This is a genomic window from Algoriphagus sp. A40, from assembly GCF_002002735.1.
Lineage (GTDB): Bacteria > Bacteroidota > Bacteroidia > Cytophagales > Cyclobacteriaceae > Algoriphagus.
Window position 1 is genome coordinate 1 of sequence record NZ_MUNY01000052.1, and the last position, 57,671, is coordinate 57,671.

The 57,671-nt window shown below is 45.3% G+C and carries 51 protein-coding genes (1 of these 51 running past the window's edge); 24 read left to right on the forward strand and 27 right to left on the reverse strand.

What is annotated here, in order from left to right; translation table 11 throughout:
* Positions 1-171: 171 nt before the first annotated feature.
* Complete coding sequence (locus B0E43_RS30495) at positions 172-2,826, reverse strand: DUF5686 and carboxypeptidase regulatory-like domain-containing protein (RefSeq protein WP_077349800.1); 2,655 nt, start codon at positions 2,824-2,826, stop codon at positions 172-174.
* A gap of 341 nt (positions 2,827-3,167) precedes the next feature.
* Here B0E43_RS30495 and B0E43_RS30500 point away from each other — a divergent pair, with 341 nt between their 5' ends.
* Together B0E43_RS30500 and B0E43_RS30505 are read left to right on the forward strand one after the other, a co-directional pair.
* Positions 3,168-6,431 carry a VCBS repeat-containing protein gene (locus tag B0E43_RS30500; RefSeq protein WP_371454687.1) on the forward strand — a complete coding sequence of 1,088 codons (3,264 nt, stop codon included), beginning with the start codon at positions 3,168-3,170 and terminating at the stop codon, positions 6,429-6,431.
* A 430-nt stretch (positions 6,432-6,861) separates the two neighbouring features.
* Complete coding sequence (locus B0E43_RS30505) at positions 6,862-8,211, forward strand: vanadium-dependent haloperoxidase (RefSeq protein WP_077350068.1); 1,350 nt, start codon at positions 6,862-6,864, stop codon at positions 8,209-8,211.
* Between the two features lie 36 nt (positions 8,212-8,247).
* On the opposite strand, the gene nadD is transcribed toward B0E43_RS30505, so the two are convergent.
* Genes nadD through B0E43_RS30525 form a run of 4 tightly spaced genes read right to left on the reverse strand, consistent with a single transcriptional unit; the run spans position 8,248 to position 10,275 of the window.
* Positions 8,248-8,814, reverse strand: a complete 567-nt coding sequence (gene nadD / locus B0E43_RS30510) for a nicotinate (nicotinamide) nucleotide adenylyltransferase (RefSeq protein ID WP_077349802.1) — start codon at positions 8,812-8,814, stop codon at positions 8,248-8,250.
* A gap of 2 nt (positions 8,815-8,816) precedes the next feature.
* On the reverse strand, positions 8,817-9,395 hold the full coding sequence (gmk, locus tag B0E43_RS30515; RefSeq protein WP_077349804.1) for a guanylate kinase: 579 nt from the start codon (positions 9,393-9,395) through the stop codon (positions 8,817-8,819).
* Positions 9,392-9,664, reverse strand: coding sequence for a mycothiol system anti-sigma-R factor (locus tag B0E43_RS30520; RefSeq protein ID WP_077349806.1), 273 nt, complete (start codon positions 9,662-9,664; stop codon positions 9,392-9,394). The genes gmk and B0E43_RS30520 overlap by 4 nt, the downstream gene beginning before the upstream one ends.
* An 11-nt stretch (positions 9,665-9,675) precedes the next feature.
* Complete coding sequence (locus B0E43_RS30525; protein ID WP_077349808.1) at positions 9,676-10,275, reverse strand: sigma-70 family RNA polymerase sigma factor; 600 nt, start codon at positions 10,273-10,275, stop codon at positions 9,676-9,678.
* Between the two features lie 130 nt (positions 10,276-10,405).
* Between B0E43_RS30525 and B0E43_RS30530 the strand changes: the two genes are divergently transcribed.
* The 11 genes from B0E43_RS30530 (at position 10,406) to B0E43_RS30580 (ending at position 23,012) form a co-directional block, all read left to right on the forward strand.
* A complete protein-coding gene (locus tag B0E43_RS30530) occupies positions 10,406-11,245 on the forward strand; it encodes a lysophospholipid acyltransferase family protein (RefSeq protein ID WP_077349810.1) in 840 nt (279 codons plus the stop codon).
* Positions 11,246-11,559: 314 nt separating this feature from the next.
* Positions 11,560-12,396 (forward strand): lysophospholipid acyltransferase family protein, encoded by an 837-nt coding sequence (locus B0E43_RS30535; protein ID WP_077349812.1) that lies wholly within the window; start codon positions 11,560-11,562, stop codon positions 12,394-12,396.
* A 148-nt stretch (positions 12,397-12,544) separates the two neighbouring features.
* Entirely contained in the window at positions 12,545-14,803 is a 2,259-nt protein-coding gene (locus B0E43_RS30540) for an ATP-dependent helicase (protein ID WP_077349814.1), read from the forward strand.
* A 66-nt stretch (positions 14,804-14,869) separates the two neighbouring features.
* Positions 14,870-15,541 carry a DUF4290 domain-containing protein gene (locus tag B0E43_RS30545; protein ID WP_077349816.1) on the forward strand — a complete coding sequence of 224 codons (672 nt, stop codon included), beginning with the start codon at positions 14,870-14,872 and terminating at the stop codon, positions 15,539-15,541.
* Positions 15,541-16,848 (forward strand): UDP-N-acetylglucosamine 1-carboxyvinyltransferase, encoded by a 1,308-nt coding sequence (gene murA / locus B0E43_RS30550; RefSeq protein WP_077349818.1) that lies wholly within the window; start codon positions 15,541-15,543, stop codon positions 16,846-16,848. The genes B0E43_RS30545 and murA overlap by 1 nt, the downstream gene beginning before the upstream one ends.
* Before the next feature lie 58 nt (positions 16,849-16,906).
* A complete protein-coding gene (locus B0E43_RS30555; protein WP_077349820.1) occupies positions 16,907-17,884 on the forward strand; it encodes a DUF563 domain-containing protein in 978 nt (325 codons plus the stop codon).
* A gap of 93 nt (positions 17,885-17,977) precedes the next feature.
* A complete protein-coding gene (locus B0E43_RS30560; protein ID WP_077349822.1) occupies positions 17,978-19,696 on the forward strand; it encodes an IlvD/Edd family dehydratase in 1,719 nt (572 codons plus the stop codon).
* Positions 19,697-19,757: 61 nt separating this feature from the next.
* Positions 19,758-20,519, forward strand: coding sequence for an SDR family NAD(P)-dependent oxidoreductase (locus tag B0E43_RS30565; RefSeq protein WP_077349824.1), 762 nt, complete (start codon positions 19,758-19,760; stop codon positions 20,517-20,519).
* A complete protein-coding gene (locus tag B0E43_RS30570) occupies positions 20,512-21,192 on the forward strand; it encodes a hypothetical protein (RefSeq protein ID WP_077349826.1) in 681 nt (226 codons plus the stop codon). Before B0E43_RS30565 ends, B0E43_RS30570 begins: the two co-directional genes overlap by 8 nt.
* A gap of 191 nt (positions 21,193-21,383) precedes the next feature.
* Positions 21,384-22,043, forward strand: a complete 660-nt coding sequence (locus B0E43_RS30575) for a hypothetical protein (protein ID WP_077349828.1) — start codon at positions 21,384-21,386, stop codon at positions 22,041-22,043.
* Positions 22,044-22,130: 87 nt separating this feature from the next.
* Positions 22,131-23,012, forward strand: coding sequence for a Nif3-like dinuclear metal center hexameric protein (locus B0E43_RS30580; RefSeq protein WP_254423417.1), 882 nt, complete (start codon positions 22,131-22,133; stop codon positions 23,010-23,012).
* Positions 23,013-23,069: 57 nt separating this feature from the next.
* Here B0E43_RS30580 and B0E43_RS30585 read toward each other — a convergent pair whose 3' ends face one another.
* The 5 genes from B0E43_RS30585 to B0E43_RS30605 all read right to left on the reverse strand — a co-directional run bounded on the left by B0E43_RS30585 (position 23,070) and on the right by B0E43_RS30605 (position 28,136).
* Entirely contained in the window at positions 23,070-23,495 is a 426-nt protein-coding gene (locus B0E43_RS30585) for a hypothetical protein (RefSeq protein ID WP_077349830.1), read from the reverse strand.
* A 43-nt stretch (positions 23,496-23,538) separates the two neighbouring features.
* On the reverse strand, positions 23,539-23,733 hold the full coding sequence (locus tag B0E43_RS30590) for a CsbD family protein (RefSeq protein ID WP_077350072.1): 195 nt from the start codon (positions 23,731-23,733) through the stop codon (positions 23,539-23,541).
* 273 nt (positions 23,734-24,006) lie between these two features.
* Entirely contained in the window at positions 24,007-24,600 is a 594-nt protein-coding gene (locus B0E43_RS30595) for a gluconate 2-dehydrogenase subunit 3 family protein (RefSeq protein WP_077349832.1), read from the reverse strand.
* 3 nt (positions 24,601-24,603) lie between these two features.
* Positions 24,604-26,310, reverse strand: coding sequence for a GMC oxidoreductase (locus B0E43_RS30600; protein ID WP_077349834.1), 1,707 nt, complete (start codon positions 26,308-26,310; stop codon positions 24,604-24,606).
* Positions 26,311-26,381: 71 nt separating this feature from the next.
* Positions 26,382-28,136, reverse strand: coding sequence for a hypothetical protein (locus B0E43_RS30605; RefSeq protein ID WP_077349836.1), 1,755 nt, complete (start codon positions 28,134-28,136; stop codon positions 26,382-26,384).
* A 227-nt stretch (positions 28,137-28,363) separates the two neighbouring features.
* Between B0E43_RS30605 and B0E43_RS30610 the strand changes: the two genes are divergently transcribed.
* From B0E43_RS30610 to B0E43_RS30625, 4 genes are all read left to right on the forward strand, one after another.
* A complete protein-coding gene (locus tag B0E43_RS30610) occupies positions 28,364-29,407 on the forward strand; it encodes a glycosylase (protein ID WP_077349838.1) in 1,044 nt (347 codons plus the stop codon).
* A 317-nt stretch (positions 29,408-29,724) separates the two neighbouring features.
* Positions 29,725-30,171 carry an IS200/IS605 family transposase gene (gene tnpA / locus B0E43_RS30615; RefSeq protein WP_077349840.1) on the forward strand — a complete coding sequence of 149 codons (447 nt, stop codon included), beginning with the start codon at positions 29,725-29,727 and terminating at the stop codon, positions 30,169-30,171.
* A 326-nt stretch (positions 30,172-30,497) separates the two neighbouring features.
* Entirely contained in the window at positions 30,498-31,784 is a 1,287-nt protein-coding gene (locus B0E43_RS30620; protein WP_077349844.1) for a M20/M25/M40 family metallo-hydrolase, read from the forward strand.
* 96 nt (positions 31,785-31,880) lie between these two features.
* The gene (locus tag B0E43_RS30625) at positions 31,881-33,659 is read left to right on the forward strand and encodes an alpha-amylase family protein (protein ID WP_077349846.1); all 1,779 of its coding nucleotides are present in this window, start codon (positions 31,881-31,883) and stop codon (positions 33,657-33,659) included.
* Positions 33,660-33,740: 81 nt separating this feature from the next.
* Here B0E43_RS30625 and B0E43_RS30630 read toward each other — a convergent pair whose 3' ends face one another.
* The gene (locus B0E43_RS30630; protein WP_077349848.1) at positions 33,741-34,868 is read right to left on the reverse strand and encodes a Fic family protein; all 1,128 of its coding nucleotides are present in this window, start codon (positions 34,866-34,868) and stop codon (positions 33,741-33,743) included.
* Positions 34,869-35,180: 312 nt separating this feature from the next.
* Positions 35,181-37,460: a regulator gene (locus tag B0E43_RS30635; protein ID WP_168171941.1), complete on the reverse strand. Its 2,280-nt coding sequence runs from the start codon at positions 37,458-37,460 to the stop codon at positions 35,181-35,183.
* Positions 37,461-37,807: 347 nt separating this feature from the next.
* On the opposite strand from B0E43_RS30635, the gene B0E43_RS30640 reads away from it, so the two are divergent.
* Positions 37,808-38,608 carry a GH25 family lysozyme gene (locus B0E43_RS30640; RefSeq protein WP_077349850.1) on the forward strand — a complete coding sequence of 267 codons (801 nt, stop codon included), beginning with the start codon at positions 37,808-37,810 and terminating at the stop codon, positions 38,606-38,608.
* 234 nt (positions 38,609-38,842) lie between these two features.
* On the opposite strand, the gene B0E43_RS30645 is transcribed toward B0E43_RS30640, so the two are convergent.
* The 3 genes from B0E43_RS30645 to B0E43_RS30655 form a co-directional block, all read right to left on the reverse strand.
* Positions 38,843-39,814 carry a metallophosphoesterase gene (locus B0E43_RS30645; RefSeq protein WP_077349852.1) on the reverse strand — a complete coding sequence of 324 codons (972 nt, stop codon included), beginning with the start codon at positions 39,812-39,814 and terminating at the stop codon, positions 38,843-38,845.
* Positions 39,815-39,855: 41 nt separating this feature from the next.
* Positions 39,856-41,034: an alpha/beta hydrolase gene (locus tag B0E43_RS30650; protein ID WP_077349853.1), complete on the reverse strand. Its 1,179-nt coding sequence runs from the start codon at positions 41,032-41,034 to the stop codon at positions 39,856-39,858.
* Positions 41,035-41,136: 102 nt separating this feature from the next.
* Complete coding sequence (locus tag B0E43_RS30655) at positions 41,137-42,774, reverse strand: sulfatase (protein WP_077349855.1); 1,638 nt, start codon at positions 42,772-42,774, stop codon at positions 41,137-41,139.
* Between the two features lie 226 nt (positions 42,775-43,000).
* On the opposite strand from B0E43_RS30655, the gene B0E43_RS30660 reads away from it, so the two are divergent.
* From B0E43_RS30660 to B0E43_RS30675, 4 genes are all read left to right on the forward strand, one after another.
* On the forward strand, positions 43,001-44,515 hold the full coding sequence (locus tag B0E43_RS30660; protein WP_077349857.1) for a Gfo/Idh/MocA family protein: 1,515 nt from the start codon (positions 43,001-43,003) through the stop codon (positions 44,513-44,515).
* Between the two features lie 103 nt (positions 44,516-44,618).
* Positions 44,619-45,560: a TIM barrel protein gene (locus B0E43_RS30665; RefSeq protein WP_077349859.1), complete on the forward strand. Its 942-nt coding sequence runs from the start codon at positions 44,619-44,621 to the stop codon at positions 45,558-45,560.
* A 240-nt stretch (positions 45,561-45,800) separates the two neighbouring features.
* Complete coding sequence (locus B0E43_RS30670; RefSeq protein WP_077349861.1) at positions 45,801-46,193, forward strand: VOC family protein; 393 nt, start codon at positions 45,801-45,803, stop codon at positions 46,191-46,193.
* Positions 46,194-46,297: 104 nt separating this feature from the next.
* Positions 46,298-46,528, forward strand: coding sequence for a VF530 family DNA-binding protein (locus B0E43_RS30675; protein WP_077349863.1), 231 nt, complete (start codon positions 46,298-46,300; stop codon positions 46,526-46,528).
* Positions 46,529-46,574: 46 nt separating this feature from the next.
* On the opposite strand, the gene B0E43_RS30680 is transcribed toward B0E43_RS30675, so the two are convergent.
* The 6 genes from B0E43_RS30680 to B0E43_RS30705 all read right to left on the reverse strand — a co-directional run bounded on the left by B0E43_RS30680 (position 46,575) and on the right by B0E43_RS30705 (position 51,185).
* Positions 46,575-47,066, reverse strand: coding sequence for a hypothetical protein (locus B0E43_RS30680; RefSeq protein ID WP_077349865.1), 492 nt, complete (start codon positions 47,064-47,066; stop codon positions 46,575-46,577).
* A gap of 62 nt (positions 47,067-47,128) precedes the next feature.
* Positions 47,129-47,800 carry a phosphatidylserine decarboxylase family protein gene (locus B0E43_RS30685; protein WP_077350077.1) on the reverse strand — a complete coding sequence of 224 codons (672 nt, stop codon included), beginning with the start codon at positions 47,798-47,800 and terminating at the stop codon, positions 47,129-47,131.
* Between the two features lie 77 nt (positions 47,801-47,877).
* The gene (locus B0E43_RS30690; protein WP_077349867.1) at positions 47,878-49,155 is read right to left on the reverse strand and encodes a Glu/Leu/Phe/Val dehydrogenase; all 1,278 of its coding nucleotides are present in this window, start codon (positions 49,153-49,155) and stop codon (positions 47,878-47,880) included.
* A 72-nt stretch (positions 49,156-49,227) separates the two neighbouring features.
* Positions 49,228-50,067 (reverse strand): phosphatidate cytidylyltransferase, encoded by an 840-nt coding sequence (locus B0E43_RS30695; protein WP_077349869.1) that lies wholly within the window; start codon positions 50,065-50,067, stop codon positions 49,228-49,230.
* Positions 50,051-50,257, reverse strand: a complete 207-nt coding sequence (locus tag B0E43_RS30700; RefSeq protein WP_077349871.1) for a DUF2007 domain-containing protein — start codon at positions 50,255-50,257, stop codon at positions 50,051-50,053. The genes B0E43_RS30695 and B0E43_RS30700 overlap by 17 nt, the downstream gene beginning before the upstream one ends.
* A complete protein-coding gene (locus B0E43_RS30705; RefSeq protein WP_077349873.1) occupies positions 50,232-51,185 on the reverse strand; it encodes a CPBP family intramembrane glutamic endopeptidase in 954 nt (317 codons plus the stop codon). Before B0E43_RS30705 ends, B0E43_RS30700 begins: the two co-directional genes overlap by 26 nt.
* Positions 51,186-51,223: 38 nt before the next feature.
* Here B0E43_RS30705 and dusB point away from each other — a divergent pair, with 38 nt between their 5' ends.
* Positions 51,224-52,219, forward strand: a complete 996-nt coding sequence (dusB, locus tag B0E43_RS30710; RefSeq protein ID WP_077349875.1) for a tRNA dihydrouridine synthase DusB — start codon at positions 51,224-51,226, stop codon at positions 52,217-52,219.
* A gap of 100 nt (positions 52,220-52,319) precedes the next feature.
* Entirely contained in the window at positions 52,320-53,216 is an 897-nt protein-coding gene (locus B0E43_RS30715; RefSeq protein ID WP_077349877.1) for a DMT family transporter, read from the forward strand.
* Positions 53,217-53,218: 2 nt separating this feature from the next.
* Here B0E43_RS30715 and B0E43_RS30720 read toward each other — a convergent pair whose 3' ends face one another.
* From B0E43_RS30720 to B0E43_RS30745, 6 genes are all read right to left on the reverse strand, one after another.
* Positions 53,219-54,295: a DUF3810 domain-containing protein gene (locus B0E43_RS30720; RefSeq protein ID WP_077349879.1), complete on the reverse strand. Its 1,077-nt coding sequence runs from the start codon at positions 54,293-54,295 to the stop codon at positions 53,219-53,221.
* A gap of 12 nt (positions 54,296-54,307) precedes the next feature.
* Positions 54,308-54,889, reverse strand: coding sequence for a NifU family protein (locus tag B0E43_RS30725; RefSeq protein ID WP_077349881.1), 582 nt, complete (start codon positions 54,887-54,889; stop codon positions 54,308-54,310).
* A 73-nt stretch (positions 54,890-54,962) separates the two neighbouring features.
* Positions 54,963-55,706, reverse strand: a complete 744-nt coding sequence (locus B0E43_RS30730) for a ThuA domain-containing protein (protein WP_077349883.1) — start codon at positions 55,704-55,706, stop codon at positions 54,963-54,965.
* A 172-nt stretch (positions 55,707-55,878) separates the two neighbouring features.
* Entirely contained in the window at positions 55,879-56,628 is a 750-nt protein-coding gene (locus B0E43_RS30735) for a M15 family metallopeptidase (RefSeq protein ID WP_077349885.1), read from the reverse strand.
* On the reverse strand, positions 56,628-57,389 hold the full coding sequence (locus tag B0E43_RS30740; RefSeq protein WP_077349887.1) for an SDR family NAD(P)-dependent oxidoreductase: 762 nt from the start codon (positions 57,387-57,389) through the stop codon (positions 56,628-56,630). Before B0E43_RS30740 ends, B0E43_RS30735 begins: the two co-directional genes overlap by 1 nt.
* 203 nt (positions 57,390-57,592) lie before the next feature.
* On the reverse strand, positions 57,593-57,671 hold the end of the coding sequence (locus B0E43_RS30745; protein WP_077349889.1) for a heme exporter protein CcmB. It continues 587 nt past the right edge of the window; 79 of the gene's 666 nt are visible here — the last part of the coding sequence; the start codon falls outside the window, past its right edge — the gene reads right to left on this strand; its stop codon occupies positions 57,593-57,595.

The following is a 57,671-nucleotide window of genomic DNA, read 5'->3' on the forward strand; positions in this document are numbered from 1 at the left end:
TTGAACAAAGAAGGGAAGACGATACAAGTCCGTCTCCCCTTCACAGTCTGGCTGATGCCGACTTAAGTATCGAAATTTAAGAAAATCCTTATTTCTTCTTGACTTTAAACACAGAATCTCAATGGTTGAATTCTGAAATGATAGAAACTCAACCTTCCTGACTTTCCCTCATCAATCCTCAAAATTCACATTGATAAAGGTCGCAATCCCGAATAGCGGTCCGCTTCTCAGGTATTTCCCGTTTTCAAATGCAACACCCAGTTCCAGCCTGAAAATCCGGAACAAATTGTCCAGAGAATAGCCAATTTCAGTATAGTGAGGCGAGTTTTCGGTTTTCAGGTAATTGACAAAAATGTTTTCCCGGACACCCGAATACCTCAGCATCGGCAATTGGGTCAGCAAAAACTTTCGAAACTGATAATGTGCAATCCCTGATATATAATTGGAATTTGTGCTGTACTTGTAATAGTCCATGAAACGGTAGTTGGAGGCAGGTCCGAAATTTGAAAAAATGGTCCTATTACCGCCGAAATGCTTGAAATCCTGAAAATAGACGTGATCATTATTAAGGAAACCTCCGGCTGTAACATTGAAATCCAGCTTGCCACTGGCCCCAAACCGAATATCATGCTTCAGCCCAACTTCAAGCAAATCAAATTTTGATGCATTAACTGAAGTCGTTAACTCCCGAAAAGCCTTTTGATACATAAATGTGATCAAAGGCGACCGTTCAAAGTTTGGGGACTTCCTTCCATTTCGGATAGTATAGGTCAATCCCGGTCTCCACTCTACCGAAGTTTGAAGCTTAGCGATTTGGTTGTTTTGAAATGCTAAGTCCGCTGCCTCCACGTTTTCGGGTCGGTTGGGGGTATATTCTCTTTCTGGCTTGTTATAAAAGGAGTAATCGGAATTGTTAACCAATTCCTTTCTCTCTGCCCAGGTGAAATTGACCCGATAAGTCAGTCCATAATTGACACGGTGCGACCAATACACTCTTGCAAAATCCTGCTCAAAGAGTTTCATGTTGTTTCTTCGAACCAATAAGGAGTAGGCGGCATTGACCTGCTCTTGGATGGGTTCTTCCGAGTTGAATTGGTAGATATACCTTCCCCCTTCGATTCCCCAGGTTTGGCCAGAAGTGGGTTGTGTATGCGACCATCGAAAGTCAACTTTTCCATAAAACCGGTCACTGGAAAATCCATACCGAAGCTCGGGTTCGATATTGAAACTTTTACGCGTTCTGTTGACGCTGTCTGCGAGTTTGACTTCAGAATATTTTCTGTAGAAAAAGCCCATCCCAACTTTCCAGCCCTCGACAGTATTGAAGGAAATTTTGGTCAGGTTTTCTTTGAAACCCATAGAAACGCCTTTTCCAAAGGAATAAGACCCTCCTGTCAATACTTCCAGAGGCTTGAAACCCTTTCTGGCTTTTTTTGCCACCGAATCGACTTCACTCATTTTGGCGGTTTCTACAGTTGCAAGGCTGTCGTCTCGCTTATATCCCTCGATTTCCTTGACTGTCAAGGGCACTGGCCGGATGCTGTCCCAATAGGCTAGCCCTCTTTTTTTGGCCAAGGAATCCACACTATAATTTCGCTCCGATACGACATCTTGCTTTTCGGCTACCTGCTGCTCTTGGAGGGACTCCTTTTCATATTCATTGAGGAGTTTTCGGTATTCCTTTCGGGTCTTGGGCTCCTCACTGGCCAATTGCTCCAGGGCAGAAATCGATTTGTCAAATTTTGGTATGTCCTGAGGAACATCCTGAACCTTTTCATCAATAATTTCCGGAACGGCTGCCAAATCGGGGTTGAGCGTCACTTCATATTCCCTGGTAGATGCGAGGTATTTGAATTCTCCGGCAAAGCCAAAAATTTTCCCGCCAAAGGTATAGCTGTGGGTCAGCGGCATCCAGACATTGGTAGCCACAGGTGCATATTGCTGTTTTGCAGAGATCTGAAAACCCAAAAGTGATGTTTTCAGGTCTAGGCTGTGAATCGCCCAAAGATCCTCGATGATATAAATGTATCCTTCAAAAACCCGCTCTCCTCTTGATCGGGGCGTCACTTTGATTTTGCTTACCATCACTTCCTGATCAAAAAAACTCCCCTCGTATTTAAACTGATAATACTGGAAGGCATATCGGGACAGTGGCGAAACAATCTCGTTGATCTGATCCTGGTAAAATGAAGTCTGGATATAAGGTGCCGGCGAAGTCCCTTGGTTATCTCCATTGGTACGGATGGAAATGACTTTTTCTTCTACTTTGTCGGGAAGCGTAAATGTAATCCTAGACACAGATTCCGAAGTATAGGCTTCGTTGAGTTTTAGCCCTTCCTCTTCCAAAGTTTTCTTCATGAAAAACGGTGCATCGGTCAGCTGACCGGTCCCTTTTAGGTAAACAGTTGTGGAATACGTTTGGAGCTGCATCCGGTGATATTTTGCCTTTGAGATTGCTTTTCGCATGATGGTCAAAGCCGGATCCTCAGCTCCAGCCCGCACTTCCACTTCGCTGAGGTTATATACCTGCTGCTCCAGACTAAAATTCAATTCCACCCAGGCGTCCTTGACTTCGACAGTTTCCAATTGCGACTTATATCCGAGAAACTGGACAATGACGTCATAAAAGCCAGGCTTTAACCGAAATTCATACAGACCGTTTTCATTGGTCGGGACACCGTCTTCCAGATTCCTGATATACACCGAGGCAAACGGCAGCGGCTCGCCGTCCTGACTGGAGACTTTTCCCCGAATACCCTGGGCAAAAGAAAAATTCTGAAATCCCAGAAAAAGTAGCGTCAGACAAAGGAATAGATTTCTAGTCATCGTGTTCTAATAAAAGTTGGTTTTGCTTTTTTATAAAGATAGAGATGTAAAAATTCACCCAAAGGTTGTATTGCCAGTTTTAAGATGATTTTAGAATTGGGCCAACGCAAAAATAAAACGTCCTAAACTTTGGAATTCGGAAAGTTATTCCTGAATTCTGACCTTCGAAAGAAACAATGCTTGCGCAAGCATGTGCATTGAGTAACTTGATTGCTTGGCTCAAAATCTGGGATCTGATAAGCAACTCCCTTGAAAACAAGCTCGTTTTAGTAGTTTTAAAAATAATGAAACACCCTCGGTTTTTGAAACCTTTAATCCTCTCGACTCAGCTTGCCCTGGTTATGCTTTTTTCCTGCCAGGAAAAAATCAAAAAACAGCCTACGCTTTTTCAGGAAATCCCAGCAGAAATCTCCGGGGTGGATTTCCGAAATGACCTCAGTTTTGATGAGAAATTCAATGTCTTCACTTACCGAAACTATTACAATGGCGGTGGTGTGGCGATTGGAGATGTGAACAACGATGGGCTCGCTGATCTTTATTTCACTGGCAATCTGAGTCCAAACAAACTTTACCTGAACAAAGGTGATTTCAAATTTGAGGATGTCACCCAAAAATCTGGAACCGCCGGAACCCGGGCTTGGAGTACCGGTGTGGCAATGGCTGATGTGAATGGAGACGGCTGGTTGGACATTTATGTCTGCAACTCCGGCGATATTTCAGGAGACAACAAACAAAACGAACTCTTCATCAATCAAAGAGACGGCACTTTTTTGGAGCAGGCTGAGGCTTTCGGGCTGGCCGATCAAGGATATTCCACACATGCTGTTTTCTTTGATTACGACAAAGACGGGGATCTCGATGTCTACCTGCTCAACAATTCCTATCAAGCTATCGGCTCCTTCAACAAAATGCAAAACGAGCGGATCAAGCGTGATCCTGTTGGAGGAGACAAACTGTTTCGAAATGACGGAGAGAAATTTACCGATGTAAGTGAAGCAGCGGGAATCTACGGTTCGACCATCGGATTTGGATTGGGAATTACCATAGGTGATGTCAATCAGGACACCTGGCCGGATATCTTCATTTCCAATGATTTTTTTGAGCGGGATTATCTATATATCAACAATCAGGACGGAACATTTACCGAATCGGCAGAGCAAGCGATGCGTTCGCTCAGTACCTCATCAATGGGAGCCGATATTGCAGATATCAACGGGGATGGGCTTTTGGATATTTTCGTCACGGATATGCTTCCCCAGCCGCTTCCACGAATGAAACAAGTGACGATGTTCGATAATTGGGACAAGTTCCAGTTTAATAAGAACCACGGATACCATTACCAGTTTTCTCGAAACATGCTTCATGTAAACAACGGAGACGGCACATTCAGTGAACTGGGGCGATTAACCAATATGGAAGCCACAGATTGGAGTTGGGGAGCGTTGATCTTCGACATGGACAACGATGGCCGAAGGGATCTTTTCGTGGCAAATGGAATCTATCAAGATATCACGGATCAGGATTACCTCAACTTCATCGACAATGAGGAAACCAAGATAAAAATCATTTCCCAGAATGGAGTTGACTACAAAGCCTTGATCGATCCCATTCCGATCAATCCCGTCTCGAATTACGCATTCCGAAACTTGGGCGATCTGAACTTTGAAAATAAGGCAAATGCCTGGGGCCTTGACCTTCCCAATCATTCAAATGGTTCCGCCTATGGTGATCTGGACAATGACGGCACATTGGATCTGGTGATAAGCAATGTGAATAAACCAGCCCAAATCTTCAAAAATCAGGGAAAAACACTTAATTCAGGACAACATTCCATTCAGTTTCAACTGATCGGAAAAGGAAAAAACACCCAGGCAATCGGAACTCAAATCCGGGCTAAATCCGGAAACAAAATCTTCTATGCCGAACAGATGCCGAATCGCGGGTTTCAATCTTCGGTAGATCCAAAAATTACACTGGGACTTGGTGATCTTGTCCAGCTGGAATCCATCGAAGTTCTATGGCCGGATGGCAAATTCACAGAACTGGAAAATCAGCACGTTGACCAACTTTTGACATTGAAATGGGAGGAAGCCATTGACCTTCCTGAGGGTAAATCTTTCTTTGAAAAACCTTCAGGATCTCAATTTGAAAGGGTCGAAAATCCGGGTTTGGAATTCATTCATTCCGAAAACTCTTATGTGGATTTCGACCGGGACCGCCTGACCTATTTTATGTTTTCCACCGAAGGACCTGCATTTGCAAAAGCTGATGTCAACGGAGACGGACTGGAAGATCTCTTTTTCGGAGGAGCAAAGACTTTTCCTGGCAAACTTTTCCTGGCAAACCGCAATGAAAAATACTTTGATAGCTCTCAGCCAGCATTTATGGAAGATGCACTTTCTGAGGATACTGATGCCTTGTTTTTCGATGCGGACAGCGATGGTGACTTGGATTTGTTTGTTGCTTCCGGTGGAAATGAATCAGGTTTTGGCTCGCCGGATTTGGCTGACCGACTGTATCTCAATGACGGAAAAGGAAACTTTACCAAAAACCCGCAAGCCGGGTTTGCCTCAGTTTTTGGAAGCAGCAGTACCGTGAAACCAATCGATATCAACGAGGACGGAGCCTTGGACCTTTTCGTCGGAGGGAGACTGGTTCCCTTCACCTATGGCGCTCCTGCCAGCAGTCAACTTTGGATCAATGACGGTAAAGGCAATTTCACCGAGCAATCCGCCTCGGTCGCGCCGGCATTGAAGAATCTGGGAATGGTCACAGACTCCCAGATCCTTGACTGGAATGGGGACGGAAAAAACGACCTTGTGGTAGTAGGCGAATGGATGGCTCCAACCTTCTTCAAAAACACCGGAGGAAAGTTGGAAAAAGTAGAAATGCCAAACTTGGCCAACTTGAAAGGCTGGTATCGGGTGGTAGAAATCGGGGATTTTGACGGAAATGGCTTTCCTGATTTGGCCTTGGGAAACCACGGACTCAACAGCAGATTTAAGGCTTCGCCTACCTCGCCAGTTAGTTTATTTTTGAATGATTTTGACCAAAACGGGGCCATTGAACAGATTTTTACACAAAAAATCGGCGAAGTCCAAGTGCCGTATACGCTCAAACACGACCTTGAAAGGCAGGTACCAGGCATCAAGAAAAAGTACATCCGCCATGCTGACTACAATAACAAATCCTTGGAGGAGATTTTTCCCAAAGATGTCATTGACAAGTCAATCATCCAGGAAGTCAACCATCTGGAATCGGGGATCTTGCTGAACAAAAGTGAGGGGCATTTTGAATGGAAAACCTTCCCAAGAATGGCTCAAAAGTCCTGGACATTTGCCATTCAGGTACTTGATATCAATGAAGACGGTAAACCAGACTTGATCCTTGGAGGAAATCTGGCCCAGGCAAAACCTGAAATAGGGAAGTTTGACGCGAGTTTTGGGGAAGTCTTGCTTGGAAATGGTGACGGAACTTTCAACTTCAGTCCTAACCGTGAAAATGGCCTGAAACTGGAAAGAGATGTCAGAGCCTTTTCCCTTTTGGGAGAAAAGCAGATTTTGGTGGTGAAAAACAGCGCAGCTGCTGAGATATGGAGCTATTGATGGGCGCACTTTCGGTTTGAAGACGTCTCAGAATCGGCCAGAGTAAATAGAGACAGAGGCTGGTCGGTAAAAATTACCCATTGTTTACCTCGGTGGAAATTCCATTCTTGGAGTCCAGGCAACGGAGCTTTGCTCAGGATTAGGTAAAAACCTGAATAAAATCATTTGGGATTGGAACCCATATAATTAGCTTTGAACTCGGACTTTGCAATAGGATTCGTAGCGAGGGTTCAAACCGCAAGAAAATCAGTCACTTTGGATCCCGATAGCTATCGGGAGAAAAGTGAAGCGTAGCGACTGATTTTGAGGTGGTTTGAAGCCGCAGTAGATTTCCTAATGCAAATTTCGAGTTATAACCTCATGTAAGTTGATCAAACCCAATCGCCCGTCAAGGGAAATCCATCGTCAACTTAAAATTGAAAAACCCACTATGAGTACCCTAAGAATTACCCTTTTAGCCCTGGTATTAATCAGCGCTTTCTCAGCATGCCAAAAACCGGCAGATTTCTCCCAGGTCATCAGTGATGGGCAGTATTTCCACCAGGCCCAAAACCGGATTACCGAAGTCATCATCCATGACATCTTCTCCCCACCTGTCGCCACCCGGATTTATTCCTATGCTTCTCTGGCTGCTTTTGAAGTGGCAGCTGCAAGCGATCCTGCCAATTATGCACCGCTTATGGGGCAGTTAAACGGTTCCGAAGCTTTGAATCTAACTGTTCCGGAAAATGTCTACCCGCCTTTGGCGGCTTTGGCGGCCTATTATCACATGGGAACGGCATTGATTTTCTCCGAAGAAATGATGCATGAACAGCGCGACAAAGTCTTTGCAGAACTGAAGGAAAAAGGAATTCCGGATGAGGTGTTTGAAGCCTCTGTCAAGTTTGGGCAGGAGGTAGCTGAAAAAGTGAGAGATTACTCCAAAAAAGACAATTACCACCAGAGCCGCTCATTCCCAAAATACACGGTAGTCAATCAGCCCGAAACTTGGCAGCCTACTCCTCCTGCCTACATGGAGGCCGTGGAACCACACTGGAACAAAATCAGGACTTTCGCTCTGGATTCAGCGGCACAATTCAAGGCTGGGCCACCACCGGCATTCTCGACTGATCCTTCATCAGAGTTTTACAAAATCGCCAAAGAAGTATATGAGGCAAAAGTAAATATGACCGATGATCAAAAAGACATCGCCATGTTTTGGGACTGCAACCCTTACAAGATGAATGTCAAAGGCCACGTGATGTTTGCCGAGAAAAAGATTACCCCTGGCGGACACTGGATGAGCATTGCCTCCATCGCAAGCAAAGCATCCGGAAAAGACTGGAAAGGAACTGTCGAGGCTTATGCACTCACAGCGATTTCACTGAACGAGGCATTCATCTCCTGCTGGGATGAAAAATACCGCACTAAGCTCATCCGTCCCGAAACCTATATCAATCAGCATATCGATGAAGAATGGGTTCCTTTGCTCCAAACACCTCCTTTTCCAGAGCATACCAGCGGGCACAGTGTAGCCTCCACTGCTGCTGCTTTTACATTGACCCAACTATTCGGAGACGAAATACACATCGTGGATAGCTCGGAAGTGGCCTATGGGCTTCCCATCCGAGAGTTTAACGGATTTACGGCAATGGCACAGGAGGCTGCGATCAGCCGTTTTTATGGAGGGATTCACTACATGCCTGCGATCACTGAAGGAAGTATCCAGGGAAAACAGGTCGGTGAACTGATCTGGAAAAAAATCTCAACCAAGCCCAAACAGGTGGCGATGAAAAAGTAAAACGAAAATCCCCGAGAGTGATACTTTCGGGGATTTTTATTCATAGAGCTTCCTATCCAAGATATACTCCTCGACTTTGTCCGGAAGCAAGTACTTCACCGAATAGCCTTCTTGAATGGACTTTCGGATAAACGTCGCAGAGATGTCCAAAAGCGGGGCATCGATTGTTGTGATTCTGGGGTGATCAAAGCCTTTGGTTTCTCCCGGCCTAGGATAGACAAAGATTTCATAATTGTCCAAAATGGCCTGATGGTTTTTCCATTTGTGGAAATGGGTCAAATTGTCCGAACCCAAAAAAAGACAAAACTGGTGCTGAGGATACTGGTCACTGAGGTAAGTGAGGGTATCTATCGTATAGCTAGGCTTGGGCATGCGAAACTCCACATCACTGGCCCGAAAGTGAAAATGATCCGCAATGGCCAGCTCGACCATCCTCAGGCGGTCAAACTCATGGATCAGGGATTGCTGCTTTTTAAAGGGATTTTGGGGGCTGACCACAAACCAAACTTCGTCTAGGTCAGTTCGCTCGTAGAGGATGTTGGCAATGATCAGATGTCCGATGTGGATCGGATTGAAGCTTCCGAAATACAGCCCAACCTTCATAATTACTTTGCCAAAAACTCAGAAACCAAGCGGACAGCTTCCTGAGAAGAGCGCTCAAAATCATCATTCAGGATTGTGACGTCAAACTGGGGCTCAAAAGTCATTTCAAACTTGGCTTTGTACAGCCTTCTGGAAAGCGATTCCGGAGTTTCGGTTCCTCGATCATTCAATCGGGAAGCAAGGGCTTCCATGGAGGGGACTTTCACATAAATCGCCAAAGCCTGAGGGCCAAAGTATTTTTTGAGAGCTAGCCCACCCTTTACATCCACGTCAAAAATCACTGCTTTGCCATTGTCCCAGATTCGCTGAACTTCTTCTTTGAGTGTGCCGTAAAAATTTCCCTCATAGACTTCTTCCCATTCTACAAACGAGTCCTCGTCTATTTTCTTTTTGAATTCATCAATGCTTAAAAAGTAGTAATCTCTCCCGTGCACTTCATGGCGACCTCTTTTGTCGCGGGTACAGGCCGAGATCGAAAATCCCAGATTGGGGACATGCTGAATGAGGTGCTTGACCAGGGAGGTTTTCCCAGATCCGGAAGGTGCTGAGAAAATAATTGCTTTTCCTTGGGTTTGGCTCATTTGCTTTCCTGGATCATCTGGCGGATCGAATCAGCCAATTCCGTGGGGACGGGTTGTTTGGTACATTTGGTTTTGAGCACATCTCGAATGGCTTGCTCCAGATGAAAATGTTCAAAGCAAGGCTGGCATTTGGCAAGTTTATCCTTAAGCACTTCTTTACCACTATCCCCGAGTTCACCGTCCAGAATGCTTTCGAGCAGCTGAAAGCACTTGCTCACATCATCGCACTGGAGCTTTCGCTCTCCGGATGCTTGATCGTTAATTTCCATGAGTAATCGTTTTAATCCTCCTCTTCTTCATCAGTATTGTAGCCCATCGATTGGGCGTATTCTTTCAGTTGATCTTTCAAAAGATTCCTGGCTCGGTGTAGCCTGGATCTTACCGTCCCGATCGGAATATCGAGAATCTTGGCCATTTCTTCGTAGGTAAATCCCTCCAAATCCGCCAAAATGATCACCGTGCGAAAGTCCACAGCCAGTGCATTGAGCGCATTGGAGATCTCATCTCCGAGCATATCCTTGACCGATTCCGCCCTGAGATCAGTAGTACTTTGATAGTCAACATCATCGGAGTTGTAGAAAGTTTCAACCTCCTGATAATCTACTTTGGCAGGTTGCTTACTTTTCTTTCGGTACTCGTTGATAAAGCTGTTTTTCAGGATTCTGAAAAGCCAAGCTTTGGCATTGGTACCCTGCTCAAAGGAGTTGATAAACCGAAAAGCTTTCATGTAGGTGTCCTGCACGAGGTCTTTGGCATCATCCTCGTCAAAGGTGAGCCTAAATGCAAAATTGTACATGGAATCTATGTGCGGCATAAACTCCCCATCGAAGATGGCCGTTTTCTCTTCCTGAGAATATTTCCTTCGCTGTACTTCAGACATAAGGTTCAAAAGTAGTGATTGGCCCAATTTATAACCAGTAATTGAACCAAAAGTCAGCTTATTTAATTTATTTTGTTGTAGATAAAGTTCCAAGTCCAGGGCGAAAATCTCCCATCAACAGTTATTTGCTATGTTTTTCTTTAGGCTATTGTCCTACTTGCCTCTTTCTGTTTTATATCTTTTTTCGGATCTGATTTACCTCATTGCCCGATATGTGGTCGGCTACCGCAAAAAGGTGATCGACGAAAATCTGGAATTTGCATTCCCAAAGAAATCCCCCGAAGAGCGGAAAAAGATAAGGAATAAATTCTACAGGAATTTCACCGATGCCTTTTTCGCTGAAACGCTCAAGATGCTGACCATTTCAGAAAAAGAACTCCGCCGAAGGTTCCATGTCACCAACCAGGAAATCATCGATGCGGAAGTCCAAAAGGGAAAAAGTGCACTGATGATGGCAGGTCACATTTTCAATTGGGAAATGGCAATTTTAGGTGTTGCCTTAAACACCAAAGTTACCGCAGAAACGGTCTACCTGAAGCTGAACAATGCTTTTTACAACCAGCTGATGCTGAACATCCGCACACATTTTGGCGGAGTGATGACTGAAAAAAAAGAGTTTCGAAAAAGCATGATCACCATGCGAAGCCAGCCCAGAATTGTGCATTTGGCTGCCGATCAACGGCCCCCCAAATCCGAAAACCGCTACCAGCGTGAATTCTTAAACCGGCCTGCCTATTTCTTCGAAGGAGGAGAGTTTATGTCAAAAAAAATGCTGCTACCTGTTTTTTTCGGAACAATGACAAAAGTGAAACGGGGTCATTACCAATTTGAATTTGCCAAAGTGGCCGAACCCCCTTATGAATCACACCTTCCCCACAGCATTACAGATGAGTTTTGCCATCGATTGGAAACCAATATCCGGAATCAACCAGAATTATACCTTTGGAGCCACAAGCGATGGAAGTTGTAAACATGGCTTTTAACACTTCCATCTTAACAATCCAAAAGTACCCTTGATAATCCAGAAATCGCCAGATCACTAATCCTGACGCTAATTAAGTCTTCCAAAAGTTCCAATTAGATTAAAATCCATATGGAAGAGACACTTTTACAATTCTTTCCCTGAAACTTCCTTTATTGTACCGCTTATCGGCCTGATTAAATCCTGAAAATTATACCACAGGAGAAATTACTATCTTTCTTAGCTATGGTTTTGATTATGGGAACACTCCACTAATTCCCTGGCCGCCAAGTTTGTCACCCCCCAACCCAAAATCAATCTGAATGCTTTTCTTCAGGCTAGTGTCCTATCTCCCACTACCAGTTTTGTACTTTATTACGGACTTGGTCTATATAGTTGTCCGGTTCATTTTAGGCTATCGCAAAAAAGTCATTGATGAGAATCTGCTCTATGCTTTCCCTGAAAAATCCCAAAAAGAGCGAATAGAAATCCGAAACCGTTTTTATCGGAATTTCGCTGATTCAATAGCAGAAACCATCAAATTACTTACCATCTCCGATGCAGAATTAAAAAAACGGTTTGTCCTGATTGACAATCATTTACCGGAACAGGCCGTTATGTCAGGGATTAGCGCAGTCATGACGGCAGGCCATATGTTCAACTGGGAAATGGCGATTCAGGCCATCGCACAACAGTCCCAGGTAACCACAGAAACTGTCTATCTAAAACTCAACAATCCGTTTTTCAATAAGTTGATGCTCGAAATCAGAGTCAGGTTTGGAGGTGTACTCACCGAAAAAAATGAATTTCGGAGGAAAATGCTAAGCCTTAAAAAGAACCCAAAAATTGTCCAGCTGGCCTCTGATCAAAGACCTCCTATTTCACAAAAAAAATATAAGAGGGAGTTTATGAACCGACAGGCGCTATTCTTCGAAGGCGCAGAAGTACTTGCAAAAAACATGGGCTTACCGGTGTTTTTCGGAAGGGTGACAAAGGTAAAAAGAGGGTACTACTACTTGGAATTTTTCAACATTGCCTCGCCTCCTTATGAGAATGCTCCGCCTCACAGCATTACAGATTCATTTTGCGAAAGCTTGGAAGAGAATATTCGAAACCAACCGGATTTGTACCTTTGGAGTCACAAGCGATGGAAGGTTTAGAATAGGGGTTGGAAGATTGAAAAATTGCAAAATTGAAAGATTCCACTGACCCAATCCCTTCAGGCTTTTATCTTGGCTCTTGCCTCTCGATTCTTGGCTCTTGATTCTATAATCTTGATACTTGAGTCTTACTACTTGATACTAAAAAATGGATTACCTCAAGGAATTGAACCCGCCACAATTACAAGCTGTCCAGCATACCGACGGTCCTGTGATGATCATTGCCGGTGCAGGCTCGGGCAAAACCCGGGTACTCACTTACCGGATCGCCCATCTGATCTACGCCAAAGGAATCGATCCGTTCAATATTCTATCGCTCACTTTTACCAACAAGGCAGCCGCTGAGATGAAACACAGGATCGAAACCCTAGTCGGACTCGAAGCGAGAAATACCTGGATGGGGACTTTTCACTCCATTTTTGCAAAAATCCTGAGAGTAGAATCTGCCAAAATCGGCTATCCGTCCAACTTCACCATCTACGACACAGACGATTCCAAATCCCTCATCCGGACCTTGGTCAAGGAAATGCGTCTGGACGACAAAGTGTACAAACCCAGCGTAGTACTGTCCCGAATCTCCGGAGCAAAAAACCGCCTGATTTCCTGGCAGGCTTATCAGGCTGATCTCTATGTCAAGGCCGATGATGAAGCAGCGATGAAACCCCGAATGGGAGAAATCTACCAAAAGTATCAGGAGCGCCTTTTCAAAGCCGGCGCGATGGACTTTGATGACTTGCTGTTCAATACCAATGTGCTTTTCCGGGACCACCTCGACGTACTCAACAAATACCAGCATCGTTTTAAATATGTGATGGTGGATGAGTTTCAGGACACTAACATTTCCCAATACCTGATTACCAAAAAACTTGCCGCTGTCCACCAAAACATCTGTGTGGTGGGTGACGACGCACAGAGTATTTATGCCTTTCGCGGAGCGGACATCCAGAATATCCTGAATTTCGAAAAGGACTACCCGGATCTCTTTGTGGTCAAACTGGAGCAAAACTACCGCTCTACCAAGACCATCGTCGAGGCCGCCAATTCGATCATCGACAAAAACAAAGCACAACTCAAAAAGCTCGTTTGGACCTCCAATCCCGAAGGTGATCTCATCGAACTGATCAAAGCTGCTTCAGATAATGAAGAAGGACGGATCGTTGCCAACATTATTTTCGAAGAGAAGAACAACAAAAAGCTTAACAACAGCGACTTCGCCATCCTCTATCGAACCAACTCCCAATCGAGATCGATGGAAGAAGCGCTCCGCAAAATGAACCTCACCTACAAGATTGTTGGCGGGCTTTCTTTCTACCAGCGGAAAGAAATCAAGGATCTGATGGCCTACATGCGCTTCACGGTCAATCCCGTGGATGAGGAAGCTTTCAAGAGGATCATCAATTATCCCAAGAGGGGAATAGGAGACACTTCAGTGGACAAAATCCTCGTCTCTGCCTACGAGCACGACATTCCCCTATGGGATGTGGTGCAAAATGCGCATAGCTTTTTGGGCGGAAAAGCGGGCAGTTCGGTGAGTGATTTCGCCACGATGATCAAGGCGTTCCAGATCGAAGTAGAGCGGAAAGATGCTTTTGAAGCTGCAAGCTCCATCGCCAAGCAGAGCGGCTTGCTCCGGGAACTGTATGAAGACAAGACCATCGAAGGGCTCAACCGCTACGAAAACGTCCAGGAATTGCTCAACGCAATCAAGGAATACGTCGACAATCCCGAAAATGAGGACAAAAGTCTGGGCTCCTTCCTGCAGGAAATCGCCCTGCTGACCGACAACGATCAGGACAAAGACAAAACCGATGCGATCACGCTGATGACAGTGCATGCTTCCAAAGGTTTGGAGTTTAAGCAGGTCTTTGTGGTCGGCATGGAGGAGGATCTTTTCCCCTCGCAGATGATGATGCAAAGCCGGGATGACCTCGAGGAAGAGCGGCGGCTTTTCTATGTGGCCACGACCCGTGCTATGGACAAATTATACCTGACCTATGCACTTTCCCGTTATCGGTTTGGGCGATTGCTCAATTGTGAACCAAGCAGGTTTCTGGAAGAAGTGGACCAAAATAGGATCAAAGTAAACAAGCGGATGGCCTCCAAAGAGATGCCGGGAGCATTGAGAAAAGAAGGTCTTCCGGGAACTGGCGGCTTCATCGGAATCAAAAAACAACCGGAGTCCAGACAGCCTATCCAACTGAAAATCCACACCCCATCCCCGGATTTCAAGCCAAGCAACACCAACAATCTCAAGGCTGATCAATTGGTGGAGCATCCAAAATTCGGTTTTGGAAAAGTGCAGAAAATTGAAACAGAAGGACTTAACAAAAAGGCAACGATCCAATTTGAGCATTTTGGAGAGAAAACATTATTGCTTAGCTTTGCCAAGCTCAGAATTATAGACTAATCACCTGCTTCCCTGTCCTTTGGTGATTTTTTGTTACCTTTTACAAGGCAAAAAACGGGAAGCATTATGGAGCACTCCGAACCTGAAAAACAAAATCTTATTTTGAAAGAATACGGCAAAAACATTCAACGCCTGGTAGATCATGTCACCGGCATTGAAGACCGTGAGAAGCGCACTCAAAGTGCCTACACCGTCATTGAAATCATCAAACAACTTAACCCTTCTGTCAAGCAGGAAAATGATCAGAAGCTTTGGGACGACATCTACATCATGTCTGACTTTAAGCTTGATGTGGACGGGCCATTTCCGATGCCGGAAAAAGAGCTTTTGGGAAAAAAACCCCAACCCGTTGGCTATCCAAAAGGTGAGGTGAAGTTCAAGCATTACGGCCGAAACATCGAAAAACTGATCGAAAAGGCCATCGAAATCGAAAATGACGAGGACCAGGAAACTGCCATCATCTACATCGGTCAGCTGATGCGAAGCTTTCACTCCACCTGGAACAGGGATAATTTCGACGACGGCATCATCCTGGACGATATCAAGACCCTCTCCAAAGGCAAGCTTCATATCGACTTGGAAAAGGTGAGAGAAAATGCACTTTTCGAATCAAACACCCGTCGGGATTTCAAAATCCCCCACATCGAAGAGGAACACGCCAAAAACAAGCGCCCAATCCAACAACACAAAAAAAATCACCGCAACAACGGTCATAATAATAAAAAACGAAGAAATTAATGGCATCCTTTCGCGTAACCGGGGGCACCCGATTAAAAGGTGAAATCATTCCTCAGGGAGCAAAAAACGAAGCACTTCAGATTATTTGTGCCGTCCTGCTTACTCCTGAAAAAGTAACGATCAACAAAATTCCAAACATCCGGGATGTCAACAAACTCATCGAGCTGTTGGCAGATATGGGAGTAAAAGTTCAGCAGCTTGGGCCTGAGTCTTACTCTTTTCAGGCAGACAATGTCAATCTGGATTACCTGGAAACAGAAGAATTCCTTCAAAAAGCTTCCGCACTCCGTGGCTCTGTCATGATTCTGGGCCCACTATTGGCCCGTTTTGGAAAGGGTAAACTTTCCAAGCCAGGAGGGGATAAAATCGGCCGCCGTCGCATGGATACCCACTTTTTTGGCTTCCAAAAGCTCGGAGCAGAGTTTCATTACGATGCCAAAAATGAGATCTTCCACATCGATGGCAAAAATCTGAAAGGAACTTACATGCTGTTGGACGAGGCCTCTGTGACCGGCACCGCCAACATCGTGATGGCAGCTGTCATGGCTGAAGGGAAAACCACCATCTACAATGCGGCATGCGAACCCTATCTGCAGCAACTTTGCGAAATGCTCAACCGAATGGGAGCCAAGATCACCGGCGTAGGTTCCAATTTGCTGAATATTGAAGGTGTCAAAGCACTTGGCGGTACGGACCACACCATGCTTCCCGATATGATTGAGATCGGATCTTTCATCGGAATGGCCGCAATGACAGGATCGGAAATCACCATCAAAGATTGCCAGATTCACCGCCTGGGGATTATTCCTGAGACATTCCGGAGAATGGGAATCCAGATGGAATTCCGAGGAGATGACATTCACATTCCTGCCCAGAAACACTACGAGATCGAAACGTTTATCGACGGGTCGATCCTCACAGTAGCAGATCAGATTTGGCCAGGCTTTACTCCGGATTTGCTTTCAATTATTCTGGTTACAGCCACTCAAGCCAAGGGCACGGTGCTGGTTCACCAGAAAATGTTCGAATCACGACTGTTCTTCGTGGATAAGCTGATCGACATGGGCGCGCAGATTATTCTTTGTGATCCACATCGCGCTACTGTAATCGGGCTGGACAGAAAGTACCCACTTCGAGGCATCAAAATGACATCCCCCGACATCCGGGCTGGTGTGGCACTGTTGATAGCTGCCATGTCTGCAAACGGTACTTCCGTGATAGACAACATTGAACAAATTGACCGCGGCTACCAAAATATCGACGAGCGACTCAATGCTTTGGGAGCCAAAATCGAGCGACTACCCTAAATCAAAGGGAGCTTAATTGCTCCCTTTTTCATTTTCAAAACAAATCCTTTTTTAGGCCTTGCGTCAGGAAATCACCGTTCAGCGTACACTTCCAGTCAATCTCCAGCCAAAAGATCACCATCTATTTGAGCCGGCTTTGACGGTTACTTTCGAAAGACTTTTCCCTGTTCACCTGAAAAATGTGTGGATCCTACAGGATACGGTTTTTTCTCCAGGAGAACTGCGGTTTTTTTCCAGTCACACCCACGTTTCCGGATTGGGATTCCCCCAGTTTGCAAAAAGGGCGGTTTTTTGTGCAACCAAAGCCTGGAAAACCATTCCAAAGGGCATGTGGGTCATCGATGAATGGAGTGCAAATTATTTTCACTGGATGACCGACTGTCTGCCAAGAATCTGGGAAGGCCTGGAAAGAGATCCCAAATGCCCGGTAATCCTGCCGGAATCGTTCAGAAGCCTCAGCTACGTGCAACAGACTTTGGAATTGCTCGGGATCAAAGTTGAGTTTTTCAAATCCAGGGAAAACCTCCTCGTGGAAACCTTGATTCTTACGGCAAGGACAGCTCCTTTTCCCCATTTTAATGTGCCACTTGCCCAAAAAACAAGAGCAGTATTGGGAAAAACAACCACTCAAATGCCCTGGAAAAAAGTTTACATCAGCAGAAAACTCGCCGACAAACGGAAAGTCCACAATGAACTGGATGTAGAGTTATTTTTAAGAAAAAAGGGATTTGAAATCGTCTACGCTGAAAAGCTGACTGTTCCCCAACAAATCCGGTTGATGTCAGAAACTGAACTTTTGGTATGCCTCCACGGAGCTGCTTTGACCAACATGCTTTTTATGCAGGAAGGGATGAAAATACTGGAACTTCGGAATATCAACGATTCAGTGACCCAGTGCTACTTCAATCTCTCCTCAGCTTTGGGTCTCAGGTATTTTTACACCCTCAACAAAGGTGATCACAAAGACACCATAATGACCGATTTCACGATAGATGTGAAAGCTTTGGGGGAAACTCTAGCTGAATTGGAAAAGTAAATCCAATAAAAAAACAGCTTAATTCAAGCCCAATTCCCCGATTCTCCATTTTTTTGGTATCTTCTAGGCCATTTAGCTCAACCCAGTTAACCTATGACCAAAAAGAAACTCCGTAGCCAGGAATGGTACGGCCGAACAGGAAAAGACGGTTTTATTTATAGATCCTGGATGAAAAACCAGGGATTGCCCCATCATCTTTTTGAGGGAGAAAAACCCGTGATCGGAATCTGCAATACCTGGTCTGAACTCACCCCATGCAATGCCCATTTCCGTGATTTGGCAGAATGCCTCAAGAAAGGCATCTGGGAAGCCGGCGGATTTCCCTTGGAATTTCCCGTGATGTCTTTGGGCGAGTGCTCGATCAAGCCCACCGCCATGCTTTTCCGCAACCTAATGTCAATGGATGTCGAGGAGAGCATTCGAGGCAATCCATTGGATGGAGTAGTGCTCATGTGTGGCTGTGACAAAACCACCCCCTCTCTGGTCATGGGAGCTGCATCGGTAGACATTCCTGCCTTGGTTCTTTCCGGCGGACCGATGTTGGTCGGGAGATTCAAGGGAAAAAAGATCGGTACCTCCGACATCTGGAGGTTTGCCGAAGATTTTAAAATGGGCAGACTTTCTCAGGAAGAATTCATTGAAGCTGAAGCTGCCATGTCCCGTTCTGTGGGCCACTGTGCACCGATGGGAACTGCCTCGACAATGGCAGCTATGGTGGAAGCACTGGGTTTGTCCTTGCCTGACAATGCCACGATTCCAGCAGCAGACTCCAGAAGAAAAGTTTTGGCTCATCTGACCGGAATGCGCATTGTGGAAATGGTCAGAGAGGACATGAAAATGAGCACCATTCTGACCCGCAAAGCCTTTGAAAACTCCATCATGGTCAATGCAGCTGTGGGAGGCTCAACCAATTTTATTCTCCACCTGACTGCCATCGCCAAGCGGATCGGGGTCGATATTGATCTGACGGATTTTGATCATTTTTCATCCAAAATCCCATTGATCGCCAATGTGCAACCTTCAGGTGAACATTGGGTGGAAGACCTATTCTATGCAGGAGGATTGCCTGCAGTCATGCGGGAAATCCAAAAACACCTCCACAACGACGCCCTGACTGTCAATGGCAAAACCATCGGAGAAAACATCTCCAAAGCTGAATGCTGGGACAGAAACCTGATCGGAACCCTGGAAAATCCCATCAAACCGGAATCCGGAATAGCTGTATTGAAAGGCAACCTCTGTCCAAATGGTGCGGTACTCAAACCTTCCGCTGCAAGTCCGGAATTGCTGACACATACCGGCCGGGCTGTGGTTTTTGAAAATATCGACGACTACAAAGCCAAAGTAGACGATCCCAACCTGGACATCGATGAGACCTGTATCATGGTCATGAAAAACGTGGGGCCAAAAGGCTACCCCGGTATGCCTGAAGTAGGCAACATGGGTTTGCCCAAAAAAGTCCTGGAAAAAGGTGTCAAAGACATGGTCCGGATTTCTGATGGACGAATGAGCGGAACCGGTTTTGGCACAGTGGTCTTGCACGTCTCTCCCGAATCAGCGATCGGAGGACCTTTGGCATTCGTGCAAAACGGAGATATGATTGAACTGGATGTTCCCAATCGAAGTTTGAATCTTTTGATTTCTGAGGAAGAATTTGAAAAGCGCCGAGCCAATTTTGAGCCTTTAAAACTCCCCTATGAGCGGGGTTATGTCAACCTTTTCCTCGACAAAGTAAACCAGGCGCATGAAGGAGTGGATTTTGATTTCCTGCAGGGAAGTTCAGGTTCGGAAGTAAAGAGAGATTCTCATTGATTTAGTTGTACTTAGACCTACCAGGTTTTTAAAACCTGGCAGGTCTTTTCACAGAAAAGAAATGAAAACACCAAAAGTCGCCATAATCACAGGAGCAGGACAAGGGATTGGGCTGGAAATTGCCCGCAGATTGTTGGAATCAGGTTCTCATGTCATCCTCAATGACCTGGAAAAAAGCCTGACTGAGGAGGCGGTCGCATCCCTGTCGCGAATGGGTAAAGGCTCTATCCTCGGTTGTTCCGGAGATTCCTCCACTGGGGAAGTCATTTCTGAATTGATTGATTTGGCAATGCATCATTTTGGGCACCTTGACCAAGTGGTAGCCAATGCGGGAATCACTCTTTTCGGCAACTTCCTGGACTATTCCCGAAAAGATTTCATGGAAGTCATGCGGGTCAATCAAGCCGGAACTTTCTTTTTGACCCAATCGGCTGCAAGAATCATGAAGGAACAAGCCAACGGTGGAGCGATTCTCCTTACCTCCTCGGTGACTGCCCACCAAAGCCATGAAAACCTCGCAGCCTATGCCATGAGTAAAGCTGCAATTGAAATGCTGGCAAAGAACCTTGTCATCGAACTTGCTCCTTTTGGGATTCGCATCAACACCATAGCTCCGGGTGCAACCTTGACTGAAAGGACTACTTCTGACCCAAATTATGTCACCACCTGGTCCAAGCTTACTCCCTTAGGACGTCCTGCAAATACTACCGACATTGCTGAGGCTGCAGCGTTTTTGCTTTCAGATGCTGCCAGGCATATCACTGGCCAGACACTGATTGTGGATGGCGGATGGACTTCAATTAGCCCCTCGCCTTATGCCTGAAAATCATTCCATCCTTCTTGAAAAAACGTTTGTCCTAAAAAGCCCAGCACCCTGGAAGCTTAAGGGCGAAGCAATTATTTTGATCTATAAATTCAAGAAGGAATGGGTTGAATCTCAGGGAAATCTTCCAAAACATCTATTAGGAAAATTCAATGGGGGATTGGGTTTCGTCATGATAGTCAATTACGAAAATAGCCCGGTCGGACCCTACCGCGAGGTTCTTTTTATCCCGGGAAAATTCCGGAAAACCAAAAAACTGGCAATCACCAAAATCTTTACAGACTCAGAAGTCAATACCCAAAATGGGCGGGTCAATTGGGGAATACCTAAGGAAACTCTGCCGATTGTATGGGAAAAAGAAAAAAATCTAGACAAGGTCACTATAATTAAGGATGGAGTCGCTGTTTTTTCGGCCGAATTTGAGACGGGAGGAATCCCATTTCCTGTGTCGACAGCATTATTACCCATGAGACTTTGCCAAACCTGGAATAAAGTAAAGTATTTCACCCGTCCTACCGGAACAGGAATTGGAAAGCTTACCAAAATCAAAAGTCTTGATTTAAATCCTGAATATTTTCCCGATATCCGTGGCCTCAAGCCGCTTTTTGCTGTTAAAGTGAATCCGTTCAATATGCGATTTCCTGAACCGACCTTTCACAATGAGTTCTTTTGATCTACCCTAGCTGCGGGGATTTTCTGAATGGAAAAATGTTGTTTTTTAAACTACTTTTCAAAAATCCATTCATCAACTCTACTATTTCCTATATTTATTCAAGGCTCTTTATCAGTTGATTGTCATTCAATATTCCGATTTAAGTTCCAAACCAAAGCATAATTCGACATTTTATACACCTATCCCATAACATGAAAAATCTTCTAATACTTCTCACATTTCTTGGATTGATTTCCTCCTGCGAGCAAAAACCTGAGGTACCGGACACGATTCCGGTAAAAGTTGCCAAAGCCTATGGCTTCGAGAATTTTGACAAGGTCAACTCTATCTCCTACACCTGGAATGTCCAAAGGGATTCTGTAAATGTCCTTTCAAGAGATTGGAAATGGAATATCAAGGACAGCACAGTTCATTATTCAGGTCCAGACACCACCTTCACTTACAGCTTGACAGCAGATTCATTGCCCAAGCAGGACGGAGGATTCATCAACGACAAATATTGGGCAATGATGCCATTTCAGTTGGCTTGGGATTCAGGCTATACTTTTGAAACTGTCGAAAATGTCCCCTCACCCATCAAAGGGGCCAATTCCACCAAGCTGACAATCCTCTATCAATCTGGCGAACCCAAATCTCCAGGAATGGGATATACACCCGGTGATGCCTATGACCTCTATTTGGATGAAAATCTGATGATCACCGAATGGGTTTTCAGAAGAGGAAACGGAGCCGAGGGACGTCCGGTCACTTGGGAAACTGTGGAAACTCACGGTCCGCTGAAATTTGTGACGGAGCATTTCAATGCCGAGGGAAAAAGAACCCTTTGGATTTCGAACATCAAAGTGGAATAAACCTTTCTTCTAAAGAAAGATTTCCTGCCGTGGGTATTGCTCACGGCTTTTTTTACTTTTAAACTTACCTGATACCAATACCCACAAATGAACCGAAGAAACTTTCTCTATAATTCGGGAGCCTTGATCGGCTCAGGTATACTGGCAAATCCGCTGGATGCATTTTCTATTTCCCAGAAAAAAACATGGACTGTCGGAGAAATTATGGACGCATTTATCGCCCAAGTACCCAATGCTCCTTTTGCCCAGACAGTGGACACGATTAAAATCGGCTCTCCGGACACCATAGTTACAGGGGTCATCACAACCATGTTTACCACCATGGAAATCATCAAAAAGGCCATCGAGCTCAAGGCAAACCTGATCATTCCCCACGAACCGACTTTTTTCTCCGGTCAGGATGAGACCGACTACTTGCAAAATGATCCGGTTTTCCGAGCTAAGTATGATTTGATGGCCGAAAATCAAATCACCCTTTGGAGAAACCACGATTATGTCCACCGAATGCAGGATGACGGAGTCCGGATCGGAGTGGTGGGAGATTTGGATTGGAATAAATACTACCAGGCAAAAAGTCCTATTCTCCAAATACCCAAAACCAGCCTTCGTGACCTCATCCACCACATCAAAACCAAACTGGGTGTGCCAGCCATGCGCTATGTGGGAGATTTGAATCAGACTTGTACCAAAGTATTGCTTTTACCTGGAGCGGTAGGTGGAAGAAGGCAAATTGAGTCCATCATAAAAGAAAAGCCGGATGTATTAGTCTGCGGAGAATCCAACGAATGGGAAACTCCCGAATATGTCCGAGCTGCCAATGAGATCGGCATAAAGCTTTCCATGATCGAAATTGGCCATTCGGCAAGTGAAGAGGGTGGTTCTGAATTTGTCAAAAAATGGCTCAATGAAAATATGCCGGGATTGCCTGCATTCCATATTGCTTCCGGAAATTCCCTGCAGATATTTTAAAGAAAAAAAAGGGGCTGATTTTAAAAACCAGCCCCTTTTTACCTAAATGATGCTTCCTTATTTATTGTCTTTGTCAATCGCGTCTACTACATCCGCTTTAACCTTCTTCCACTCTTCTTCGATATCTTTAGTGGTTTTGTTAACCCCGGTTTTGATATCCTCCCAAGTGTTTTCAGTGGCATTTCCCACATCCTCCAAAGCCTTTTGAACATCACTTTTATCTTCACGAAGTTCGGCTTCCATTTTTTCGATATCGGCCTTCATTTCTGCGTCAGCTTTCTCTTTTTTAGCTTCCAGTTCCAGGATCTTTCTATCAATTTCAGCTTCTAGCTCTTGAAGTTCCTGTCTCATTTCGGCCTTTTCCTGCTCGATGTCCACCTGAACTTCAACCAGCTCTTTTTCCTGTTTTTGGGCTCTGTTTTCTCCGCAGGACATGGCAGTGATTCCCAATGCCAAAATTCCCAATATTACTTTCGTTTTCATTTTGCTTTGTGATTTTTGAATTTAATCGGATAGGTGATGAGTATTAAAGACGGTTAAGTTCTTCCTTAACTTCATCTATGCTCTTTCCGAGTTTTCGTTGCAATTTTCCCAAGAGTTCATCCTCTTTACCTTCTTCAAACAACAGATCGTCATCAGTAAGACCTGCGTACTTCTGCTTTAACTTCCCTTTGATCTCATTCCAGGAACCTTTGATTTGGAGCTTAGTGTCAGTTTTCATTTTCATGTGGTTTAAAGTGAAACAAAATTCTACTCAACACTTTTCAAACAGGCTACCATTCTCAAAAAGTCCATTTTGAGCTACCTGAAGCCATTTTAAGAATTCTTCCGTGTTGGAAAAAGGGTCAAACTGTGGAATTTATTTCCCAGAATTGGAGAGTAAACTAAAAGTGACTGGTTTTTTTTACTTTTGAATTCTGCCGAATCGGTCAAAAAAAAACAGGTTTTCAATTTCTCTTGAAAACCTGTCTTATTATTAAGTGGAGATGATTTCTTACAAACTCCAGGTATTCCCCACTTCCGAAAGTGGAATACACCCTTTGAATTCACCCGGAACCGGGTCATAGCTGAGAACGTTTTTCCCGATTTCCTCAGAACTGAAATATGCCCAAAGCACGGACGATTTCAGGCCTCGATAAAACCCAACAGGTTCCTGGGTCCCAACGGCAGTTCCCCAAACCTTCGGAGCAAATTTGGGAGAATTGGCTTCATGCTCTTTAAGACAGGCAGTTTTGTCCTCGGGGCTCAGCTCGGCAAAGACTTTTCCGAATTTCGCTTTACATTCTGCGTTGAACTTTTCGATCTCAGCCACGACATTCTTCTGCCCTGCTTCATCGTAGGTTTTGGCATAGACTAAGTCCAGGAAAATATCCGCTTTCACATCCAAGCCTCCGGGAGTTTCTGTTTTTGGTAAAAGAAAATCCACAAATGCTGATATAAACCTCGCTTGATCCTCGCTCAAAAACTGGGGAGTCCAAGTCAATCTGTCCTGCTTTGCACAGGACTGAAGCAAACTGAGCAAAGTCGGAGCTCCAACTGCAGTTCCAAGCGCCAAGGCTGATTTTTTTAGTGCTTCTCGTCTGTTCATCGCTTAGAGGTTTGATTTTTTGAGTTCGGAGATTGCATGATTCGCAGCTCTTGCGGTCAGTGCCATATACGTCAGCGATGGATTCACGCAGGACGAAGAAGTCATACAGGCACCGTCTGTGACAAAGACATTTTTGCAATCGTGCACTTGGTTGGTTCCGTTCAGAATGGAAGTCTTAGGGTCACGGCCCATTCGTGCAGTTCCCATTTCGTGGATACCATAGCCCATTTCATGCTTGTTGTCAAAGTCCATCACGTTCTTCACTCCGACTCGTTCCAGCATTTCCTTGGCATCGATCCGGATTTGCTCGTTCATTGCCAGTTCATTTTTTCCCCATTCCGCATCGATCGAAAGCGTCGGCTGTCCCCATTTGTCCAGCACATCTTTGTTGAGGTAGACCTTGTTTTCATGGTAAGGAAGGCATTCTGCAAAACCTGTGATGAAAAACTCCCAAGGCCCGGGCTTCATCAATCCGTCTTTGAAATCTCCTCCAAAATCCTCCTGATTGGATCCGGCTCCCCAGCCGGCTCGTCCTCCTCCTCCCTGAAATCCAAAGCCACGGACGAATTTGTCAGACTTGGTCTTTTCGTCCAGGTTGACATAGCGGGGAATGTAGATGCCATTGGGTCGGCGGCCTTTGTAATATTGGTCCTCAAATCCTTCGACTGAACCCATTGCCCCGACGCGATAGGTATGGTCCATGAGGTTATGGCCGAGTTCGCCGCTGTCATTGCCTAAGCCATTGGGGAAGCGGCTGGAAGTGGAATTCATGAGAATCTGTGTGGTGCTTAGTGTAGATGCATTGACAAAAACAATCTTCGCTTTGTAATCTATATCCTCGCCTGTCTCGGAATCGATGATTCGGACTCCGCTTGCTTTTCCCTTTTGCTCATCGTAGACGAGAGACTGGACAATGGAAAAAGGGCGGATGGTAAGATTTCCTGTTGCATGGGCGGCAGGCAAAGTCACTGCATTCGAACTGAAGTAAGCTCCATACGGACAGCCTCGGTCGCAGCGGTTTCGGAATTGGCATTTGCCCCGGCCATTGAGAGGTTCGGTCAAGTGAGCCACCCGTCCAATGATCATATTTCTGCCTGAAAATTCCTTTTCAATCCGCTCCTTGACATGTTTTTCCACGCAATTCAATTCCATAGGAGGCAAAAAGTGAGAATCCGGCAACTGAGGCAAACCCAATGCTTCCCCACTGATTCCGGCAAATTTTTCCACATGAGTGTACCAAGGTGCCAGATCTTTGTACCGAATCGGCCAGTCGACTCCATGTCCGTCTTTGGCATTGGCTTCAAAATCCAAATCTGACCAGCGATAACATTGCTTACCCCAAAGCAGGGATCGGCCCCCCATCTGATGGGCACGAACCCAAAGGAAAGGTTTGACTTCGGTATAGGGGTTTTCTAGGTCATTGGCGTGAAAGTGCTCGTTCATTTCACCTATAAAGCCCGATCTTCCTCCTTTGGGATGTCTTGCTTTTTGCTCGGGAGTGAGTCCTCCACGGAGTTCGGTCTCCCAAGGATCGAGGGTCATGGTAGGATAATCCACGACATGCTCCACGATGCGTCCCCGCTCGAGGACGAGAGTTTTGAGTCCGGCTTCGCAAAGTTCTTTTGCTGCCCAGCCGCCGCTGATCCCCGAACCGATGACGATGGCGTCATAGGTCAGGTTTTTGTCTGCGTCAATATTAAAGTTGGCCATTTTAGGGAATAATAGGTTTTGGATTGCTTAGGGAGTAAATAAATCAAACTGGGGATAACTTCAAATCCAGCTCAGCTAAAAGAAACAAAAAGGCTGTTTTTTTCAATAGAAAATGAAGGGACTAAGCCATCAGGCGCATCTCCTTCAAATCTCGAAGGCTCAAAGGAATCCAGATTTGGGCAAGTCAAAACCCGGTATTTTTTTCCTTTGGTGATTGGGTTGGCTGAATTTCCTAAAAATGAAAATCGGGTTTTGAGTGATGGTATGATCAGCGCATCGGAAAGTTCAAGTCCAGTATCATGAGCCCCCAGGCTGACTTGGATGATCCCTTCATTCAGGGTCAGGTTTTTGAATTTCAAGGGTTCGGTCCTTTTGCTCAGGTCCAGAATCCCATTTCCAAAAAGATGGATACTTGCTTCCTCACCGGCACTTTGGTCCGCAAAAATGATTTTTCCCCCCAAGCCGCCATTGATTCCACCGTAGGCGATCAACTTGGCTTTTCCTGCCCCGCAGGTCTGCGAAAAGGAAATATAGCCCCCAGCTGCCCCATGCACAGTCCCTCCAAAGTTCAAAAATGTGGCTAGATCGGCTGTGGGCACATTTTTCCCGGGATCTCCTTGTCCCCAAATCGCAAACTCAGTATAGCCAGCTGCTGATCCTTTTAGAACTGCCGGATAGTTGATCACCGTAGCTTCTCCGGCTGAGGGAAAGTAGGCAGAAGGAAGATTGACCGAGAAAATGGTATGTCCGGCTGTGGAAGGGGATTCTAGGACACTTCCGTAGTTGATAATGGTTGCTCTATGAGCAGTTGGTGAACCCCATTTGGCAGTAAATTCGGTATGACCTCCTCCCCCGTGGCTGGACTCTTTGGCTCCAAAATTATGATAAAAGCCATGCCCGGCAGAAGCTCCGACTGAGTCCATTTTGGGTGGATTGTTGTTGAAACTGGTCACACCACCATTTCCTCCGGCGGCGATTGCCGGTTCGTTGTGAAATAGTCCGTGACTCCCGCTTGCAAATCCGTCAAAGGCTACATCTCCTCCATTTCCCTTGTAGTGGGAAGCACCTAGATTTAAGAAAAAACCATGATCTGAGGTCGAGTGATCATAAAACTGGGTATTTCCACCGTCACCCCCCTCCACGGTACCTCCGATATTGATAAAAGTACCCCGATCGGCTGAAGCATAGTCGTGAAAGACGGTATTGCCAAAGGTGTCTCCATCCGTACCTAGGGAACCATAAATGGTGAATTTGGCAGTACCGGCACGAGAATGGTCGCTAAAGCTGACCTCTCCGCCAACTGTACTGCGCTGGATTTTGGGATCCGGTGGGGCTTGCTTGCCAGTTCTGACGATGAAATTGGCACTACCTGCATCTGACTGTTCGGTAAAACCGAGAATCCCGCCGCCATAGCCATTTTCCAGGGATTCTGGACCTGATTCATAGTACATATCGTCTCCCCCTGCTGTGGCTTTACTTGAAAACTTCACCTGCGGATCACGGAAATTGGAATTTGTGGCGGCAATTTTGATCAGTTGAGGCCTGCCGGAGCGATTGATTACACCTTCCCCGGAAATGGTCAGGAGGAGTTTTTCAGTCGATTCGGAAGTACCCACAAGCAAAATATACCCACCAGCCGCCTCGTCAAATTCGATACTCTGAATTTCCGCACTGAGTTGTTTCGAAAAGGTAATGTGACTTTGCCTTGAACTGGAAAACAGAGCCTTTCCCAGTGGGACCTTTCCCCATTTCCAGTTCTTGGGATCGTTCCATTCTTGATTTTCCGGATTTTTCTTCCATTGGGCATTTGGCAGATTGTCAGACATGGGTTTTGAGGAGTTTGGGTCAAAAAGTGAGATCTTGAATTCAATTTTTTATGCAACAGATTAATATACAAAGGTTCAGGAAGCAATTGTGAAATCTCAACTCAAAAGACAGAATTAGTCCTAAGCTACAGGAAATGGACTGTGCCTTGGTGTTTCAAATTGAATTCAGTTTCAACTCAATTGCTTGCACGGTGAGAAGGTTATAAATTCATCCGTTCTCAATTACTATGAAAAATATCGTCCTAGTTCTTTGCCTGATCCTGGTTGCCTGCAAAACATCAAAAAGTAACGTTGCCTTTGAGGTTCCCCAACCGATCATGGAAGAAGTCTACGAGGAAGTGAAAACTCCTTTCAAATACGGCATTGTTTTTCAGCATCCCGATACCACGAAAATGGTGGATTCCCCGACTATTTTCCGGGAAAAGGACACTTGGTATATGACCTATATAGTCTTTGATGGGAAAGGATATGAAACGTGGTTGGCAGAAAGTCCCGACTTGCTGACTTGGGAGTCCAGAGGCAAAATCCTTTCATTTACCGAGGGCACTTGGGATGCCAACCAGAAAGCCGGGTATCCCGCACTTGTAAATACGGAATGGGGTGGAGATTATTCGGTGGAGAAATACCGGGACAATTATTGGATGAGCTACCTAGGCGGAAACACCGCCGGATACGAAGCCGGAACGCTGAAAGTAGGACTGGCCAATTCATCCACCTTGACGGAAGTACGGGAATGGAATACCACAAATCAACCCCTTTTGTCGCCCGAAGATCGGGATGTCCGCTGGTTTGAAAATCAAACCATTTACAAAAGCCATGTCATCCGTGACCGGGAGCTGCATACCGGATTCCCTTTTGTCATGTATTACAATGCAAAGGGAGACACCGCAGACTATGAAAGCATCGGAATGGCGGTTTCAGAAGACATGAAAACCTGGAAAAGGTTTGGAGAAAATCCGGTTATTACGAAGTACAAAGGGATTTGTGGGGATGCGCAGATCGTGAAATACAAAGACCTCTATATCATGTTTTACTTTGGGGCATTTTGGAAGCCGGGGGCGTTTGAGCGATTTGCGGTCTCTTACGATTTGGTGAATTGGACCGATTGGAACGGCCCCGATTTGATCGCCCCTTCAGAAGAATACGATAAACAATATGCTCACAAACCCTGGGTGATCAAATGGAATAGTGTGGTTTACCATTTTTACAATGCCGTTGGAGAAAAGGGCCGGGTGATCGCATTGGCGACTTCGGTGGAACTACGGAAATAGAGTACAGTTGGCCATTCAGCCCCAAATGGAATTTGGGGCTTTTACAGGATGCGCATTCAGCGCTGATTTAATCCAAGGAATCGTTTTTTGGAGAAATCAGTCCAAAGAATTTCTACCCAGAAATAGAATTTGACTCATTAAAATAACGCGCATATAGGGTAGATTCAATCCAAGGTCCCGTTTTTGGAAAAAAAGTGCCAAAGGCACACACTGTGTCAGCCCAGAATTCAATTCTGGGTTTTGGTACAAATTCGTTATTTTCAAGAGTGCCAACGGCACGATCTGTAATAATTTTTTAGAGCCTAAATTTTTCAGCCATGTCCCAATCCCTAGCCAAAGTTTACCTCCATATCATTTTTTCAACCAAACACCGCCAACCTCTAATTTCCGAAGAAATACGCCCCAATGCCCAAGCCTATTTTGTTAAAGTCGGCGCGAACCTTGGAAGCTTCACAGAAGAGATTTTCATGATGCCGGATCACATCCACTGGCTCTGCACTTTGCCAAGAACTATAACCATAGCGGATTTGGTGAAAAACGTCAAAATCTCCAGCTCTATTAAATTCAAAGAAATTGTCCATCCAAATTTTGAATGGCAAAAGGGTTACGGAACATTTTCTGTAAGCCAATCCAAATTAGAAACCGTCAAGCGATATATCCAAAATCAAACCGAGCATCATAGGAAATTGGATCTTCAAGAGGAATACCGGAGATTCCTGGAGGAATATCGAATTGAATATGATGAAAAATACGTTTGGGATTGATTGGGGAATACAATACAAATCGCCCCTTCAGGGCTCTGGTTCGCCAGAATATTCAATTCATTACCCCAAATGGAATTTGGGGCTTTTACAGGATGCGCCTTCAGCGCTTTTAGGGAATGTTCAAAAATTGAAACAACCTCTATCCCTGAAAATAATGCCATCGGCACATCATGTAATAGCCCAGAATTCAATTCTGGGTTTTCGTATGAAATCATTATTTTCAAGAGTGCCAACGGCACGATCTGTGATCCAAATCGACATAAATCTTTGATGGAATGCATTGACAATTTATTGTCCCCTCACACTTTTTCGCCTATTTTCCTCCTATGAAAAAAATCACCCTCCTTATTCTGATAGGCTTTTCCCCGCTTTTCTCTTTTGCCCAGCAACTTTCTTCAGAAGAAAAAAAGCTATCTGAACTGATCGACAAAAACTACAAGGAGACTCTGACCCTTCTGGAAGAAGTCATCAACATCAATTCAGGCTCACTGAACAAAGAAGGAGTGCGGGAAGTAGGACGGGTTTTCGAGCGGGAGTTCCAGAAAATCGGCTTTGAAACCGAATGGATAGACCTGCCAGCTGAGGTCAACCGCGCCGGACATTTTGTAGCTACACGAAAGGGAAATAAAGGAAAAAAGCTCTTTCTCATCGGGCATTTGGATACAGTTTTTGAAAAAAACATGCCCTTTTCTCCTTTCACCTACCTCAATGACAGCACGGCCACCGGCCAAGGAGCAAATGACATGAAAGGCGGAGATGTCCTGGTTTTGGCAAGTTTGAAGGCGCTCCACGAACTCGGACTTTTGGAGGATCGCACGATCACCGTCTATTTCAATGGAGACGAAGAAAGCTCCGGCAATGCGGAAATCTCCCGAAAGGACTTTATCGATAGGGCCAAACTTCATGAAATCGCCTTGGGATATGAAACCGCTCAGGGATTCAGCACTGTGACTGTAGCCCGAAGAGGTTCCAGCGGCTGGACTCTGAAAACTTCCGGACGGCAATCCCATTCCAGTGGAGTTTTCCGTGAAGGCGTGGGTTATGGAGCAATTTATGAAGCTGCCCGAATCTTGACGGAATTCCAAGAAACTTTAGCCGGAGAGCAATACCTTACTTTCAACCCAGGTCAGTTTATCGGAGGCTCAGACGTAAGTTTGGATGATGTCACCGGAACCGGAACAGCCTTGGGAAAAACTAACATCGTCGCCAGAGAAGCCATTGTGACGGGGGATTTACGGTTTTTGGGCGAAGCCCAAAAAGAAGCCGCCCGAGCCAAAATGCGAGAAATCGTAGCCAAAAACCTCAATCAAACGCAAGCCGAAATCATCTTCAAAGACGGAATTCCATCCATGGCTCCAACTGAAGGCAACTATGGCTTGGCCAAAATCCTCAATCAAGTCAGTCTGGATATGGGTTTTGGAGAAGTGAAACCCGGAGATCCCGGAAGTCGAGGAGCTGGTGACATTTCCTATGTGGCGGATTTTATGGATTGTCTGGATGGATTGGGAGCTTCAGGAAGTGGCGCACATGCTCCGGGGGAGACTATTAACATGAAGCAATTTCCTGATCTGATCAAAAGAAATACTATTTTGCTTTACCGATTGACCCGATAACCTTTTTGCATGTAGAAACTTTTAACGGCAGCGGCCACGGTTGCGACAGCAATTTCCTGTCAAAATCAGGCTCCTGAAACTATCGAGAATCAATCCATGAAGCCTCAAAAAATCGTCGTTTATCAGGTTTTCACCCGCCTTTTTGGCAATACCAACACCAACAACAAACCTTGGGGCACCAAGGAGGAAAACGGAGTCGGGAAATTCAATGACTTTACTGATTCCGCTTTGGAAGAAGTCAAAAAACTCGGTGTGTCCCACATCTGGTACACCGGCGTGCCGCATCACGGTGTGATCGGGGACTTTCCGGAAATCGACGTGAGTTCAGATGATCCGGATGTGATCAAAGGCAGGGCAGGCTCGCCTTATGCGGTGCGGGATTACTATCAGGTCAATCCCGATTTGGCGGTGGATGTGACCAAACGAATGGAGGAGTTTGAGGCTTTGATCGCAAGAACCCACCAGCATGAGATGAAAGTGATCATCGATATCGTACCCAATCACGTTTCCCGTTTTTATGAGGGGAAAAATAATCCAGAAGGAGTCAGTGATTTTGGAGCTGACGATGACAAAACAGTCGAATACGCCAAAAACAACAACTTTTATTATATCCCAGGAGAAGCTTTCCAAGTACCGGAACCCAAAAACGGCTACCGTCCTTTGGGTGGAGAAAAGCATCCCTTAGCAAATGGAAAGTTTGCCGAAAACCCCGCTAAATGGACCGGAAACGGTTCCCGAAAAGCTCAGCCGGATTTTGACGACTGGTACGAGACCGTCAAGATCAACTACGGCTTGAGTCCTGATGGAAAAAAGGACTTTGACGCATTGCCTGCAGGTGCGGATTCTTTGGACTGGAAAGCGCATTTTGACTTTTGGCAGGGAAAGGACGTACCCGATTCATGGAAGAAATTCAGGGACATCACCCAGTTTTGGTTGGGCAAAGGAGTGGATGGATTCCGATACGATATGGCTGAGATGGTACCTGTGGAGTTTTGGTCTTACCTCAATTCCCACATCAAATTGACAAACCCTGAAGCTTTTCTTTTGGCAGAAGTCTACAACCCAACCCTTTATCGGGATTATATCTACCAGGGTCAAATGGATTATCTCTACGACAAGGTGGACCTGTATGACACTTTGAAACATATTATTCAGGGACAAGGCTCGACTGATAATCTGGTGTCCATTTTGGAAGGATCGAAAGATATAGAGCATCACCTATTGCACTTTTTGGAAAACCACGACGAACAGCGCATTGCCAGTCCTGAGTTTGCCGGGAATCCCTGGAAGGCCATGCCCGCGATGGTCGTTTCAGCAACGGTTTCTACTTCACCGACGATGATTTATTTCGGTCAGGAAGTGGGCGAACCAGGAGCGGAAATGGCGGGGTTTGGACAGCCCAGCCGAACTTCCATTTTCGATTACATAGGCGTACCTCAACATCAAAAGTGGATGAATGGGGGGGAATTTGACGGAGGGCAGCTTTCGGACAATGAAAAAGCGCTGCGGAACTACTATTCCGAAGTCCTGAATTTTACTCTAAAAAGCACTGCTTTAACGGGAGAATATCTGGAGCTACACACCTTCAATCGCCATCAAAATCCTGATTACACCAATAAAGCCTTTGCGTTTGCCCGTTGGGATGAAAGTCAAAAGCTGATGGTGGTGACCAATTTTGATGAATCTAAATGGATGAAAACGACTTTAAAACTATCTCCTGAACTGTTGAAAGCGTGGAATCTGGAAAAAGGCGAACGGGAAATTCAGGAAGTGATGTTTGGCAAAAAGAAAACCCGCCTTCGCGTGACTGAGTTAGGAGCTGAAATCGACTTGGAGTTGGGCCCCTTGGAGTCGGCGGTGTTTGAGGTGAGGTAGAGGTGGATTCTCGAGGTTTGTAATCTGCTAAACAATCCACATTAAAAATCTGGACTCGAAATTGCAAATTTTGAGGAGCTTTCAACTTCCCAAAATCCGATACAGTTCCAAATTCAAATAGTAGTCGCCTCCGCTGATTTTTCGTTTTTCACAAATCCCCAACTCGACCAATTGATTCAAATACTGTCGAGCGGTGTTTTCAGCATAGAGTTTTTTGTCCACCAGATGCTTGACCTTAGTGAAGGGTTGGGTGAAAATGGCCTCCAAAAGTGATTCGGGTCGGGCGATGCTGGTTTCTCTTTCCAAGACATGCAGAATCGCATCTTTGGCATTGAGGATGTCCGTGATTTTTTGGAAGGTATCCAGGGAAGTCTCTTCGATTCCCCGGAAAATAAACAAAAACCACTCCTTCCAGGCTGCGCGCTGGGTCACTCCGGCCAGGTTGGCATAGTATTGCTCTTTTTCCCTTAAGATGTACTTGCTGAGGTAAAGAATAGGCAAATCCAGCAATCCACTTTGAACCAAATAATGGATGTTGAAAATCCGGCCTGTACGCCCATTTCCATCCCGAAAAGGGTGAATAGCCTCGAATTGCAAGTGTGCGATGGCTACTTTGATCAGGGGATCGATCTCTGGCTGCTGGGTGTCATTGACGAATTGGATCAGATTCCCCATCAAATCCTCTAAAACTCCCTCACCTCTGGGAGGCGTGTAGATCGGCTTTCCGGCATTCGGGCCTGAGCCTCCCTGTCGGATATAGGTCTGGGCAAAAGGCTTTCGCAGGCCATCGGTGTATTGTGTCGTGTTGCGATAGATGAGTTCAAAATACTCCAAATCAAACTTTCGGTGCTGATCCAGGTATTCATGCCCAGACCAAATGGACTCCCGATACCTCAAGACCTCCTTTGCAGGGCCTTTGATTTGAGCAGTTTCATCGCTAAAAGCCTTGTAGAGTTCATCGTCTGTGGTGAAAATATGCTCGATTTCACTCGATGCCTTCGCTTCCTGCAAACTGATCGTGTTGACCAAAATCCCCTGATTTGGAATGGCAATGCTCCGGCCCTGAAGCTTTCCCAGTGCTGCCTTAGCTTTTCCCAGCCCTTCAAAGACATCCAAATCCCTGTAAAAGGTGGAATCGATGGGCAATTTTGGAAGGTTGTTCCAAGGAACAGTCCGGTCGGGATTGATTCGATAGCGCTGATCTGACATTAAAATATTTGATTTTTAATGTAAGGTAGGAAAACTGACCTTAAATGCAAGGTCAGATTCGGCGTTTGACATTAAAATTTGAAAATATTAAGGTTAGCGAATGTTTTTGACCTCAACAGAAAGGTCAGAATCTGAACTTACCTTAAAATAAGGAGATTTTGAGGCGAAAATAAACTGCTGCGAAAAATCTCATGCCTTTTCAAGGATTAATTCACCTCTCAAAAGGACAAAAATCAATGTGCCAAAATCCAATAATAAAGCGGATCAGGATTTTCCGCCCCGACCCGCTTTCCCTTTTATGATAAAATCTGTTTACTCTTTGATGATTTCGAGGTACCTCGCCATCCAGTACGGCCAAAGCCAAAATACAGTTTCACGGACCTGATGCAAATCACCCTGCACTGCCGCCCAAGGATTTTTGTCCCAACGAACCGTAGCGCGGATAGCCGGAGAAGGCAATTGGGAAACTTGCAAATCCTCCAAAATCGGACTCCTCACGATGGATACGTCCTCTCTTTTGGTATGGTCGATCGGCCAATCCATCAGATCAAGGGGTGTTTCTCTCAGGAAAGATACGGTCTGAGGCACATTGACTTTTTTGCCGGTGGCCAGGGAATAGCTCAGGTTGTTGATCAGGTTTTCCCCTTCTGTCTGCTGCCCAATCCATTCGTCTGCAAGTTCTTGGTAGATTTTGTGAAGTTCAGGATCCTTCTCGTAGGTGAGCAGGATGGGGAAAAGGTAACCTTCCATGGTCAGATCGAAGTAGATTTTCCAGGCCGGATTCTTACGATTGAGCTGGGAAGCATTGATCAGGTAGTCTTCCTCGTCGATCAGCCTTCGATACTCCTTTTCATACTTTTCATCCCCAGTAATCGTGGCAGCAAATTTCAGAAAAGCCAGCATTTCAAAGGAATTGATCGCCTTTTCCGAAGCCCAATCCGGATCTCTATTAATCAAGTCAGGAGACCACACAGCCCACCGGGTCGGCTTGCCGTCAATATCGACCAAGTTGTAATTGTTTCGGATGACCGCATCCATCAGTTTGGCGACATGCGCCCGGATTTCCTTTTTGTCAGCTTCTATAGCTGCAAATTCATAGAAATAATAGTAGGCCATGAAGTGCCCGGTCATCTCGTCGCTGCTGGTATCTCCTTTCCAAAGCCACTTTTTATCCGCAGAAAGTCTCCAGCGTTGCTCCACGGGTTTGTAACGTGGATCTGCCACGAGCGCTTCCGCCAGTTCCCGATCAGTATAAGTCCGGTTGGGATCATGGACATGAGCCCAATCGGTTGGCACAATCGTCCTGGCAAAAAGACCATCCGTCCCCGTAACTTCATACAGCAACTTCAAAAAGCCAAAGGCCTTGCGGGCTTTGATCAAGGCATCTTCCTCCTTGGTGACAGCATATCGGAAACTCTCCATCGCGAGATATCCTCCGGTGTATTCTCCGTCATTATCATCATCTGAATTTCTCCAGGTAGAAGTATCCCCTGCAACTTCGAGTCGAAGTACTCCACAAATCCAAGGTTCCCGCATGTGCTTTTTCATCAGCTCAGAATAAAAATAACCCTGTTTTTCCTTGAGAGTCATCGTATTCCTTTTGATGTGACTCAGCCCATTTTGGGTTGCTATCCAGGCATTTCCATCCTTGTCGAAAGCAATTTTATTAACCCGATCGTCAGTGAGCCAGCGACGGCTAAACAACAGGGAATTTGTTCCGTCTTGAAAGTAGCGGACCACTCCGACCTCTGTGCCGACCCACATCACCCCATCCGGCGATTGTCTGATTGTATTTACATGGATAGAAGGAATTCCCTCTTTCGGAGTGAGGTTTTTCAGCAATTTTTGATCATTCCTGACGGAAACTCCACCCATCACTCCTGCCCAAAGCTGGTTTTCAGGCCCAAATGCAAGTCCTCTGGCATAACAGGTGATCAATTCTTCGGTGCTTTGGATAAGTCTCTGGGAATCGGATTTGCATTGGTAAATCCCCGCATCTGTCGCCACCCACAGCGTACCCTCTCCATCCGTCAATGCATCCCTAACCGATTTGGCTATGTCGTATTCTAATTTTTCCCAAACACCACTTTTTTGCTGCCAGATCCCATTTGGCCCCAAAGCATAGACTTCTTCACCCGATGCTGACAGGACAGAAATCGGGGCCTCCGGACCGGATTGTAAGCTCAGCTGGTTATTTTGGAAAAGATAGAGGCCATTCCAGGTTCCTAGCCAAATTCTCCCTTCTTCATCCACCTCCACTGCATAGGCCGGTCCCCGATCCTCATCGGTGATCACAGGAATCCATTCTTTGGAATCATGAGATTTCCGGAAAACACCTCCGGCTGTGGCTACCCACACATGATTTTCTCCATCAAGTGCAACATCTCGTACCTCATTGTCCTCTGCATTTTTGCTTATAAAAAAAGCCTCGTGAAGTTCCTGAGAAAAGGCTTCATCGGAAGCTCCTTCGGTTACCAAAGGTCTCGACTTCTCTTCGGAATCTGGTTTACATGAAAAAAGGAAAATGAAAGTCGCCGCCAGAAACAATCTTGAAATTGCCGGAAAGCTTATGTAATGATTCCAAATGGACATAAAAGCGAGGAGAAGGGGTGTGAGATAAACAAGATTCCAGAGCAGAGCCCTGGCATTTTCAATAAGACTTGAAAATCATTTCATTGGACTACAAGAATTGACCTTAATTTTTAAAAAGTCTCAAACCCATTAAAAAACTCATCCTATAATTCTGTATCGAAGAACGGGCATCCTCGCAAAAAATGAACACTTCACCTGTTTTCAAGATATAAATTCATTTGAATTTTGATCAAATTATCACACCTCCAAAAAAGCCCAACCCAATTAATTCTTTTTGAAAGTCCAAGGATCAAGCTTTTGCAATTACCCAGCATTTGCCAATTTGCAGGCTGAATTACGAGCCACTAATGCCCCGAAAGAAAAAGGTCAGCCCTTGGATATGGGTTATTATCCTGATCACATTTACTGCCATCGGCACGGGCTATCTTGTCTTTAAATTCCGAAAACAAATTGACCGAGTACTTGGGGACTACACCCGAAATGCGCCCCCTTTTACCGAATCCCAGAAGCTTGAACATGTCTTTGACCGATTTTCGGATGGGATTTTAGGCATTGATGTCTCCCAGTATCAAGGGAAGATCAACTTTGCAGGGATCCAACTTCAGCTTCAAAATCGGAGAATTGAATTCATCATGGTCCGGGCGACGATGGGCGATAATGGAGTCGATTCCCGTTTCCAAAGAAACTGGGAGGGAGTCCGGACACTTCCAGTGAAGCGTGGGGCCTATCATTACTATCGCCCAAACGAAAACAGCACCAGGCAGGCTCAGAATTTCATCAAAACAGCCAAATTGAAATCCGGAGACCTGATTCCTATACTTGACATCGAAAAACATAGCACGATCCAATCCCGGGACAAGCTCAGGGAAGGCCTGAAAAACTGGCTGAAAATCGTCGAGGAACACTATGGAGTAAAGCCCATGATTTACACCGGAGACCGGTTTTTCTGGGAAGTTTTGCATAACAATGGATTTGACCAATACCCGATTTGGGTGGCCAATTACAATCCTATCATGGAGCCGGAAACAGAAAACTGGACCATTTGGCAATTCTCAGAAAAAGGCAGCCTTCCCGGGATTGGGGAGAAAATAGATCTGAATATTCTGGATGGGGGAATTGAAAAACTGAATCAGCTGGTAATTCCATAATGTGATTACCCGCAATTTTGCCATAAGGTTCTCAACTAGGAAATTTCCCAGCGGATAATCGTCCACAGACCACAGTCGACAGAACACAGCTGTTAAAGACGGACATCAACAATTCTTTCTTTTGGTTAATGACAATAAAGCGGATAATCAAATTCCATAAAAAAGGCCCAACTGTTACTGGGCCTTTTTTATGGAAATATTTGAAGGATTAATTCCCTTTTTCTCGGTCTCTTCTTACTCCAGATTGAATTTCAAATTTCTTTTGGTGATGCCCGGATGCATGTATTTTTTCAAATTTTCAGGAAATCCCATTTCAAAAGGGGAAGGACCTACCCATTCGGTTTTTTTGCCTGCAATTTTGATTGTCCCATTGGTTGAAATTTCAACAGTGGTAAACAGCGGCTCCTTAAACGGTGCAGTGTATTTGATCCATCGGAATTTTTTATCCACTTCTTCACTGTACCGGATTTGCTCATAATCTTCACCCAGCCAGTGATAAGCCATGGAAGTGGTGGAAATGTACCAGATTCCACCAATGTTTTCCACATACTCGACATGGGTGTGGCCGTTGAAAGAGGCGATGACTTTGCGGTCGGGGTGAAGTCGGTTGTGTTCCTGAAGCAAGTCCTGCACCTCCTGGTAATTTTCAACCCCGTAGGTTTCCTGGTGAGTTTTGTAGATTGATAATCCCTGGTGGGAAAACAAAACCACCGGATATTGAGCTTTTTCCAAATCCTGTTTAAGCCATTCAAGTTGTTCCTTTCCGATCAATTGCTGATATCCTTTTTTGGTAGGATCTGTTTTGTCGTTGCCATCGAGGACGACGAAGTGGAAACCGTTTTTGTCAAAAGAATAGTAGGCGGATTTCATGCTTCGGTATTCCAGGGCTTTTTCATGGGAAGTGCCTCCGTCCATTTCATGGTTTCCGATAACATGGTGTTTTTCACCTGGAAAGGAATTCCAGATGTCATAGGTTTTTTGAAACTCGGGTTTTGGAATGGTAAAATCTCCCAATTCGATGATAAAATCGGGTTTTTCTTTTTTCATGGCCTCGATAAAAGTATTCATCCGGTATTCCGAATCGTGCATAGTGGGAATGTGGACGTCGGTGCAAAGACCGAATTTGACCACATTGTCTTTTTGGGCTAAAAGAGGAAAAGTTGCCAGCAATCCAGAGGAAAGCAACAGGGCGGAAATGATTTTCATGACTGGTTAAAACTTGGAATTATTCTGAATTAAAATTCAGCTTAAGGTTTTAATTTGAGATAGTTGGTTACTGCCGCATCCCCTTTAAGGGCATTGGCCGGAATTGGATGTGCTTCATTGAAAACTTCCAATTCTTCTCTGGAAAGCAGGGTGACAAAGCTTTCGTCAAATCCATTTTTATAGGGCAGCTTACCGGCATTCATTTCCAGGTAATGGTCAAAAAAATTATAAACCGGGTATCTTTTATTCGGTCCGTAATCATGCCTTTCTGAAGGAAGATGGGTATTATCCAAATTGCTTTCTCCATCATAAAGTGCATATACCTTTTGAAGATAGGGCATCTCGATCCTCGGAGTATTTTTAGTCCAATCTCCTCCATCCGAAACCAGCAACATAGGCCTTGGAGCAGCCAAAGCGGCAATTTCAACATTGTTTGTCTGATGATTGGCACTTTTGTGAACTGGCATACCGCTTTCACAAGTGCAGCCTCCAAAGAAATAGGCAGAAACCATTACTACCGGGACAGAGACTTTGATTCTGGGATCGATGGCTGTAATCATGATGGTTTGTGTTCCTCCTCCCGATTCCCCGGTTACGGCGATTTCATCAGGATTCACATCCGGCCTTGATGACAGATAATCGATCACCCGTTGGGAATTGTAAGTTTGGATCGTTAGTGCGATGGGAATCTTGTGATCCACCTGTTTGGAATCTCCGTACCCGATCATGTCATAGGCGAAAACCACCGCTCCCATTCGGGCAAAAGCCGCACTTCGTTTTTGCACACTTTCTCCAAAACGAAGGTCGGGGCCATGTCCATGAACACTGAGAATGCCTGGTCTTTTTTGAAATGGCTCCTTGGACAAAGGCCGATATAAATTTCCAGTGATGAAAAACCCAGGGAAACTTTCGATTGCAATGTTTTCGACGATGTATCCATCCATTTCACGAGTGCTGTGGATGATGACATTGAAAGGAGTGTCCCTTTTTGGCATCTGATCCAGGCTCATTCCGTTGATGATTCCCTTTCTTATGACTTCTGCCCGGGCTTCCCAGTCGGATTTTGTAGTCCACTCTCCCGCCCATTTTTTCATGATAGAATTCGCCTCATCCTCGGTCCAATAAGCTCCTTGGCTAAGCATATTATCTTGAGCGAATCCAAGGTTTATCTGCATTAAACATGTAACCAAGGCGATTAAAAATCCGAATCTTCTAGTCATAGGTTTATCAGGGAAAGGGGAATTTCCTTAAATACTACTTTGATTGGTCGTAATCAGGCTAATTCCCAATGATTAAATTTCCTCAAGGTGGTTATTAATTGTCTAACGAATTACCAGGGCAATTTCATTGGGTTCATATCCGATCCGGTGGGAATTCACATAAAGAGAATCCCCGGGACTGGCCTCAAATGGCCCTGTGTACACTTTCCAACTTTCATTTTTCGATTTCCTGTAACCTATAGAGGCGCTTGGCGTCGGGCAATTGAGATTTACCATCCCTTTTTGAAAGTTAACCGCAGCAGCTTGAGTGACTGGAGCAGAATCTTTCCCGCCCCACCAGGATTTTACCAATTCCATCTCATTTTGTGCTCCCAAATCTCCAAATTCCGCTATCCAATCTTCATGAGCTTTGCGAAGCTCAGCGAGTTTTGCTTTGTATTGAGGATCGTTTGCAAGGTTTCTGAATTCAAAAAGATCGGTCTTCGTGTCATACAGTTCCTCCACAGGCTTGGAAGCTGCAAACCATCGGGCTTGGTCGGGCGTCAACTTTCCCTCTTCATTCAATTTCAGCAAGTGAGGCATCAATGGATTAGAAAGTCGGTAACGGATATTTTGGTAATTGGGCCTTTCGGGCATGTAGTTACGGATGTACTTATACCGCCCATCGGAAACTGCCCTCACTCGGTCGTATTCCGAATCCATTCTGTCCCTTCCGGCAAAGATGTATTTCCTGGGAGTTTTTAACTTTTGATCCCCAAGAAATGCCTGACCCTGCATGGTTTCGGGAATGGGAATTCCTACCAGAGAAAGTAAAGTCGGGGCAAAATCCACAAAGCTGATGAGTTCATCCGATTTGGTCCCCGGTTTTAAGAAAGGGGCTTTGATCAAAAGCGGTGCCCGCAATCCCCGGTCATACATTTCCCGCTTGGCATAGGGAAGCCCATCTCCATGATCCGAATAGAAGAAAATAATGGTGCTTTCGTAGAGTCCATCTTCCTTCAGCTGCCGAATGACCTCACCCACTTGGGCATCCATTGTCATCACATTGGTGATAAACCTGGCCATGACGTAGCGGCTGATTGAGTCATTGGGATAGTATGGAGGAACTTTCACTTTTGCCGGATCGACCTTCAGAGGTTCCTTTTCCCTCATCCACACTTGAGACTCATGGGTAGTGGTGAAGTTGAAAATCGCAAAAAAAGGTTGGCTGGAATCGGGCCTGTTGCGATAGTGAGCTTTTGGACTGCTTTCGTCCCATAGGGTCACCGGACTTTTGAATTGATAATCCTCCTTGGAATTATTGGAGGTGTAATAACCAGCCATGCGCAGGTATTCAGGATAGGGCTTCATCCCCTCAGGCAAAACTGTAGAGTAACCCTTGAACCCGGCAGGATAGGCATCGCCCGCAGCAGCTGAAGGTGCAAGAGTTCGCATATGCATCGCACCGATCGAGGTTTGGTAGGCTCCGGTGATCAGGGCTGCACGGCTTGGGGCACATACTCCGGCTGTGGCAAAAACCTGGGTGTATTGGACAGATTCACGGGCCAGTTCATTCAGGTTGGGAGTTTTGCCACCTGTGCCACCGTACATTTCCAAATGCTCAGGGGACATATCCTCGCAAACTATCCAGACGATATTTGGCTGCTGAGGAGATTTGAAATCCTGAGAAAACCCATTGCCTGTGTATGGGAAAAGTGAAAGGAAGGCTAAAAATCGCCAGAGAAAGTCACTGATTTTCATACTGTTTTATTTTGGGAAGAACGAAAAGGTAAACTTTTTCCCCAGAAAATCTATCCGGTTGTCCAATCCACAAGAGTCAGTTTTAGCCTATCCGATAAATACCAGAATTGGAAGTTTTTCTGAGCAATCAGGAAAGATTATTCACAAAATAGGCCTTCAGAAAAATTTTCTTTTGAATTCTTTATTCAATTCGTAAATTATTGACATTCAACCCGAATGGATTTTCATGGATCAACCCCCCAAAATCAACAGAAGAGAATTTCTAGGTTCGGCGGCTACCATTGCTGCCACAATTTCCATAGTTCCTTCAAATGTCATTGCTGGCACAGGGCACATTCCTCCATCAGACCAAATTGCAGTAGCAAACATCGGCTGCGGTACCCAAGGACTGCGGGAAATGGGTGAAATGCTGCTCAATCCAAAAGTCCGGGTCGTGGCCGTTTGTGATTCGAATAAGCTCTCTACCGACTACATCGACTGGTCTGCCAATGGCATCCGGGACGATATTCGGGAGGTTTTGGGAGATAATTCCTGGTGGGAAGGCAAACCTGGAATTCCAGGTGGCAGGGATATCGGACAGGAATATGTGGAAAAATTCTACGCAAAGAACAAACCCTCAGGCAAGTACAAAGGCTGCACGAGCTACGAAGATTATCGGGATCTTTTTGCAAAAGAAAAGGGAATCGATGCCATCAAAATCATGACTCCTGACCACACCCATGCCTCGATCGCGATCGCTGCGATGAATCAAAAAATCCACGTGGTCACTCACAAGCCTATTTCCAATCGGCTACTGGAGGGAAGAAAAGTAATCGAAAAAGCCAAGGAATCAGGCGTGATTACTCATCTTTTAGCATGGTCAGACCGACCTGAATATCGACAGATCAAAGCTTGGATGGATGAAGGACTGATCGGGGAATTGAAAGAAATCCACAATTGGTCCTACCGACCTGTCTGGCAGCAATGGACCAAAAGACCTACCGAAATCCAGCCCATCCCTGAAGGTTTCAACTGGGAACTTTGGCTTGGCCCTGTTCCCGATATGCCCTATCACAAAACCTACACGCACAACGTTTTCAGAGGCTGGTATGAGTTCGGTGGCGGATCAGTGGCAGACATGGGGCATTACAGTTTGTTTCCGCTTTTTGAAACGCTGGGGATCAATTGGTCTCCGATTTCTGCAAGGGCTTTTGGGACAACAACTCGTGAGGAGGTTGACCAAGTCTACCAATGGGTCAAAAACGATGTGGCTTTCCCGGCGAGTTGTTCGATCAAATGGACATTTCCGGAACAGGAAAAGCTGCCCTCTTTCGACCTTTTTTGGTATGACGGAGGCATGAAACCCTTTGCCTGTGAGGAACTGGAAATCGATGGCAAAGACACCCCGGAGGAGGGATTGCTTTTGGTCGGGACAAAAGGAAAAATCCTGGGAGGATTCAGGGGAGAAAATCCGGCACTGCTTCCGGAAAGCAAAATGACTAGCCGTCCGGAATCCGAAAAAATCAATTCCCGTGAAGTCGAACGCGACACCGACCATTGGGTAGATGCAATTCTCGAAGGAAAGCAAACTCCAGGCAGTTTTATCCGTGCCCAGACGATCACCGACACCATCAATTTGGGAGCTGTTGCTTTGAGAGCCAACAAGCGTTTGGAATTTGATTCGGACCTGCTAAAAATCATAAATGATGAGTCTGCCAATCAATATCTTTCCAGAAACTACCGTCCCGGTTGGGAAATTTGACTTGAGGTTCAGGAGTGAATTTCAACTTCTATGGAAAAAAAGCATTTCAACTTTGTATCAATAACAACCAAACTATATCCCTTAACCATTAACCTTTTAAACTATGAGTAACAGAAGAGATTTTCTTAAAACAGCCGGTCTAGCCTCAGCAGCTTTTGGCTTTGGCCTGCCCCAAATGTCTTTTTCAATGAAGAAGGAAGATTTGTTTAAAATTTCCCTTGCAGAATGGTCATTGCAGCGTCCGCTTTTCGCCAAGAAAATGGACCATCTGGATTTTGCCATCGAGGCAAAAAAACACAAGATCGATGCCGTAGAGTATGTCAATCAGTTTTTCAAAGACAAGGCCACCGACAAAGCCTATCTGACGGAAATGAAAGCCAGAGCAGAAGGTGAGGGAGTCACCTCAGTCCTGATCATGATAGATGGAGAGGGGCAGATAGGTGCTGCCACTTCTGAAGAAAGGAAACAAACCGTTGAAAACCACAAAAAGTGGGTCGAAGCCGCGAAATTTTTGGGTTGTCATGCTATCCGTGTCAATTCCTATACCGCTGTTCCCTATAGTACAGCCGCCGACAAAGAACAGGAAGCCATCAATGTTTGCAGTTCAGGTCTGCGCCAATTGTGCGAATTTGCCGATGGGTTTGACATCGATGTAATTGTCGAAAACCACGGAGGATTTTCCAGCAATGGAAAATGGCTGGCAGAAATGATCAAGCAGACTGCACATAAGAGAGCAGGCACACTTCCTGATTTTGGCAATTTCCGAATTCATGCTGAAGGTGACAAGATTTCCAGCTATGACTCTTATCGGGGTGTAGATGAACTGATGAAATATGCCAAAGGAGTGAGCCTGAAGCCAATCGTTTGGGATGATTATGGCAAAGAACATCCCCTTGACTATGAGCGAATGATGAAAATCGTCGTAGCCCATGGATTTAAGGGATACGTCGGAATTGAGCATGGGGAAGAAGGCCGGGAATGGGACAGCATCGACGAGATCCGGGCCAATCTGGATACAATCCGAAGAACCTTGGAGAATGCCTAAACTAAAATCCCGGGATCAAACATCCCGGGATTTTTTCTTTATTGACACGTTTTCAAACTTTGTCTGGAATCTTTCGCTTCTCTTAGAATTTTGAAGCCCCATCAGAAGGGTTTCCATCTTGACCAGCACCCTTCAAACTTTTGCAATCCTTTCCTACTTTTCTTTTCTTCGGATTGAAAATTCCATGATCAAAGTCCGGATTTGAAATTCTAACCAGATAAAAATGCCTTCCCAACAAAAATGAAACAACAACTAGGACAGCTCACACTCTTAGTCAGAGATTACGATGAAGCCATAAAATACTATACCCAAGTTCTCGATTTTGAGCTTTTGGAGGACACAGAAATGAGCGGATCCAAGCGCTGGGTCAGGGTGTCCCCTCAGGGCTCTTCCTGTCATTTGCTTTTGGCCAAGGCTGTCAATGAAGCTCAGGAACAACAAATAGGTTACCAGGCTGGAGGCCGGGTTTTTCTTTTCCTTTACACGGATGATTTTTGGGGAGATTACAAAAAATACACCTCCCGTGGTGTGGAGTTCGTCCGAGAACCTTCGAAAGAAGAATATGGAACTGTGTCTGTATTCGAGGATTTATATGGAAATCTTTGGGATTTAATTGAGCCGACTTTTCAGTAGGCAGTAAAAAGTGATCAGTCCGACAGCACCTGGACTTCTTAGATCCAGCGCCTTGATACTTGCTTTTATCCTATTTACTTTTATCCTCCACAACGACCTCTCTTTTGGAATCTCAACCTAAAAATCCCCTTCATGGAATCCGACTGGATGCCATCCTAAATCATCTGGTTGATACCTATGGTTGGCCGGAGCTCGGTGAGCGAATACCAATTCGGTGCTTCACTCACAACCCTTCCATCAAATCCAGCCTTACTTTTCTTCGAAAAACGCCTTGGGCGAGAGAACGGGTGGAAGGGCTTTACCTCAAATCGCTGAGAGATGCCAAGAAAAAATGATTTGTTACTTTTTAGGTGGAGTTTTACCTTGGGACAACGTGCCGAATCAGTCAACTTTCACAAACCTCTTGGTATCAGGGCAATATTCCTGAAATACCTCTGGACAGATGTACTGATAGTCCATTTTTTTAAAACTCGAGGAGAGTGTAAGTTCTGCTGATTCAGAGATTCTTTCAACCATGACTGGACCAAGTTTACTTTTTTGCATAAACAAAGGTCTTGAATCGGCTATACCATACATATAGAAATCACTAGAAGCATAAAAGCTGAAAATATTCCCTTCAAAACTATATTTAGCTTCAGAAAAAAAGCGATAACCCAAATCAGGTCCGTCCTCTGTATCCCTTACTGTCTGGAAATTGTCAAATAAGGTGTCGTTTTTGATTTCTAAGGTCTCGACAAACCAAACATCCAGAGAATCCACAAATACCCGGTTTTCCCATGTACCGACCAATGGACTTACTGGTTCTTCATTTTCTGTACAAGAAATCAAGGCTGGAAAAACTGCCAAAAGCGCAAAGGGGAAATACTTTTTCATCACAATAAAAATTTGGTTGAAAGATATTTCCTTAACGGCAACTCTAGGTAAAACGATACAGCCTAGGTAGTTTTTTTCTTCAATCTCGCAATAGGAGTTCTAGCTCCCTTTGTTACCTGATCCATGGTGCAGAGGATTTCAGCATCCAGCGGAAGGTACATATCGACCCGCGATCCAAACTTGATAAACCCGAATTCTCCTCCTTGGTCAAGCTGAGACCCAGGTTTCACATACCATTTGATTCTTCGGGCCAATGCTCCAGCGATCTGACGAACCATGATTTTGTTGCCTTTGGGATCGGTGATAACCATGGAAGTCCTTTCATTTTCGGTGCTGGATTTGGGATGCCAAGCGACCAGGTATTTTCCCGGGTGATATTGGAAATACTCAACTTCGCCTTTCACAGGGGAGCGATTGACATGGACATTGATCGGTGACATAAAGATGGAAACTTGCTTGCGCTTTTCCTTTAGGTATTCGCCTTCAAAGGCCTCCTCAATCACGACTACTTTACCATCTGCCGGTGCAAAAACAATCCCTTCTTCATTTGGAAGTGGAAAAATCGGATTTCTGAAAAATTGAAGGATGATCAGGTACAAAGCAACACTGCCTAAAATGGAGAGATTGATTAGCAATCGTTGCTCTGGTAGGTAATAATACAGCAGGTAATTGAGTGCCACCAGGATGATCATCATCCAAAACAACAACACTCTTCCTTCTTTATGAATTGTCATCATGTTCTTATAATTCAAAAGGCGTGGTGAACTTCTCCCCCACGCCTCAAATGTAAAACTTTTAGCTTTAACAAGCTTTAGAAGCCTCCACGGAAGCTGTAGGTCTTTGCTACTTTATCAATTGCCACGATGTAGGCAGCAATTCTCATTGGTACGTTATATTTCACCGATGTCTGATACACATTGTCAAACGCATCCTTCATGATCCGGTCAGAACGACGATTCACACGGTCAGCAGTCCATTTGTAGCCCAGTCGGTTTTGTACCCACTCAAAATAAGAAACTGTCACCCCACCGGCATTAGCAAGAATATCCGGTACAGCCATGATTCCTTTTTCATTGATAATGGCATCTGCCTTGGCTGAAGTTGGTCCGTTTGCTCCCTCTACGATCAGTTTTGCCCTGACTTTGTCAGCATTGGCTACCGTGATCACATCTTCCATAGCAGCTGGCACCAGTACATCCACATCCAGGGTCAAAAGATCTCCTGGATTTTCCATTAAATCTCCTCCTTTGAATCCTTCGAGAGTGCCATTGTTGGCGTCTTTATGCTTGATTGCTTCTTGAATATTAATTCCGGCTGCATTGTAAAATGCTCCGGTATGATCTGAAATTGCTATGATTTTCAGTCCTCTTTCTTCTATAAGCTGTGCTGCCCAGCTTCCAACGTTACCAAAGCCCTGAACCGCACAAGAGGCTGAAAAGGGATTGATTTTCAGCTTTTGCATCGCTGCCAAGGCTGAAACCATCACACCACGTCCGGTGGCTTCAGTTCTTCCCAACGATCCGCCGAGTACAAGAGGTTTACCGGTTACTACCGCAGGAATGGTCATTCCGTGTGCTTTGGAATATTCATCCATCAACCAGGCCATTTCTCTGGGTCCGGTGCCCATATCAGGTGCTGGAATATCCTTGTCTGGACCAAATACATCGATCATCGCCATAGTATAGGCTCGAACCAGTCGCTCGATTTCCCCTTTGGACATTTCACGGGGATTGCATCGAACCCCTCCTTTACCACCACCATAGGGAATATCCACCACGGCACACTTCCAGGTCATCCATGCAGCAAGAGCTCTTACTTCGTCCAGATGAACATCAGGTGCGAAACGGATTCCTCCTTTCGCAGGTCCAAGAATGTTTGAGTGAATTACCCGAATCCCTTCGAAAACCTGAATCTTGCCATTGTCCATGGTGATAGGCAGGGAAACGATTACTTGTTTGGCGGGATTCTTCAACACGTTGTAAACTTCATCGGAGAGTCCGAGTTTCTCGGCAGCGATGTTGAATCTTTCCATCATTGACTCCAAAGGATTCTCTTTATCCTTTATCGGAGCCGGTTCAATGTAAGCCATATTGGGTTCTTAAAATGAGTTTGTGAAATGCTGCACAAACTTAATTAGATTTTCAGACAGCCTGCTGTTGTATTAAAAGATTTTCAAAAAAGCGGTAATAAATGGGGCTGAAAGTAACAATCCGTCAAAACGGTCCATAAATCCACCATGTCCCGGAAGGCCGTTTCCGGAGTCTTTTATCTCGATGGAGCGCTTGAAAAGTGACTCGATCAGATCTCCGTAAGTTCCCGCAATGATGATGATTCCGGCAATGACCAACCACTTCCAATCCGCAATCACATGGAAGTATTGGGAAAGAACAAAGGCTACCGCAATGGCAGAAAATGCTCCACCCAGAAATCCCTCCCAGGACTTTTTGGGCGACACCCTTTCAAACAATTTTGTCTTGCCAAACTTCGTCCCTGCAAAATAAGCTCCGGTATCGCTCGCCCAAAGAATCAACAAGCACCCGATCAGGATTTCATAGTGATAGATCTTATCAACTGAAAAAACCGCCAGGTTTAAAAGTGAGAATGGCAGAGCCACATAAAATATCCCCAAATAGGTATAGGCCACACCTGTGAATGGTTTTTTGTCAGTCTTCTTATAGAGTTTGATAAAGAAAGTCAGTGAAACAATCGGGAAAATCAGGTACAGGTATTCGTTGGGTAGCCTCTCTTTTTCGATCATGAAGGTCAGGGTGAAAATCATCACACCTAAAAAAGTTCCGAAACTTCGCAATGGAAGCATACCATCCAAGCCTGTAAGCTTGTAAAATTCCATTTGTGAAAAGCCCAAAATCGTCGCGAAAACGACAAAATAAGTCCAATCCGAAAAGATTGAGGCTGAGACCACAATCAGCGCACCTACCACCGCCGTGATCGCACGCTGGCCCAGGTTGCTGTAATTATTAATGTTAAAATGTGATCTCATTTTGAATTAATTGCATTGCCGCCAGCGCATCTTTCTGGATCACCAGGACTTCGTAGGTACCAAACACATGGTATACTGATTCTTTCTTATTCAAGACTACTGCAGGAATCCCGTTCTCTTCCAGCACAGCTTTTACTATCTCTGCCCGAATCTGGTTTTGATCCTCAAATACCCTGATCCAATTCTGCATCCTTCGGTTGATTGATTCTTTTAAAGTAAAAGAATCCAACCATAAGAACCAAAAGTCCCGTAATCGCTGCCGGGTAAGAAACTGTATCTGTCGACTCCAGATCAAATTCAACCATACCCTGATTTGACATGTAAATCACAATCACAGTCAGGGCATTGTTAAAAACATGGGCAAGAATCGGGTAAAGTAAACTTCCGGAATACAAATACAAATATCCGAACAGCGCCCCCAGGAAAACCCGCGGAAGGAAACCATAAAACTGGATGTGAATGGCTGAGAAAATAATCGCGGTAAGCCAGATTCCCCAGTGTCCGGAATTCGTGTAAAGTTTCATTTTGGGCTGGATGACTCCCCGGAAAAACATTTCCTCTCCTATGCCTGCAAAAACTCCGATCACCAAGATTCCTGTCAGAAGTTCGGGAATAGTCTGGAAATCCGTCAAAAACTTGGTGACCTCCATCAACTGGGTTTCCATTTCCTTCATCCAGCTTTCCAGGCCAGCCATTGACTCCGGCAGATCAAGTTGAGCATTCCAATAGACTAAAAGTCCGTTGAAAAACATCGCCCCAAGAGTAATTGCCAAGGCGACCCCAAGGTTTTTTACATTAAATCTTGACCGCTGCACTTCCCAATGAAGTTCGGCTCTGTCAATATATTTTGTAATGACCCAAGAGGCTACCCAAAATCCGATTCCAGATCCGATTCCCTGTACAAAAAGCATCGCCATGCGCCCATTTGGCACATCATAATTGCCCGACATAAGTCCCAAAAGGTCCTCAATTGTAATATTATATAAGGTCGGGATGAGGGCCAGGGCGAATCCCTGCAGGAGAATCAGTGTACCAAAAGTGACTAAAACAATGACTATCAGGGATAAGAGCCAGCTCTTTCGTTTGGCTATTTCGGATTGGGTTTCGTATATCTCCATATTTTGGGGTAAATTTACGCCAAATTTAGAATTGAGAAGTGGTTAAGATTGGAAAATTGGAGCTGGGGGAGTTTCCCCTACTGCTCGCCCCGATGGAAGATGTAAGCGATCCACCCTTTCGCGCAGTCTGCAAACAAAACGGGGCAGACCTCATGTACACCGAGTTTATCAGCTCAGAAGGCCTGATTCGGGATGCTGCTAAAAGCGTCCAGAAGCTGGATGTCTATGACTATGAGCGTCCTGTTGGGATTCAGATTTTCGGTAACGAAATCGAATCCATGCGGGAGGCTGCTGCGATTGCAGAGGCTGCTGGTCCGGATATTCTGGACATCAACTACGGATGCCCGGTTCACAAAGTCGCTTGCAAAGGCGCAGGCGCCGGGATATTGCTGGACATTGATAAAATGGTGTCCATGACTGCGGAGATTGTGAAGCGGGTCAATATTCCCGTGACTGTAAAAACCCGTCTGGGATGGAGTCAAGACACGATTCGAATCGTGGAAGTTGCGGAGCGGCTTCAGGATGTAGGAATCCAGGCGATTTCTATCCATGCCCGCACCCGTCAGCAGATGTACAAAGGTGAAGCGGACTGGAGCTACCTCAATTTGGTCAAGGACAACCCAAGATTGCATATCCCTGTATTCGGGAACGGAGACATTGACACGCCGGAAAAGGCTGCGGAATACCGCACCAAGTACAATGTGGACGGCATGATGATCGGCCGGGCTTCGATTGGATACCCATGGATTTTCAATGAAATCAAGCATTTCTTCGAGACTGGAGAAAAACTCCAGGGACCTGATCTAAACGAGCGGATTGCAGTGACTAAAAAGCACCTGGACTTTTCTGTAGAATGGAAAGGTGAAAAACAGGGAATTCTGGAAATGCGCAGACACTACACCAATTATTTTCGCGGAATGCCGAATTTCAAAACTTACCGTACTGAAATGGTCACAGCGGATACCTACGAGCAGGTGGCAGAGATTCTCGGCCAAGTCGCAGAAGCCTACGCGGACTACGAATTTCAATATTGAAACCAAACGACCTCAGAATTTTTATCGCTGAGGTCTTTTTTTTGATCTATTTTGAAACCGAATTAGTTCCTTTGCTGACACCAATCTTTTTCCCGATTCAATGAGTTCTACCCACTCAGAAAACAGCCTGAAAAACTGGGCTTTACTGGTCATTTTAACCCTGATTTGGGGAACCTCATTTATCCTGATCAAGCGTGGCCTGGAGGTTTTCAGTCCGGGAGAAGTTGGAGCCTATCGCATGGTCGCCGCTGCTACGCTTTTGCTTCCTCTTTCCCTTCCAAAAATCAAAAACCTGAATAGAACCCAGGTGAAAAATCTTCTGATTGCGGGTTTGCTGGGAAGTTTTATTCCTGCTTTTCTCTTTCCCATGGCCCAAACGCAGCTCAGCAGTTCGCTGACCGGTGTTTTGAATGCATTGACTCCGCTGTTTGTGGTTTTGGTTGGAGCCTTGTTTTTCGACTCCAAGATTACCATAAGAAATGCAGTTGGGCTTCTAATCGCCTTTATCGGAGTGATTATTTTGGTCACTTACAAAGAAGGCGGAGGCTGGGACTCTTTGACAGGGATCAATGCCTATGCGCTGTTTGTGATCGCGGCTTGTATCTGCTATAGCTTCAATCTACACGTTATCAAGACCCGATTTACCAAGCTGAAATCCATTGAAATCTCCTCGATTTCCCTGTTGATGATTTTGCCCCTTGCATTGATTTATCTCTTCATGGGCACCCAGTTTTCCTATAAACTTGTCACCCATCCCGGAGCTTGGGAAGCTTTGGGTTATTTGACCATCCTGGGAATGGTCGGCACCGCCACAGCTTTGGTGCTTTTTAATATTATGGTGAAAAGCGCCAGTCCGTTCTTTGCCAGCCTGGTCACCTACACGATCCCGATCGTGGCGATCATGTGGGGAGTTCTGGACGGAGAAGTCCTGCTTATCGGGCATTATTTGGGGATTGCCGGGGTGATTTTGGGAGTTTGGGTGGGGAATCGCAAGTAAGCCTAATCCTCCGAATTCATCCTTTTTCTCCAGGCAAAGGCCAGCATCGGAAGTTGCTGATAGGAATTGACCCCGGCTTTCACTCCCTGGCTTTTCAAAAATAAATCATTCGATTTTCGGCTCAGTTCGATTGAAAAAGGCTGAATTGCCTCGCTTGCTTCCCTTATGGCATTCAGGTCATTTCTTATTCCAATCGATAATCCCTGAACCCATTCTTTGAATTCATCCGGAGCCATTCGGTAAAAATCCCTCATTTGGTATTGAAGCAATCGCAAATGCCCGGAATACCTCAATAAGGGTTCCTCAGAATTGGAACAAATCACCCATGCTATGAAATTGGCTTCCCCCTCATTGGTCACTCCGTAGCTGTGTGCCATTTCATGTGCGACCGTAAAAGGCTGCTCCAAGGGGTGAAGTGTAGGGTCGATGTAGCTCTCTCCGGTAAAAGGAAAATAAATGCCCAAAATGCCCATTTTCCGCATAAATCCCGGTGGAGGAAACTGTTTGGTCCTAGGTTTTCCCGTAAAGTTCAATCCCAATATCTCAAGATTTTCATACATGTTTCCCCTCACCAATCGCTCCAAATCCGGATATTCAATGATCGAACCGATCGCAATCGTGTCAGTGGTGATCCTGCCGCGATACTGCACCGCCAGTCTTCGGGTGATTTCGACCTCTGACTTGAGTTGCTCCAAATTGAGGGCCTTGGGCTTCAGAGAAAGCTGCTGAAAAATCGGGGTTCGCTGGTAATTGAAGCCCCAAAGAACCAAAAAGAAAAAGACCAGAGCTCCAACTCCGTTGGCCAATGCTTTAATTGTGTAAAATATCCGGGATCTCCAGCCAGTCCTTTTTCTAAACTTTCGAACAAACAGGACCAGGACAAAAATGACCGTGGCTATAAAAAGATAAACGCTGGGAAATGGAAGATTTCCCAGCGTCAAGTCAATTACATTTCTGATTCCTGGGAAAAACAGCCGGGAATAAATCTCGTCCGTAGCCTCCGGATTCTGAATTGCAAAATATCGGATGACCAGAGCCAAAATTCCCAATAAAGCCCAGGACCAATCCCTTTTTGTCATGAATACGAACGGTTAAATCCCCTCCGCCTGAACTTCTTTTACCTCTGGAAGCATGCGGGTTAGGAGGTTTTGAATGCCGGCTTTTAATGTCACAGTGCTGGAAGGACAGCCTGAGCAAGATCCCTGCAGATGTACTTTGACGATACCGTCATGAAATGAGTGAAATACAATTGCTCCACCATCCTGCTCTACCGCGGGCCGGATGTATTCATCCAGAATACCTTTTATTTTTTTGACGATTTCAGAGTCATTTTCATCAAAAAGCGGATCTTTTTCAAAAGTCGCCGTGACCGCCAATTGTCCTGATTCCAGGTATTGCTTGATATGATCCCGGATGATGGTCTGGATTTCCGGCCATTCTACTTCCTCGGATTTGGTGACAGTCACAAAATTAGAAGCAATAAAAACCCGCTGTACTGCTGCAAAATTGAAGAGTTCCTTGGCAAGCTGACTGTTTTGGGCACTTTCTGCACTCGGGTAGTCAAAACTAACTCCATCCTCCGCCAACATAAAATTGGCGACAAACTTCAGGGAATTAGGATTGGGATTAGCCTCCATGTAGAGGTGAACGGGTCTGGCTTGAGCTTTCAGCATGATCTTGTGTATTATAATAAGGTAGAAACCAAAAAAGGCTCCGGAAGTTCCGAAGCCTCATTCTTTTAGCAAATTACTTGGGCAACTTCCCTTTGGCTGCGTACCAAATCCCTCCGTAAAGGTGCTTTAGGAAATCAGCATCTTGCCATACCGCGTCGACGTGGCCAAGAGCTGTATAGAAAACCCGGCCTCCTTCGAACTCATGGTACCAAGCCATCGGGTGGTTGGCGCCCATCGCTTTAGCCGGTTCGTAAGTGGTTTCGTCAGCATTGATCAGGACTTTGATGTTTGGATTGACATTTCTGAATTCATAGAGTTCATCTGTCCAAAGCCAGTTTTTTGGCAAATGCCAAGTGGACGGATGCGTGTTGTCCAATACCTCCAGCCGCAAAGTCTGCTGTCTTGGATGCGCGAGGAAATAGGCACCGATCATTTGGTTGTACCATGGCCATTCGTATTCGGTATCGGTGGCGGAGTGGATTCCGACTACGCCTTTGCCACTTTGCACATATTTCTGGAATGCAGCTTTCTGAGCGTCGTTGAAAATAGTACCCGTCGTACTCATCAGGATGATGACATCGTATTTGGCCAGGTTTTCATCAGTGAAATGGTTGGCATCTTCGGTGGTGTACACGCTGAATACATGCTTTTGGGCCAGTTGTTTTATGGCAAAAACTCCATCTGGAATGGACTGGTGCCGGAAGCCGGCGGTTTTGGAAAATACCAAAGCACGGATTTGACCACTCTGTTGGGCGAAAGTACCCATGGCAAGGCTGAATATCAGCGCAAGGGTGAGGATGGTGGGTTTGAGATTCATAGGCTAGGGGTTAGAGTTAATTGTTAATGGTTATTTGTTAATGGGTGTCTTGATGCCTTGAAAATTGAGAATTGAAATTGATCATTGAAAATTCTTTCGGTCTTACTTCTAAAATCTAACTTCTGGCCTCTTGTTTCTAGGAACTTGCTTCTAATGTAATGCTACTAGGTACTCATTTTACAAGTTCAAACTTTTCTCCGGCTTCTTTCCGTGAAAATGCGTTGAAATGCCACCATTCACTACCGATTCCTGTAAAACCTGCCCCGATCATCACTTTTCTGAGGATTTCACGGTTGGCAACCTGAGTTAAAGTGATTTCACCTTCAGCAAGCATCTGTTTTTCCCGATCCGGATAGGCCGGATAGCCAAAGTAATCATAGCCGGTTCCCATATCCAAAACAGAATCCGCTTCGATATCGAAAATGGTTAAATCCACCGCAACTCCAAAATTATGAAGTCCGCCTACTTTAGGATCTGAAACATACAATGGCTTAATGCTGTCAGGCTTGTCCAGGCTGTCCCAGAGAATCTGCTGCACACTCAGTGGCCGTACTCCATCATATATCAGAAAGGTCAAATTGGGATAATCCTTTTGCAAACTCTCCTGAGCTTTCTTGAGCATATCCGCAACTAAGGGTTGCAAGTAGCATTTTACATGCTCACCATAGACGTCTTTACCAAAAAAATTGTCTTCTGTTGAGTATTTCAATTCGACTTTAATTCCGGGGATCAGGGTTTCGATGTCAACCAAACCCTGGGCAATCAGGTTTTTTTCCAAGTCCGGAAGTCCAGCATCATCTTTATTTTCCAGGGAGGAGCTCGCTATCTCCCGCTGTTGCTCGGTAAACAATTCCTGCTCGCTTTTTTGCGGGGAGGCACATGCTGCCCCCAGAAGAACGATAAACCCAACCCATTTTTTCATCAGGACAAATTTTTCTTAACCAGTGTAGCTGAAGCCTGTGCTGTAGGTAGCACCACGATATCCGCCAATACCACATGGGAAGGACGATTCACCACAAACTCCACGATGTCTGCGATGTCCTGAGCATAAAGCGGAACAAAACCCTTGTAAACAGATTCCGCCCGGGCTTCATCGCCTTTGAATCGCACCAGCGAAAACTCCGTGTCCACCATCCCGGGATGGATGGCAATCACTTTGATCCCAAACGGATTGAGGTCAATTCGCATGCCTTTGGTGATCGCATCGACCGCATGCTTGGATCCGCAATAGACATTTCCATTGGGGTAGACTTCTTTGCCGGCGATGGAGCCGATGTTAATGATCATGCCAGAATTACGTTCAGTCATTCCGGGGATAATTGCTTTAGAGACATAAAGAAGGCCTTTCACATTGATATCCATCATCGCATCCCAGTCGTCAAGGCTTCCGGTTTGAATTGGGTCCATGCCATGGGCATTTCCGGCATTATTGATCAGGACATCGATTGCTGACCAGTCAGCAGGAAGATTACCGAGGATTTTACCGACTTTTTCCCGATCTCGAACATCGAAGACCAAGGGCAGAAACCGAACTTCTGCTGATAATTCCCGGCCCAATTCTTCCAATCTGTCAGCTCTTCTACCGGTTCCAATGATGTCAAAACCCATCTTGGCAAGCGTCAGAGCAGTTGCTTTTCCGATCCCGGAAGTGGCTCCGGTGATCAGGGCGATTTTGTTTTTCATGCTTTAAATATAAAGGGATTGGAAAATTGCAAGATTGAAAAATTGGAAAATTACTTTCACTTTGAGCTGAATCGAAGGTTAGAAATGTAAAAAAGTTAGAAAGTTAGAAAGTTGGAAAGTGGTAAAGTATGGCGCTTAAAATCCTTTCTTCCTCGTAAATCCAAAACTTGTGCTGAGCGAAGTCGAAGCATCGTCCTTCCAAACTAGCTTCTCCACAAATACGGAAACAAGATATATCCCGTCACGCCCACGATGGCATTGATTGCCAAAAGGGTCAAAAGT

Bases quoted from the DNA above. Each gene is read 5' to 3' on its own strand.
- B0E43_RS30495 (WP_077349800.1), bottom strand. From the start codon at position 2,826: ATGACTAGAAATCTATTCCTTTGTCTGACGCTACTTTTTCTGGGATTT.
- B0E43_RS30500 (WP_371454687.1), top strand. From the start codon at position 3,168: ATGCTTTTTTCCTGCCAGGAAAAAATCAAAAAACAGCCTACGCTTTTT.
- B0E43_RS30505 (WP_077350068.1), top strand. From the start codon at position 6,862: ATGAGTACCCTAAGAATTACCCTTTTAGCCCTGGTATTAATCAGCGCT.
- nadD (WP_077349802.1), bottom strand. From the start codon at position 8,814: ATGAAGGTTGGGCTGTATTTCGGAAGCTTCAATCCGATCCACATCGGA.
- gmk (WP_077349804.1), bottom strand. From the start codon at position 9,395: ATGAGCCAAACCCAAGGAAAAGCAATTATTTTCTCAGCACCTTCCGGA.
- B0E43_RS30520 (WP_077349806.1), bottom strand. From the start codon at position 9,664: ATGGAAATTAACGATCAAGCATCCGGAGAGCGAAAGCTCCAGTGCGAT.
- B0E43_RS30525 (WP_077349808.1), bottom strand. From the start codon at position 10,275: ATGTCTGAAGTACAGCGAAGGAAATATTCTCAGGAAGAGAAAACGGCC.
- B0E43_RS30530 (WP_077349810.1), top strand. From the start codon at position 10,406: ATGTTTTTCTTTAGGCTATTGTCCTACTTGCCTCTTTCTGTTTTATAT.
- B0E43_RS30535 (WP_077349812.1), top strand. From the start codon at position 11,560: ATGCTTTTCTTCAGGCTAGTGTCCTATCTCCCACTACCAGTTTTGTAC.
- B0E43_RS30540 (WP_077349814.1), top strand. From the start codon at position 12,545: ATGGATTACCTCAAGGAATTGAACCCGCCACAATTACAAGCTGTCCAG.
- B0E43_RS30545 (WP_077349816.1), top strand. From the start codon at position 14,870: ATGGAGCACTCCGAACCTGAAAAACAAAATCTTATTTTGAAAGAATAC.
- murA (WP_077349818.1), top strand. From the start codon at position 15,541: ATGGCATCCTTTCGCGTAACCGGGGGCACCCGATTAAAAGGTGAAATC.
- B0E43_RS30560 (WP_077349822.1), top strand. From the start codon at position 17,978: ATGACCAAAAAGAAACTCCGTAGCCAGGAATGGTACGGCCGAACAGGA.
- B0E43_RS30565 (WP_077349824.1), top strand. From the start codon at position 19,758: ATGAAAACACCAAAAGTCGCCATAATCACAGGAGCAGGACAAGGGATT.
- B0E43_RS30570 (WP_077349826.1), top strand. From the start codon at position 20,512: ATGCCTGAAAATCATTCCATCCTTCTTGAAAAAACGTTTGTCCTAAAA.
- B0E43_RS30575 (WP_077349828.1), top strand. From the start codon at position 21,384: ATGAAAAATCTTCTAATACTTCTCACATTTCTTGGATTGATTTCCTCC.
- B0E43_RS30580 (WP_254423417.1), top strand. From the start codon at position 22,131: ATGAACCGAAGAAACTTTCTCTATAATTCGGGAGCCTTGATCGGCTCA.
- B0E43_RS30585 (WP_077349830.1), bottom strand. From the start codon at position 23,495: ATGAAAACGAAAGTAATATTGGGAATTTTGGCATTGGGAATCACTGCC.
- B0E43_RS30590 (WP_077350072.1), bottom strand. From the start codon at position 23,733: ATGAAAACTGACACTAAGCTCCAAATCAAAGGTTCCTGGAATGAGATC.
- B0E43_RS30595 (WP_077349832.1), bottom strand. From the start codon at position 24,600: ATGAACAGACGAGAAGCACTAAAAAAATCAGCCTTGGCGCTTGGAACT.
- B0E43_RS30600 (WP_077349834.1), bottom strand. From the start codon at position 26,310: ATGGCCAACTTTAATATTGACGCAGACAAAAACCTGACCTATGACGCC.
- B0E43_RS30605 (WP_077349836.1), bottom strand. From the start codon at position 28,136: ATGTCTGACAATCTGCCAAATGCCCAATGGAAGAAAAATCCGGAAAAT.
- B0E43_RS30610 (WP_077349838.1), top strand. From the start codon at position 28,364: ATGAAAAATATCGTCCTAGTTCTTTGCCTGATCCTGGTTGCCTGCAAA.
- tnpA (WP_077349840.1), top strand. From the start codon at position 29,725: ATGTCCCAATCCCTAGCCAAAGTTTACCTCCATATCATTTTTTCAACC.
- B0E43_RS30620 (WP_077349844.1), top strand. From the start codon at position 30,498: ATGAAAAAAATCACCCTCCTTATTCTGATAGGCTTTTCCCCGCTTTTC.
- B0E43_RS30625 (WP_077349846.1), top strand. From the start codon at position 31,881: ATGAAGCCTCAAAAAATCGTCGTTTATCAGGTTTTCACCCGCCTTTTT.
- B0E43_RS30630 (WP_077349848.1), bottom strand. From the start codon at position 34,868: ATGTCAGATCAGCGCTATCGAATCAATCCCGACCGGACTGTTCCTTGG.
- B0E43_RS30635 (WP_168171941.1), bottom strand. From the start codon at position 37,460: ATGTCCATTTGGAATCATTACATAAGCTTTCCGGCAATTTCAAGATTG.
- B0E43_RS30640 (WP_077349850.1), top strand. From the start codon at position 37,808: ATGCCCCGAAAGAAAAAGGTCAGCCCTTGGATATGGGTTATTATCCTG.
- B0E43_RS30645 (WP_077349852.1), bottom strand. From the start codon at position 39,814: ATGAAAATCATTTCCGCCCTGTTGCTTTCCTCTGGATTGCTGGCAACT.
- B0E43_RS30650 (WP_077349853.1), bottom strand. From the start codon at position 41,034: ATGACTAGAAGATTCGGATTTTTAATCGCCTTGGTTACATGTTTAATG.
- B0E43_RS30655 (WP_077349855.1), bottom strand. From the start codon at position 42,774: ATGAAAATCAGTGACTTTCTCTGGCGATTTTTAGCCTTCCTTTCACTT.
- B0E43_RS30660 (WP_077349857.1), top strand. From the start codon at position 43,001: ATGGATCAACCCCCCAAAATCAACAGAAGAGAATTTCTAGGTTCGGCG.
- B0E43_RS30665 (WP_077349859.1), top strand. From the start codon at position 44,619: ATGAGTAACAGAAGAGATTTTCTTAAAACAGCCGGTCTAGCCTCAGCA.
- B0E43_RS30670 (WP_077349861.1), top strand. From the start codon at position 45,801: ATGAAACAACAACTAGGACAGCTCACACTCTTAGTCAGAGATTACGAT.
- B0E43_RS30680 (WP_077349865.1), bottom strand. From the start codon at position 47,066: ATGAAAAAGTATTTCCCCTTTGCGCTTTTGGCAGTTTTTCCAGCCTTG.
- B0E43_RS30685 (WP_077350077.1), bottom strand. From the start codon at position 47,800: ATGACAATTCATAAAGAAGGAAGAGTGTTGTTGTTTTGGATGATGATC.
- B0E43_RS30690 (WP_077349867.1), bottom strand. From the start codon at position 49,155: ATGGCTTACATTGAACCGGCTCCGATAAAGGATAAAGAGAATCCTTTG.
- B0E43_RS30695 (WP_077349869.1), bottom strand. From the start codon at position 50,067: ATGAGATCACATTTTAACATTAATAATTACAGCAACCTGGGCCAGCGT.
- B0E43_RS30700 (WP_077349871.1), bottom strand. From the start codon at position 50,257: ATGCAGAATTGGATCAGGGTATTTGAGGATCAAAACCAGATTCGGGCA.
- B0E43_RS30705 (WP_077349873.1), bottom strand. From the start codon at position 51,185: ATGGAGATATACGAAACCCAATCCGAAATAGCCAAACGAAAGAGCTGG.
- B0E43_RS30715 (WP_077349877.1), top strand. From the start codon at position 52,320: ATGAGTTCTACCCACTCAGAAAACAGCCTGAAAAACTGGGCTTTACTG.
- B0E43_RS30720 (WP_077349879.1), bottom strand. From the start codon at position 54,295: ATGACAAAAAGGGATTGGTCCTGGGCTTTATTGGGAATTTTGGCTCTG.
- B0E43_RS30725 (WP_077349881.1), bottom strand. From the start codon at position 54,889: ATGCTGAAAGCTCAAGCCAGACCCGTTCACCTCTACATGGAGGCTAAT.
- B0E43_RS30730 (WP_077349883.1), bottom strand. From the start codon at position 55,706: ATGAATCTCAAACCCACCATCCTCACCCTTGCGCTGATATTCAGCCTT.
- B0E43_RS30735 (WP_077349885.1), bottom strand. From the start codon at position 56,628: ATGAAAAAATGGGTTGGGTTTATCGTTCTTCTGGGGGCAGCATGTGCC.
- B0E43_RS30740 (WP_077349887.1), bottom strand. From the start codon at position 57,389: ATGAAAAACAAAATCGCCCTGATCACCGGAGCCACTTCCGGGATCGGA.